Origin of the sequence: Luteimonas flava (genome assembly GCF_036584485.1) — a bacterium.
GTDB lineage: Bacteria > Pseudomonadota > Gammaproteobacteria > Xanthomonadales > Xanthomonadaceae > Luteimonas > Luteimonas flava.
On sequence record NZ_JAZHBM010000002.1, the window covers coordinates 568124 to 623288 of the forward strand.

Annotated in this window: 57 protein-coding genes, 1 tRNA gene and 1 pseudogene (1 of these 59 only partly in view); 37 read left to right on the forward strand and 22 right to left on the reverse strand. The window is 67.4% G+C overall.

Going from position 1 to position 55165, the window contains the following annotated elements; translation table 11 throughout:
* Positions 1-71 precede the first annotated feature (71 nt).
* Entirely contained in the window at positions 72-275 is a 204-nt protein-coding gene (locus tag V3391_RS09640) for a CsbD family protein (RefSeq protein ID WP_332078195.1), read from the forward strand.
* Between the two features lie 100 nt (positions 276-375).
* Here the strand turns inward: V3391_RS09640 and V3391_RS09645 are convergent, their stop codons facing one another.
* Positions 376-1206, reverse strand: a complete 831-nt coding sequence (locus tag V3391_RS09645) for a hypothetical protein (RefSeq protein WP_332078197.1) — start codon at positions 1204-1206, stop codon at positions 376-378.
* Positions 1207-1325: 119 nt separating this feature from the next.
* Between V3391_RS09645 and V3391_RS09650 the strand changes: the two genes are divergently transcribed.
* The 3 genes from V3391_RS09650 to V3391_RS09660 all read left to right on the forward strand — a co-directional run bounded on the left by V3391_RS09650 (position 1326) and on the right by V3391_RS09660 (position 3966).
* Positions 1326-2645 carry a tryptophan--tRNA ligase gene (locus V3391_RS09650; protein WP_332078198.1) on the forward strand — a complete coding sequence of 440 codons (1320 nt, stop codon included), beginning with the start codon at positions 1326-1328 and terminating at the stop codon, positions 2643-2645.
* On the forward strand, positions 2642-2953 hold the full coding sequence (locus V3391_RS09655) for a hypothetical protein (protein ID WP_332078200.1): 312 nt from the start codon (positions 2642-2644) through the stop codon (positions 2951-2953). The genes V3391_RS09650 and V3391_RS09655 overlap by 4 nt, the downstream gene beginning before the upstream one ends.
* Before the next feature lie 77 nt (positions 2954-3030).
* On the forward strand, positions 3031-3966 hold the full coding sequence (locus V3391_RS09660; RefSeq protein ID WP_332078201.1) for an MBL fold metallo-hydrolase: 936 nt from the start codon (positions 3031-3033) through the stop codon (positions 3964-3966).
* Between the two features lie 9 nt (positions 3967-3975).
* On the opposite strand, the gene V3391_RS09665 is transcribed toward V3391_RS09660, so the two are convergent.
* The 4 genes from V3391_RS09665 to V3391_RS09680 form a co-directional block, all read right to left on the reverse strand.
* The gene (locus V3391_RS09665; protein ID WP_332078202.1) at positions 3976-4362 is read right to left on the reverse strand and encodes a VOC family protein; all 387 of its coding nucleotides are present in this window, start codon (positions 4360-4362) and stop codon (positions 3976-3978) included.
* 60 nt (positions 4363-4422) lie between these two features.
* On the reverse strand, positions 4423-4845 hold the full coding sequence (locus V3391_RS09670; protein ID WP_332078204.1) for a hypothetical protein: 423 nt from the start codon (positions 4843-4845) through the stop codon (positions 4423-4425).
* Between the two features lie 122 nt (positions 4846-4967).
* Complete coding sequence (locus tag V3391_RS09675; RefSeq protein WP_425497248.1) at positions 4968-5726, reverse strand: SDR family NAD(P)-dependent oxidoreductase; 759 nt, start codon at positions 5724-5726, stop codon at positions 4968-4970.
* An 8-nt stretch (positions 5727-5734) separates the two neighbouring features.
* Positions 5735-6625, reverse strand: a complete 891-nt coding sequence (locus tag V3391_RS09680; protein WP_332078207.1) for a tryptophan 2,3-dioxygenase — start codon at positions 6623-6625, stop codon at positions 5735-5737.
* 147 nt (positions 6626-6772) lie between these two features.
* Here V3391_RS09680 and V3391_RS09685 point away from each other — a divergent pair, with 147 nt between their 5' ends.
* The 3 genes from V3391_RS09685 to V3391_RS09695 all read left to right on the forward strand — a co-directional run bounded on the left by V3391_RS09685 (position 6773) and on the right by V3391_RS09695 (position 13731).
* The gene (locus V3391_RS09685; RefSeq protein WP_332078208.1) at positions 6773-10285 is read left to right on the forward strand and encodes a Calx-beta domain-containing protein; all 3513 of its coding nucleotides are present in this window, start codon (positions 6773-6775) and stop codon (positions 10283-10285) included.
* 129 nt (positions 10286-10414) lie between these two features.
* Positions 10415-11995 carry an AbgT family transporter gene (locus V3391_RS09690; protein ID WP_332078209.1) on the forward strand — a complete coding sequence of 527 codons (1581 nt, stop codon included), beginning with the start codon at positions 10415-10417 and terminating at the stop codon, positions 11993-11995.
* Between the two features lie 158 nt (positions 11996-12153).
* Entirely contained in the window at positions 12154-13731 is a 1578-nt protein-coding gene (locus V3391_RS09695; RefSeq protein ID WP_332078727.1) for a peptide MFS transporter, read from the forward strand.
* 81 nt (positions 13732-13812) lie between these two features.
* Here V3391_RS09695 and V3391_RS09700 read toward each other — a convergent pair whose 3' ends face one another.
* Positions 13813-14313 (reverse strand): MarR family winged helix-turn-helix transcriptional regulator, encoded by a 501-nt coding sequence (locus V3391_RS09700; protein WP_332078210.1) that lies wholly within the window; start codon positions 14311-14313, stop codon positions 13813-13815.
* 132 nt (positions 14314-14445) lie between these two features.
* Between V3391_RS09700 and hppD the strand changes: the two genes are divergently transcribed.
* Both hppD and hmgA read left to right on the forward strand, forming a co-directional pair.
* Positions 14446-15516: a 4-hydroxyphenylpyruvate dioxygenase gene (hppD, locus tag V3391_RS09705; RefSeq protein WP_425497249.1), complete on the forward strand. Its 1071-nt coding sequence runs from the start codon at positions 14446-14448 to the stop codon at positions 15514-15516.
* Between the two features lie 189 nt (positions 15517-15705).
* The gene (hmgA, locus tag V3391_RS09710; RefSeq protein WP_332078728.1) at positions 15706-16986 is read left to right on the forward strand and encodes a homogentisate 1,2-dioxygenase; all 1281 of its coding nucleotides are present in this window, start codon (positions 15706-15708) and stop codon (positions 16984-16986) included.
* 16 nt (positions 16987-17002) lie between these two features.
* On the opposite strand, the gene V3391_RS09715 is transcribed toward hmgA, so the two are convergent.
* Positions 17003-17542 carry a hypothetical protein gene (locus tag V3391_RS09715; protein ID WP_332078212.1) on the reverse strand — a complete coding sequence of 180 codons (540 nt, stop codon included), beginning with the start codon at positions 17540-17542 and terminating at the stop codon, positions 17003-17005.
* 149 nt (positions 17543-17691) lie between these two features.
* Between V3391_RS09715 and V3391_RS09720 the strand changes: the two genes are divergently transcribed.
* Complete coding sequence (locus V3391_RS09720) at positions 17692-18351, forward strand: lectin (protein WP_425497235.1); 660 nt, start codon at positions 17692-17694, stop codon at positions 18349-18351.
* Positions 18352-18390: 39 nt separating this feature from the next.
* On the opposite strand, the gene V3391_RS09725 is transcribed toward V3391_RS09720, so the two are convergent.
* The 6 genes from V3391_RS09725 to V3391_RS09750 are packed head-to-tail and all read right to left on the reverse strand — an operon-like array spanning position 18391 to position 24202.
* Entirely contained in the window at positions 18391-18768 is a 378-nt protein-coding gene (locus V3391_RS09725) for a Na+/H+ antiporter subunit G (protein ID WP_332078213.1), read from the reverse strand.
* Positions 18765-19034 (reverse strand): K+/H+ antiporter subunit F, encoded by a 270-nt coding sequence (locus V3391_RS09730; protein ID WP_232137995.1) that lies wholly within the window; start codon positions 19032-19034, stop codon positions 18765-18767. Before V3391_RS09730 ends, V3391_RS09725 begins: the two co-directional genes overlap by 4 nt.
* Positions 19031-19537, reverse strand: coding sequence for a Na+/H+ antiporter subunit E (locus V3391_RS09735; RefSeq protein WP_332078214.1), 507 nt, complete (start codon positions 19535-19537; stop codon positions 19031-19033). The genes V3391_RS09730 and V3391_RS09735 overlap by 4 nt, the downstream gene beginning before the upstream one ends.
* Entirely contained in the window at positions 19534-21063 is a 1530-nt protein-coding gene (locus V3391_RS09740; RefSeq protein ID WP_332078215.1) for a monovalent cation/H+ antiporter subunit D, read from the reverse strand. The genes V3391_RS09735 and V3391_RS09740 overlap by 4 nt, the downstream gene beginning before the upstream one ends.
* Complete coding sequence (locus V3391_RS09745) at positions 21060-21425, reverse strand: Na+/H+ antiporter subunit C (protein ID WP_332078217.1); 366 nt, start codon at positions 21423-21425, stop codon at positions 21060-21062. Before V3391_RS09745 ends, V3391_RS09740 begins: the two co-directional genes overlap by 4 nt.
* Positions 21425-24202 (reverse strand): monovalent cation/H+ antiporter subunit A, encoded by a 2778-nt coding sequence (locus V3391_RS09750; protein ID WP_332078218.1) that lies wholly within the window; start codon positions 24200-24202, stop codon positions 21425-21427. Before V3391_RS09750 ends, V3391_RS09745 begins: the two co-directional genes overlap by 1 nt.
* A gap of 113 nt (positions 24203-24315) precedes the next feature.
* Between V3391_RS09750 and V3391_RS09755 the strand changes: the two genes are divergently transcribed.
* A complete protein-coding gene (locus V3391_RS09755) occupies positions 24316-25212 on the forward strand; it encodes an NAD-dependent epimerase/dehydratase family protein (RefSeq protein WP_332078219.1) in 897 nt (298 codons plus the stop codon).
* Between the two features lie 25 nt (positions 25213-25237).
* Here V3391_RS09755 and V3391_RS09760 read toward each other — a convergent pair whose 3' ends face one another.
* From V3391_RS09760 to V3391_RS09770, 3 genes are all read right to left on the reverse strand, one after another.
* Positions 25238-26131 carry a DMT family transporter gene (locus tag V3391_RS09760; protein ID WP_332078220.1) on the reverse strand — a complete coding sequence of 298 codons (894 nt, stop codon included), beginning with the start codon at positions 26129-26131 and terminating at the stop codon, positions 25238-25240.
* A gap of 45 nt (positions 26132-26176) precedes the next feature.
* A complete protein-coding gene (locus tag V3391_RS09765; RefSeq protein WP_332078221.1) occupies positions 26177-26671 on the reverse strand; it encodes an Mpo1 family 2-hydroxy fatty acid dioxygenase in 495 nt (164 codons plus the stop codon).
* Positions 26672-26743: 72 nt separating this feature from the next.
* Positions 26744-27640 carry a phosphoribosylaminoimidazolesuccinocarboxamide synthase gene (locus tag V3391_RS09770; protein ID WP_332078222.1) on the reverse strand — a complete coding sequence of 299 codons (897 nt, stop codon included), beginning with the start codon at positions 27638-27640 and terminating at the stop codon, positions 26744-26746.
* 111 nt (positions 27641-27751) lie between these two features.
* Between V3391_RS09770 and V3391_RS09775 the strand changes: the two genes are divergently transcribed.
* Positions 27752-28093 (forward strand): J domain-containing protein, encoded by a 342-nt coding sequence (locus V3391_RS09775; protein WP_332078223.1) that lies wholly within the window; start codon positions 27752-27754, stop codon positions 28091-28093.
* A gap of 297 nt (positions 28094-28390) precedes the next feature.
* Here the strand turns inward: V3391_RS09775 and V3391_RS09780 are convergent, their stop codons facing one another.
* Positions 28391-29236 (reverse strand): outer membrane protein, encoded by an 846-nt coding sequence (locus tag V3391_RS09780; protein WP_332078224.1) that lies wholly within the window; start codon positions 29234-29236, stop codon positions 28391-28393.
* A gap of 272 nt (positions 29237-29508) precedes the next feature.
* On the opposite strand from V3391_RS09780, the gene rpe reads away from it, so the two are divergent.
* The 10 genes and pseudogenes from rpe to V3391_RS09830 all read left to right on the forward strand — a co-directional run bounded on the left by rpe (position 29509) and on the right by V3391_RS09830 (position 38345).
* The gene (rpe, locus tag V3391_RS09785) at positions 29509-30192 is read left to right on the forward strand and encodes a ribulose-phosphate 3-epimerase (protein ID WP_332078225.1); all 684 of its coding nucleotides are present in this window, start codon (positions 29509-29511) and stop codon (positions 30190-30192) included.
* Between the two features lie 2 nt (positions 30193-30194).
* Positions 30195-30674, forward strand: coding sequence for a ribonuclease E activity regulator RraA (rraA, locus tag V3391_RS09790; protein ID WP_332078730.1), 480 nt, complete (start codon positions 30195-30197; stop codon positions 30672-30674).
* A gap of 310 nt (positions 30675-30984) precedes the next feature.
* A complete protein-coding gene (yegS, locus tag V3391_RS09795; RefSeq protein WP_332078226.1) occupies positions 30985-31932 on the forward strand; it encodes a lipid kinase YegS in 948 nt (315 codons plus the stop codon).
* Positions 31933-32079: 147 nt separating this feature from the next.
* Entirely contained in the window at positions 32080-33564 is a 1485-nt protein-coding gene (trpE, locus tag V3391_RS09800) for an anthranilate synthase component I (protein WP_332078228.1), read from the forward strand.
* 40 nt (positions 33565-33604) lie between these two features.
* Positions 33605-34384 (forward strand): SIMPL domain-containing protein, encoded by a 780-nt coding sequence (locus tag V3391_RS09805; RefSeq protein WP_332078229.1) that lies wholly within the window; start codon positions 33605-33607, stop codon positions 34382-34384.
* Between the two features lie 3 nt (positions 34385-34387).
* Positions 34388-34966, forward strand: coding sequence for an anthranilate synthase component II (locus tag V3391_RS09810; RefSeq protein ID WP_332078230.1), 579 nt, complete (start codon positions 34388-34390; stop codon positions 34964-34966).
* A gap of 129 nt (positions 34967-35095) precedes the next feature.
* Positions 35096-36133, forward strand: a complete 1038-nt coding sequence (gene trpD, locus V3391_RS09815; protein ID WP_332078231.1) for an anthranilate phosphoribosyltransferase — start codon at positions 35096-35098, stop codon at positions 36131-36133.
* A gap of 93 nt (positions 36134-36226) precedes the next feature.
* Positions 36227-36613, forward strand: coding sequence for an antibiotic biosynthesis monooxygenase family protein (locus tag V3391_RS09820; protein WP_332078232.1), 387 nt, complete (start codon positions 36227-36229; stop codon positions 36611-36613).
* 79 nt (positions 36614-36692) lie between these two features.
* Positions 36693-37475 (forward strand): annotated as a pseudogene (gene trpC / locus V3391_RS09825) (indole-3-glycerol phosphate synthase TrpC); the annotation flags it as partial.
* Positions 37476-37616: 141 nt separating this feature from the next.
* Positions 37617-38345: a haloacid dehalogenase-like hydrolase gene (locus tag V3391_RS09830; protein ID WP_332078731.1), complete on the forward strand. Its 729-nt coding sequence runs from the start codon at positions 37617-37619 to the stop codon at positions 38343-38345.
* A 4-nt stretch (positions 38346-38349) separates the two neighbouring features.
* Here V3391_RS09830 and V3391_RS09835 read toward each other — a convergent pair whose 3' ends face one another.
* The 3 genes from V3391_RS09835 to crp all read right to left on the reverse strand — a co-directional run bounded on the left by V3391_RS09835 (position 38350) and on the right by crp (position 40281).
* Positions 38350-39099 carry a sulfite exporter TauE/SafE family protein gene (locus V3391_RS09835; RefSeq protein WP_332078233.1) on the reverse strand — a complete coding sequence of 250 codons (750 nt, stop codon included), beginning with the start codon at positions 39097-39099 and terminating at the stop codon, positions 38350-38352.
* 62 nt (positions 39100-39161) lie between these two features.
* Entirely contained in the window at positions 39162-39635 is a 474-nt protein-coding gene (locus tag V3391_RS09840) for a GNAT family N-acetyltransferase (protein ID WP_232137971.1), read from the reverse strand.
* A gap of 10 nt (positions 39636-39645) precedes the next feature.
* On the reverse strand, positions 39646-40281 hold the full coding sequence (crp, locus tag V3391_RS09845) for a cAMP-activated global transcriptional regulator CRP (RefSeq protein ID WP_332078732.1): 636 nt from the start codon (positions 40279-40281) through the stop codon (positions 39646-39648).
* A 194-nt stretch (positions 40282-40475) separates the two neighbouring features.
* On the opposite strand from crp, the gene speD reads away from it, so the two are divergent.
* A complete protein-coding gene (gene speD / locus V3391_RS09850) occupies positions 40476-41267 on the forward strand; it encodes an adenosylmethionine decarboxylase (RefSeq protein ID WP_232137969.1) in 792 nt (263 codons plus the stop codon).
* Between the two features lie 106 nt (positions 41268-41373).
* Here the strand turns inward: speD and coq7 are convergent, their stop codons facing one another.
* A complete protein-coding gene (gene coq7 / locus V3391_RS09855) occupies positions 41374-42021 on the reverse strand; it encodes a 2-polyprenyl-3-methyl-6-methoxy-1,4-benzoquinone monooxygenase (protein ID WP_332078234.1) in 648 nt (215 codons plus the stop codon).
* 222 nt (positions 42022-42243) lie between these two features.
* Between coq7 and rplM the strand changes: the two genes are divergently transcribed.
* The 6 genes from rplM (at position 42244) to maiA (ending at position 45914) form a co-directional block, all read left to right on the forward strand.
* A complete protein-coding gene (gene rplM / locus V3391_RS09860; RefSeq protein WP_159677749.1) occupies positions 42244-42672 on the forward strand; it encodes a 50S ribosomal protein L13 in 429 nt (142 codons plus the stop codon).
* A 2-nt stretch (positions 42673-42674) separates the two neighbouring features.
* Positions 42675-43067 carry a 30S ribosomal protein S9 gene (gene rpsI / locus V3391_RS09865; protein ID WP_332078235.1) on the forward strand — a complete coding sequence of 131 codons (393 nt, stop codon included), beginning with the start codon at positions 42675-42677 and terminating at the stop codon, positions 43065-43067.
* Positions 43068-43156: 89 nt separating this feature from the next.
* Positions 43157-43231, forward strand: a tRNA-Gln gene (locus V3391_RS09870).
* A 229-nt stretch (positions 43232-43460) separates the two neighbouring features.
* Positions 43461-44195, forward strand: a complete 735-nt coding sequence (locus V3391_RS09875; RefSeq protein ID WP_332078236.1) for a 2OG-Fe dioxygenase family protein — start codon at positions 43461-43463, stop codon at positions 44193-44195.
* Positions 44196-44256: 61 nt separating this feature from the next.
* On the forward strand, positions 44257-45249 hold the full coding sequence (locus tag V3391_RS09880) for a fumarylacetoacetate hydrolase family protein (protein WP_332078237.1): 993 nt from the start codon (positions 44257-44259) through the stop codon (positions 45247-45249).
* Positions 45250-45254: 5 nt separating this feature from the next.
* The gene (gene maiA, locus V3391_RS09885; protein ID WP_332078238.1) at positions 45255-45914 is read left to right on the forward strand and encodes a maleylacetoacetate isomerase; all 660 of its coding nucleotides are present in this window, start codon (positions 45255-45257) and stop codon (positions 45912-45914) included.
* A gap of 5 nt (positions 45915-45919) precedes the next feature.
* Here the strand turns inward: maiA and V3391_RS09890 are convergent, their stop codons facing one another.
* Positions 45920-47029: a PilT/PilU family type 4a pilus ATPase gene (locus V3391_RS09890; RefSeq protein ID WP_332078239.1), complete on the reverse strand. Its 1110-nt coding sequence runs from the start codon at positions 47027-47029 to the stop codon at positions 45920-45922.
* Between the two features lie 94 nt (positions 47030-47123).
* Here V3391_RS09890 and V3391_RS09895 point away from each other — a divergent pair, with 94 nt between their 5' ends.
* The 8 genes from V3391_RS09895 to V3391_RS09930 form a co-directional block, all read left to right on the forward strand.
* Positions 47124-47504: a DUF4398 domain-containing protein gene (locus V3391_RS09895; RefSeq protein ID WP_332078240.1), complete on the forward strand. Its 381-nt coding sequence runs from the start codon at positions 47124-47126 to the stop codon at positions 47502-47504.
* A 5-nt stretch (positions 47505-47509) separates the two neighbouring features.
* Entirely contained in the window at positions 47510-48094 is a 585-nt protein-coding gene (locus V3391_RS09900) for a hypothetical protein (RefSeq protein ID WP_332078241.1), read from the forward strand.
* Between the two features lie 470 nt (positions 48095-48564).
* On the forward strand, positions 48565-48786 hold the full coding sequence (locus V3391_RS09905) for an HP1242/YdcH family protein (protein ID WP_055246405.1): 222 nt from the start codon (positions 48565-48567) through the stop codon (positions 48784-48786).
* Positions 48787-48895: 109 nt separating this feature from the next.
* The gene (locus V3391_RS09910; RefSeq protein WP_332078242.1) at positions 48896-50272 is read left to right on the forward strand and encodes a pyridoxal-phosphate dependent enzyme; all 1377 of its coding nucleotides are present in this window, start codon (positions 48896-48898) and stop codon (positions 50270-50272) included.
* 82 nt (positions 50273-50354) lie between these two features.
* Positions 50355-51548 (forward strand): cystathionine gamma-synthase, encoded by a 1194-nt coding sequence (locus V3391_RS09915; RefSeq protein ID WP_332078243.1) that lies wholly within the window; start codon positions 50355-50357, stop codon positions 51546-51548.
* The gene (locus tag V3391_RS09920) at positions 51533-52363 is read left to right on the forward strand and encodes an ABC transporter permease (protein ID WP_332078244.1); all 831 of its coding nucleotides are present in this window, start codon (positions 51533-51535) and stop codon (positions 52361-52363) included. The genes V3391_RS09915 and V3391_RS09920 overlap by 16 nt, the downstream gene beginning before the upstream one ends.
* Complete coding sequence (locus V3391_RS09925) at positions 52353-53711, forward strand: ABC transporter ATP-binding protein (protein ID WP_332078245.1); 1359 nt, start codon at positions 52353-52355, stop codon at positions 53709-53711. Before V3391_RS09920 ends, V3391_RS09925 begins: the two co-directional genes overlap by 11 nt.
* A protein-coding gene (locus V3391_RS09930) for a class I SAM-dependent methyltransferase (protein ID WP_332078246.1) crosses the window boundary here: on the forward strand, positions 53708-55165 show its 5' portion. The gene runs 249 nt beyond the window's last position; the window shows 1458 of its 1707 coding nt (coding positions 1-1458); the start codon lies at positions 53708-53710; its stop codon lies beyond the right edge, outside the window. Before V3391_RS09925 ends, V3391_RS09930 begins: the two co-directional genes overlap by 4 nt.

Genomic DNA, 55165 nt, shown 5'->3' on the forward strand with positions numbered 1-55165 from the left:
GGGTCGCAGTACGGAACACGCATGCGCCAATGCGTCCGTGCCGCATCCACCCGAAGACAGGATCGATCGCCATGAACAAAGACATCATTGCCGGCAAATGGACCCAGGTGAAGGGCAAGGCGCAGGCCAAGTGGGGCGACCTGACCGACGACGTGTTCGATGTCGCGGCCGGTGACAGCAAGTACCTTGCGGGCAAGCTGCAGGAGAAATACGGCTGGGAGCGCAACCGCGCCGAGCGCGAGGTCAAGGACTTCGAGAAGACGCTCGACAGCTGACGCCGCTTTACGTGCGTTGCGACGCACGCTGCCATCGAAAGACGAACGGACCGGCTCGCGCCGGTCCGTTTGCATGTGCGGCGTCGAATATCCGGAAGGCTCAGGGATCCGGTACGAAGCCGCCCGGGAACGCTTCGGGGCGACGCGCCTGCGCCCAGGCGCGATGGCGTGGCAGGACACCACGTGCGACCAGCGCATCGACGCTGTCGTAGCGCAGCGTGGTGACCTGCACGGGCGTGCGCGTGGCGCGCTCGAATGCGGTCGACGACACCGGCGCCCATTCGCGTGCGCCATGGCCCGTGCCGATGCTCTGGCGCTCGGCGCGCATGTTCGACGCGTTCGATTCGGCCGCAACCGAGTCGGAGGCGGCGGACGCCGCGCGTTCGCGTGCGACGGGCGCGGGCGGCGAGGGCGGTGCCGGGTAGGGCGCCCGGGACACCGCGACGGGCGGCGATGCGCGTTCGCCGAACACCGCGATGCCGATCGTGCCGACGTTGTCCGGCCGCCCGGTACGCGCCGCGTAGCTGTCGCCGAGCGCAGCGAATTCGAAGCGCGCGACATCGTCGTGCGACTTGCGCCAGCCGGTGATCTCGGTCGTCTGCCAGGGCGCGAGCACGTAGCCGGTCTGCGAGGGCGCCGCGGTCTCGCCGCTGATCGCGTTGACGCCGTCGACCGACAGCACGGCGAGCACGCGCGCGCCGGTCGTGTTGGTCAGGCGGATCGCATACGGCGCGCCCGGCGTGCCGGCGATCCAGCTGTCGCCGCGATACGACACGGGCTGCGCCGTGCCGCCGGTGTCGCGGTCGACGACTTCGATGCGGACACGCTCCTGCGCCTTCCAGACGCGGGTCGCGTGCGCGGCGGGCATCGCCAGCAGACTGCCCAGCAGCAGCCAGGCGGCGATGGATCGGACGGGGCGGGGTGCGTGCATGGCGGGTCTCTCGCGGGGGGGTGTACTGGCGAACGGCCCCGCACCGCCAACGGGGTTACGGCCGGTCGCACGCCGGGCAGCGGTTAGACTGGTGACCTGTTTTCCGCAGCCTGCAGCCCATGTCCCAGCGTCCCCAGCGCGTCCTCACCGGCATCACCACGTCCGGCACGCCGCACCTCGGCAACTACGTCGGCGCTGTGCGTCCGGCGATCACCGCCAGCCGCGCGCCGAACACCGAGAGCTTCTATTTTCTCGCCGACCTGCACAGCCTGATCAAGGCGCAGGACCCGGCGCGTACCCAGCGCTCGACGCTGGAGATCGCGGCGACGTGGCTCGCGGCCGGACTGGATCCGTCGAAGGTGTGGTTCTACCGCCAGAGCGACGTGCCGGAGACGACCGAGCTGATGTGGTTGCTGACCTGCGTGGCCGGCAAGGGCATCCTCAACCGCGCGCACGCCTACAAGGCGGCGGTCGACAAGAACCGCGCCGACGGCGAGGACGACGATGCCGCGGTGACAGCGGGCCTCTTCATGTACCCGGTGCTGATGGCCGCCGACATCCTGATCTTCAACGCCGACCGGGTGCCGGTGGGTCGTGACCAGATCCAGCACATCGAGATGGCGCGCGATTTCGCCCAGCGCTTCAACCACGTCTACGGCCGCGACTGGTTCAACCTGCCGGAAGCGGCGATTGACGACAACGTGGCGACGCTGCCGGGTCTCGACGGCCGCAAGATGAGCAAGAGCTACGACAACACCATTCCGCTGTTCGTGCCGCAGGCGCAGCTCAAGAAGCTGGTGTTCTCGATCCTCACCGATTCGAAGATGCCGGGCGAAGCGAAGTCGACCGACGGCTCGGCGCTGTTCCAGCTCTACCAGGCCTTCGCGACCCCGGACGAGACCGCGGGCTTTTCGGCTGCATTCGCCGACGGCATCGGCTGGGGCGATGCGAAGCAGCAGCTGTTCGATGTCGTCGAGCGCGAGATCGCGCCGATGCGCGAACGCTACGAGGCCCTGATCGCGAAGCCGGGTGACATCGAGGGCATCCTGCGCGATGGCGGCCAGCGCCTGCGCGAGCGCTACGCGATTCCGCTGCTGCGCGAGCTGCGCGACGCGGTCGGCCTGCGCAACCTCGGCAGCGCGGCGTCGATTCCGTCCGATGCGCCTGGGGCCGTCAGGGCGGCGCCGCCTGCGTTCAAGCAGTACCGCGAAGCCGACGGCAAGTTCTATTTCAAGCTCGTCGACGGCGAGCGCGTGCTGCTGCAGAGCGCGGCCTTCGACGCGCCGCGCGATGCGGGCCAGACCATCGCGCGCCTGCGCCGCGGTGAACTCGCGCTCGCCGACGCACCGGCCACCTTCGGTGACGGCGTCGATGCGGCCACCGTGCAGGCCGCGTTCGATGCGCTGGCCGCCGCCGATGCCGAGAAGGCCGCCTCGTGAACCCGACCGTCGCCCAGAATCTCGCGCTGCTGCTGTTCCTGCCGTGGTTCCTGATTCTGGGCGTGCTGTTCTGGGTGTATCCGCGCCAACCGCGCGGCGTGCGACGCGTGGTGTTCGATCTCGTCAGCCTCGCGGCGTCCGTCGTCGCATTCCTGATGTCGATCCACTGGGCGCACGCGGTCGCCGACAGAGGGCACGGCTCAATGTGGGCGCAGATTCTGGCGACGGCCCTGGGCTACGGCGTGTTTCTCGCGGTGCTCGGCACTGCATTCGCAGTACGTAGGCGCGTCTTGCACCGCCTCGGCTGAGCGGCTTCGACCAAGGCCGTATCGGGCGCGGGCGCCGCGCGGCCTAGACTGTCGGTTCTGTCCAACGGGAACGTCCGATGCACGATCACGCGATCACGATCATCGACACCGGCTACGTGCGTCCCGGGCTGTGCGCGGCCTATCTGGTGCAATCGCAGGGCCGCGCGGCACTGATCGACTGCGGCACCGCCACCTGCGCGCAGACCGTCCTCGACGCGATCGATGCGGCGGGCGTGGCGCGCGACGCGGTCGACTGGCTGATGGTCACCCACGTGCATCTCGACCACGCGGGCGCTGCCGGTCCGCTGATCCGCGCGCTGCCGAACGCGACGCTCGTCGTGCATCCGCGCGGCGCGCCGCACATGATCGATCCCACGAAACTCATCGCCGGCGCGAGAGCCGTCTATGGCGATGAAATGTTCGAACGCGACCACGCCGGCATGCTGCCGGTCGCCGAGGACCGCGTGGTCATCGCCGACGATGGTCACGTCGTCGAACTCGCCGGGCGCCCGCTGCTGTGCATCGACACGCCCGGCCACGCACTGCATCACTACAGCGTCTGGGACGCCGCGACGCGCAGCTGGTTCGCCGGCGACACGTTCGGCCTGTCGTATCGCGAACTCGACACCGCGAATGGCGCTTTCACCCTGCCGACGACCTCCCCGGTGCAGTTCGATCCGGCGCAGATGCACGCCTCGATCGACACGCTGCTCGCGAAATCGCCGGTCTCGATCCGCATCGCGCATTACGGTGAAGTCAACGAATGCGCGCGGCTCGCCGCCGATCTGCACACGCAGATCGATGCGATGGTCGCGATCGCGCGCGGTGCGGACGGACATGTCGATCGCCACGAGCGGATCGTCGACGGACTGACGCGGCTCTACACCGATCGCGCGCGTGCGCACGGCATCGAAGAGGCAGATGCGCGTGTGCAGGAGATCCTCGGCGGCGACATCGTCATCAACGCGCAGGGTCTCGGCGTGTGGCTCGACCGGCAGGCACGCGCCGGCTGAAGCCGCGCGTCAGTCCCAAGTGTTGCGGTGCGGGCCCATTGGCGTGCGCTGCGGGCGCACAACGCAGAAGCGGTGCCCGCTCGGTGCCTGCATGACCCACCAGGTCTGCACCTGCTCGACGCGCACGGCGCCGAGTCGCTCCAGGCGTGCGACTTCGGCGTCGACGTCGTCGGCCTCGATGTCGAGATGGATGCGCGACGCGTGGTCGACCTTCTGCAGCATCAGCACCGGCTCGTCGTCGGCGGTGTCCAGCACCGCGTAGCGGCCGTCATCGTCTTCGGGTGGCAACGGCTTGACCGGCTTGCCGAGCGCCTGGCGCCAGAACTCGACGTGCGGCGCGAGATCCTCGACCTGGCAGTCGAGGACGAACGTGGACAGACGGCTGCGGTGCGGCATCTCCGACCCTCCGATTTGGATGCACCGGAGGATCGCGCGCGGATCGCGCAGCCGGTGTGATCAGGGCAGCAGCGGCTGACCGAGATCGGCGAACAGCAGGTTCTGCGCCTTGCGCGCATTCGAGCGCGGCACCTTGGCGACCACGCCGGGGTGCGTGAGCGCCAGATTTCCCTGCATCACCAGCGCGTCGACGTGCACGTAGCTGCGCGTGGTGTAGCGGTCGCCATCGCGGTCCACTTCGAAGCGCATCGGCGCGGTCAGGAAGTTGACGCCCTTCTGGTAGACGCGGCGGCGGCCGTCATCGCTGCGCAGCTTGTAGCCGTTGGAGGATGCCCAGGTGTCGATGCGTCCGAGGACATCACCGTCCGCGTTGAAGGCGCGCTCGTCCCAGGGGTTGTTCGCACTCTTCGCCCGGTTCGCAGTGAACACGAGTGCACCGAATCCAACCAGACCACCGACAATCGCCCAGATCATGATCGACATTGCGCCGCCTTCCTTTTTGATGAATGGGCGCGGACTGTAGACGGTGTGACGTGAGGGAGATGCTGGGGCGGGCCCCAGCTTGCGCTCGATGCGCGGCATGCGGCAGGCGACGCGCCGGTCGATCAGCCTGCAAGCATCTGGCCGCCGTCGACCGCCAGGACCTGCCCGGTGATCCATCGTGCCTGGTCCGAACACAGGAACAGGGCGGCGGCTGCAACGTCTCCGGGGGCACCGAAACCGCCGAACGGAATCGAATCGCGCACGCGGCTGTACAAGGCGGGATCTTCGATGGCGCGTGCAGCCCACAGGCCGCCGGGAAACTCGATCGATCCCGGCGCAAGCGCGTTGACGCGGATGCGCGCCGGTGCGAGTTCCGCGGCCAGCGTCACCGTGTAGTAGGTCAGGGCCGCCTTCGCGGTGGAATAGGCGGTGGCGCGTGGCGTGGGTCGCAACGCGTTGATCGAGGCGATGTTGAGGATCGCGGGGTGTTGGCTGTCGCGCAGGTACGGCAGGGCTGCGCGGTTGCAGCGCACCGCCGCCATCAGGTCGACCTCGAAGCCGGCCCGCCAGGCATCGTCGTCGGTGCCATGGGCGAGCGCGGAGGCGTTGTTGACCACGATGTCGACCCCGCCGAGCGCCAGCGCCGCCGCCTCGACCCAGCCGGCAGGCGCATCCGCTTCGGCGAGATCGCAGCGGTGCGTGTGTATCCCGGCGCCATGGATCCGGAGTCGGGAGGCGGCCTGATCCAGTGCCTCTGTGCCGCGTGCGCAGATGGACACGCTGGCGCCGGCCTGCGCCAGTGCGTTCGCGATCGCCAGTCCGATGCCGCGGCTGCCGCCTGCGACGAGCGCGCGGCGTCCGTGGAGCGTGCCGGACGGCAGCGGATCCATTACGGCGCGGCGCTGACGTCGGCGTCGCTGCCGCGCCCCGGTCCGACGTGCGTGCGGACTTCGAACAGTTCGGGGAAGAAGGTCAACTCCAGAGCCTGCTTGAGGAAGCCGACGCCGCTCGAGCCGCCGGTGCCGCGCTTGAAGCCGATGATGCGCATCACCGTGCGCATGTGTCGGAAGCGCCACAGCTGGAACTGCGATTCGAGATCCACCAGGTCCTCGCACAGCGAGTACTCGCGCCAATGGCGTTCGGTATCCTCGTAGATCGACTCGAACACCGGCACCAGCGTGGCATCGAAGGTGTGCGGCTGGCGCCAGTCGCGCTGCAGGTGCCGCGGATCGACCGGATGGCCCCAGCGGGCGAGATAGCACAGGAATTCGTCGTAGAGGCCGGGCGCGTCGAGCACGGCCTGCAGCGCTGCCTGGCCGTCGGGCTCGTGGGCGAACACGTCGAGCATCGCCGCGTTCTTGTTGCCCAGCAGGAACTCGACGGTGCGGTACTGCAGCGACTGGAAGCCGGATGACGGACCCAGCACGTCTCGGAACTCCATGTACTCGGCCGGCGTCATCGTCTCCAGCACCGACCATTGCTCGGTCAGCTGCCGCAGCACCTGCTTGCAGCGCGCCAGCACCTTGCGGCAGCGCCAGACCTCGTCGCGTTGCAGGTGGCCGATCGCCGCCGACAGTTCGTGGATCAGCAGCTTGAGCCACAGCTCCGAGACCTGGTGCTGGACGACGAACAGCATCTCGTCGTGATGTGGCGGCTGCGACAGCGGCTGCTGCGCGGCCAGCAGCAGGTCCAGACGCAGGTAGCCGCCGTAGGTGATGCGGCCGGACAGGTCGCGGTGGATGCCGTCTTCGAGAGGGCGCTGGTTGCGGTCGATCGTCATCGGCGCAGGGTACCGCAGGCCCCCCCGCTCCCGTGCGCGCTGACGCTGCGCGGCGACAAGTGCCGGCCGGCGTCATGCAATCGCCATCCAAGCCCGGCACAATCGGGCGTGGGGCGCTGTCGCCCGGGGACTCTTGGGGATTCACGCATGACTCGAACAACCAGCCGGCTGTTGTCGGCCTTGTTGCTGTGTTGCGGCGCAGGCGCCGCGCACGGCGAGGTCGTCATCAGCCAGGTATACGGCGGTGGCGGCAACAGCGGTGCGACGTATCGCAGCGACTTCATCGAATTGCACAACAACGGCGACCTGCCGGTCGACGTGAGCGGCTGGACGGTGCAGTACGCATCGACCAGCGGCACGAGCTGGCAGCTCACCGCCCTCGAGGGGAGCATCGCGCCGGGCGCGTATTACCTCGTCAAGCAGGCCGACGGCACCGGCGGCACCCAGGCGCTGCCGACACCGGACGCGACTGGCACCATCGCGATGGCCGGCGCCAACGGCAAGGTGGCGCTGGTGGAGGGTGGCGGTGCGCTGAGTGGCGCCTGTCCGACCAACGTGGTCGATTTCGTCGGCTACGGCACGGCGAACTGTTTCGAAGGCGCCGGTGCGGCGCCTGCATTGACCAACACGACCGCAGCGCTGCGCGCGGGCGAGGGGTGCACCGACACCAACCACAACGCGGCCGACTTCACCGCGGTGCTGGCGGCGCCACGCAACAGCGCCAGCGTTCCGAACATCTGCAGCGGTGGCGGCACGCTCTATCTGAGCATCACCGACACCAGCGGCGCCGAAGGCGACAGCGGCAGAACGCCGTTCTTCGTGACCGTGTCGCTGAACCAGCCGGCCGGCCCGGACGGCGTGCGCTTCACCTACGCGACCGCCGACGGCACGGCGACCGTTGCCGACAACGACTACATCGCACGCTCGAACACGCTCACATTCAGTGAAGGCGAGCGCGAAATGACCTTGAGCGTCGAGGTCGTCGGCGACGAGACCGTCGAGCCGGACGAGATCTTCTACATCAACCTCAGCGACGTGTCGGGCGCGGAAGTGGCGAAGGGCCAGGCCGTCGTCACCATCCTCAACGACGACGTGACCACGCTGCCGATCCACGCGATCCAGGGCCGCGGCGCGCGTTCGCCGGTCGAGGGCCAGCCGGTCGCGACCACGGGCATCGTCACCGCCCGCAAGAACAACGGCTTCTTCATCCAGACGCCGGACGGCGAGGACGACGGCGATCCGGCGACATCGGAAGGCCTGTTCGTCTTCACCAACAGCGCGCCATCGGCCGATGTCGCTGTCGGCAACAAGGTGCTGGTGCAGGGCACGGTGACCGAGTACGTGCCGACTGCCGATCCGCTGCAGCTGCCGCTGACCCAGATCACCAATGCATCGGTGGTCAAGCTGTCGGAAGGCCACACGCTGCCTGCGGCGATCGTGCTCACCAACGACATGCCCAACGCCACCGGCGGCCTCGAGCAGCTGGAGCATCTGGAAGGCATGCGCGTCACCGCGCCGAGCTTCACCGTCGTCGCGCCGACCACGGGCAACACCAACGAAGCGCAGGCGACCGGCAGCAGCAATGGCCGTTTCGCCGTCGTCGTCACCGGTACGGCGCGTCCGTTCCGCGAGCCGGGCATCCAGATTCCGGATCCCGATCCGCTGGGCAGCAGCGCGCCGAACATCCCGCGCTGGGATTACAACCCGGAACTGATCGCGGTCAACAGCACCACCATCGGTGCACCGACCGCCGATCTCGCCGCCGGCTGCCGCATCACCGGTGGTTCGCTGACCGGTCCGCTCGACTACACCTTCCGCCGCTACACGATCTACCCCGAAGGCGCGCTCACCAGCGACTGCACGGGCGCCGGCGAACCGCGTCCGTCGATGCTGCCGGGTCCCGACCACGTGACCTTCGCGACCTACAACCTGCAGCGCTTCTTCGACACGGTGAACGATGCCAACAGCGGTCCGACCCTGACGCCGGCCGCGCTGGAGCGTCGCCTGTCGAAGGCCTCGATCGGCATCCGCGCGTATCTGCATACCCCGGACGTCGTCGGCGTCACCGAGGTCGAGAACCTCCCGGTGCTGACCACGCTCGCCAACCGCATCAACGCCGATGCGATCGCCGCGGGCCAGCCGGATCCGGGTTACGTCGCGTATCTCGAAGAAGGCTTCGACGTCGGCGGCATCGACGTTGGCTTCCTGGTCAAGACCGCGTCGGTCGGCAGCGTCGCCCGCATCGCGGTGGGCGCGGTCGAACAGGTCGGCACCGAGGAAGTGCTGACCAATCCGAACGGTTCGACCAGCGTGCTCAACGACCGTCCGCCGCTGGTGCTCGACGCCGTGGCGCACTTCACCGACGGCCGCAGCTATCCGTTCACCGCGATCGTCGTGCACCAGCGTTCGCTGAGCGGCATCGAAGCCGACACCGCCGGCACCAACGGCTGGGCCACCGGTGGCCAGCGCGTGCGCGACAAGCGCCAGAAGCAGGCCGAATACCTGGCCACGCTGATCGACGGCATGCAGAAGGCCGACGCGACGCGCCAGATCGTGGTGCTCGGCGATTTCAACGCGTTCGAGTTCAACGACGGCTACGTCGACGCGATGGGCACGGTCACCGGCCTGCCGTCGCCCGACGGCGAGACCGCGGTGGACGACGGCGCGGTGCTGATCGCACCGTCGCTGCTCAACATGACGCTGGAAGCGTCTGCCGAGGAGCGCTACTCCTTCGTGTTCGATTACCAGGCGCAGTCGCTCGACCACGTGCTGGTGAACCAGGCGATGGTGGATTCGCCGCTGGTCGTCGGCCTCGACGTCAGCCACGCGCGCATCAATGCCGACTTCCCCGAAGTCGCGCGCAATGACGCCAACACGCCGACGCGTCTGTCCGATCACGATCCGACGGTGCTGCTGGTGCGCCTGCAGCCGGTGACGGTCGCCGATCTGGGCATCACGGTCGCGGCCGCGAATGCGGAAGTGTTCGCGGGCGACACGCTGGCGTTCACTGCGACGCTGGCCAACGCCGGTCCCGATGCTGCGCAGTTCCCGGGCTTCGGCGCGGTGCTGGATGCGGAACTCGACGATCTGCGGGTCACGCCGCCTGCCGACTGGAGCTGCGATGCGCCGGCCGTGGCCGACGGCAAGACCACGCTGTCGTGCAGCAGCGAAACGCTGGCGAACGCGGGGCAGGCGGTGTTCTCACTGTCGACGGTCGCACCTGACGCGCTGATCGACGAGACCGTGACGCTGACCGCCGCGGCCACGTCGCAGACGCAGGATCCGAATGCGGCCAACGACAGTGCCATCGCCGCGGTGTCGATCGTCGAGGATCCGGCGACGGCCGCGCAGCCGCTGGTCAACGGCGTGCAGCTCGGCGGCATCGAAGGTGCTGCGGGTGAATCGCGTCTGTTCCGCATCGACGTGCCGGCCGGCGCGCGCAACCTGCGCATCCTCACCGCGGGCGGCACCGGCGACGTGACGCTGTATGCGAGTCGCGACGTGCTGCCGACGGTCGATGCGTGGCAGCTGCGTTCGCAGCGTCCGGGCAACAACGAAACCGTGACGCTCGCGTCGCCGCAGGCGGGCACGTGGTACGTGCGCGTGGTCGGCGAACGCGCCTTCGGTCGCCTGACGGTGCGCGCCAGTTACACGCCCTGATCGCGATTGCAGTTGCGACGGAAAACCCCGGCCACGTGCCGGGGTTTTTCGTTTCCGGGCCGGCTGCGGAGCCTCGCGCGGCGCCCGGCTGCTAGGATGCGGGGCTGACGAAACAGGGGACGACACCGCATGAGCCAGCCTTCTCCGGACACCGCAGCGCCACGCGGCGCCATCGCCCGGTTCCTCGATACGGTCGAACGCGTGGGCAACAAACTGCCGGATCCGGCGATGCTGTTCCTGCTGTTGATGCTCGCGGTGTGGGCGCTGTCCTGGGCCTTGTCGGGTGTGGATTTCCAGGCGATCGATCCGCGTAGCGGCACGCCGATCCAGGTGGTCAACCAGCTCTCGGGTGAATCGCTGACCGCCTTCATGGCGAACATGGTCCGCGTGTTCCTCGGCTTCGCGCCGCTGGGCGTGGTGCTGGTGGCGATGCTCGGCCTGGGCGTCGCCGAACACACCGGTTTCATCAATGCCGCGCTGCGTCGCGTGCTGTCGGTGACACCGAAGCAGCTGCTGACCCCGGCACTGGTCGCGGTCGCGGTGCTGAGCCACGTCGCGGTCGACGCCGGCTACGTGCTGGTGATTCCGCTCGGCGGGGTGATCTTCTACGCCGCGGGCCGGCACCCCCTGGCGGGTATCGCGGCGGCGTTCTGCGGTGTGTCGGGCGGGTTTTCGGCCACGCTGCTGGTGCCGTCCTCGCTCGATCCGCTGCTCGCCGGCTTCACCCAGGAAGCGGGCCGCATCCTCGACCCGGCGCTGATCGTCAATCCGCTCAACAACTGGATTTTCACCAGCGCATCGAGCCTGCTGATCATCGCGATCGGCTGGTTCGTCACCGACCGCATCGTCGAGCCGCGCCTCAAGCGCACGGTCGTCGACGGCGATCCGGCGAATCTGCCGAAGATGGACGAGCTCAACGCCGCCGAGAAGCGCGGCCTGCTGTGGGCCGTGATCGCGATGCTGGTGGCCGCAGCCCTGTTCGCGCTGACGCTGATGCCCGAGACCTCGCCGTGGCGCGCGCCTGCCGAAGCCGTGCCCGATGGCAGCCATCCGCTGCTCGTCGCCGCCGCGCCGGTGATGCAGTCGATCGTCGCGCTGATCTTCGTGCTGTTCCTCCTGCCGGGCGTGGTCTACGGCTACATCGCCGGCACCGTCAAGACGCATCGCGACATCATCGCGGCGATGACCAAGTCGATGAGCGGCATGGGCTACTACATCGTCATCGCGTTCTTCATCGCGCAGTTCCTGGCCGGCTTCAACGGCTCGGGCCTCGGCACGCTGCTGGCGGTCGAAGGCGCGGATTTCCTCAAGGGCCTCGGCCTGCCGATGTGGCTGACCATCATCGGCCTGATCCTGATGACCGGCGTCGTGAACCTGTTCATCGGTTCGGCGTCGGCGAAGTGGGCGCTGCTCGCACCGATCATGGTGCCGCTGATGATGCAGCTCGGCGTATCGCCCGATCTCACCCAGGCGGCCTACCGCGTCGGCGATTCGATGACCACGATCCTGACGCCGCTGATGCCGTATTTCCCGCTGATCGTCGTGTTCTGCCAGCGCTACGTGACCTCGGCCGGCATCGGCACGCTGGTGTCGATCATGATTCCGTATTCGATCGCGCTGTCGATCCTGTGGACGCTGTTCCTGCTCGCGTTCTGGGGTCTGGGCATTCCGCTGGGCGTGGGTGCGAGCTACGTGTACCCCGCCGGCTGAATGCGCTGACGCGTTCTGCTGCACCGCCGCAACTGCACGGGATCACGGGCCAGGGATGGCGAAGGTCACTTTCCATGTGGTCCGGGCGCCGCTAACTTAGCGCGTCGCCCGGCCCGGTCCGCGGCATCGATCAACGTCAGGAGTCGCCCTACGTGTCAATGAATCCGTACGCCGCCGAGGAACAGAAAACCATCCTCGGCCATCCGCGCGGCCTGTTCGTGCTGTTCTTCGCCGAAATGTGGGAGCGGTTCTCCTATTACGGCATGCGCGCGCTGCTGATCTTCTATCTCGTGCAGCACTGGATGTACTCGGATTCCGAGGCATCAGTGATCTACGGCGCCTACACCGCGCTGGTGTACATCGCGCCGGTGGTCGGTGGCTACCTGGCCGATCGCTATCTGGGACAGCGGAAGGCGGTCCTGTTCGGCGCCGTGCTGCTGACCTTCGGCCACTTCCTGATGGCGTTCGAAGGCGACGGCGGCCAGTCCGCGGCCGAGATCAACATCTTCTGGCTGGCGCTGGCCTTCATCATCGTGGGCTCGGGCTTCCTGAAGGCCAACATCTCGGTGATGGTCGGTCAGCTGTACCCGCGCACGGATATACGTCGCGATCCGGCGTACACGATCTTCTACATGGGCATCAACCTGGGCGCGATGCTCGGTTCGCTGATCGCCGGTTATCTCGGCCAGACCTACGGCTGGGCCTACGGCTTCGGCGCGGCGGGTGTCGGCATGCTGCTCGGCCTGGTGGTGTTCGTGATGGGCAAGCCGCTGCTGATGGGCCGTGGTGAGTCGCGTGTCCCCGAGCGCCTGGCGGCGCCCGTGCTGGGCGGCCTGCGGTTCGAATGGATGCTCTACATCCTCGGTGTCGCGGCCGTCGGTCTGGTGTGGTTCCTGCTGCAGCACCAGAAGCTGGTGGGCGGTCTGCTCGGTGCCTCGGGCGTGCTGCTGATCGGCTTCGTGTTGTGGAAGGCGGTGTTCAAGCTGGAACGCCAGGACCGCGACCGCATCCTCGCGGCGCTGTATCTGATCATCGGTTCGGTGCTGTTCTGGGCGCTGTTCGAGCAGGCAGGCGCATCGCTGAACCTGTTCACCGATCGCTCCGTGGATCGCACCATCTTCGGATGGGAAGTCCCGGCGTCGATGTTCCAGTCGCTGAACTCGTTCTACATCATCACCCTGGCGCCGATCTTCGCGATGGTGTGGCTGTGGCTGGCCAAGCGCGGGTTCGAACCGTCGGCGCCGGCCAAGTTCGCGCTCGGCGTGGTGCTGGTCGGTGCGGGCTTCCTGGTGCTGGTGGCCGGTGCGAAGTCCGCAGGCGCGGGCGCCACCCCGGTGATCTTCATCTTCCTGATCTACCTGCTGCACACGCTGGGCGAGCTGTGCCTGTCGCCGGTCGGCCTGTCGGCGATGAACCGCCTGAGCCCGGCGAACATGGCCAGCCTGATCATGGGCGCCTGGTTCTTCGCATCCGCCACCGGCAATTTCGCGGCCGGCCTGATTTCGGCGGCCACGGGCGGTGAAGGCGGCGGTGTCGCGCGCGTCATGGAGGTCTACTCCAATGTCGGCTGGCTGGCCGTCGGCGTGGGTGTGGTCATGCTGCTGATCGCGCCGCTGATCCGTCGCCTGATGCATCTCGACACGCTCAAGGACGACGAGCCGGCGCTCGCAGGGCAGGACGGCATCGGTGAACCGGTCGCGGCCGGCACCAGGCTCGACCAGGAACGCCGTCCGTAACCGGACGGTGATTCCGACACGAAAACAGCGCCCTCGGGCGCTGTTTTTGTTTGAGCCGAGCGATTCGCGCAGCGCGCGGACTCAATCCTTCAGCGGTGCCTCGAGCTTGGCCATCATCGCGGCGAAGGTCGCGCGCTCGGCCTCGTCCAGCGGCGCCAGCACATTGCGCTGGTACTCCAGCGCCAGCGGCACGACCACGTCGTAGACCGCGTAGCCGGCCTCGCTGAGTTCCAGCACCGAGCGGCGGCGATCGCTGTCGTGCATCTCGCGTTCGATCAGTGCGCGCTCGAGCAGGCGTGCGACCGCGCGGCTCACCGCCACCTTGTCCATCGCCGTGCGTTCGGCCACGCCGTTCGCCGACAGGCCCGGATAGCGGCCCAGCACCGCGATCACCCGCCATTCGGTCACGCTGATGCCGAAGCGCTCGCTGTAGATGTCGGCCAGTCCGCGGCTGATGCGGTTGGTCAGCACGCTCAGCCGGTACGGCAGGAACTGCTCGAGATCGAGGCGGTGGTGCCCGTGGCCCTCGTGGGCGTCGGCGGGGTCGGACAGGGCAGCAGGAGGAGCCGCGGCTTGGGTCATGGTGCGATGCGCCTTGCAATTAGGTTGCATGCGTAACTATAAAGGACGGTCTGAAACCGCCCGTTCCCGGCCGGCCCCATCGCGACGGAGTATCCCATGAGCGCTCACGCACACACCGCCCCCAATCTCGGCATGGAAGTGACCACGTTCGAGAACCCGATGGGCATCGACGGCTTCGAGTTCGTCGAGTTCGCCGCGCCTGCGGGCCAGGCGGATTTCATGCACACCTATTTCCGCAACATGGGCTTCACCGCGGTGCTCAAGCACAGGACGCGGGCGATCACCGTGTACCGGCAGGGCGGGGTGAACTTCCTGCTCAACGAAGATCCGGATTCGTTCGCCGCCGATTTCGCCAAGGCGCACGGCCCGTCCGCCTGCGGCTTCGCGATCCGCTTCAAGCAGCCGGCCGGCGATGTTTACGGCAAGGTGCTCGACAACGGTGGCGAGGCGATCGGCGATCGCGAATCGAGCAAGGCCGTCGACGCGCCGGTGGTCAAGGGCATCGGCGATTGCATGCTGTATCTGGTCGACCGCTACGGCGGGGCGGGCTCGATCTACGGCGACGACTACGTCGCGATCGACGGCGCCGACCAGAACCCGACCGGGTTCGGCCTGACCTTCATCGACCACCTCACGCACAACCTCTACTTCGGCAACATGCAGAAGTGGTCGGACTATTACGAAAAGCTGTTCAACTTCCGCGAGATCCGCTACTTCGACATCAAGGGCGCCAAGACCGGCCTGAAGTCGAAAGCGATGACCGCGCCCGACGGCGTGGTGCGCATTCCGCTCAACGAGTCGAACGATCCGAAGTCGCAGATCAACGAATATCTCGACGCGTACAAGGGCGAGGGCATCCAGCACATCGCCTGCTTCACCGACGACATCTATGCGTCGATCGAACAGATGCGCGAGAAGGGCATCGACTTCCTCGACACGCCGGAAACCTACTTCGACGTCATCGACCAGCGCATTCCGGCGCACGGCGAAGACGTCGAGCGTCTGCGCCGCAACAAGATCCTGATCGACGCCGATCCGGAGACCAAGCAACGCAAGCTGCTGCAGATCTTCACCAAGAACGCGTTCGGCCCGATCTTCTTCGAGATCATCCAGCGCAAGGGCAACGAGGGCTTCGGCGAAGGCAACTTCCAGGCGCTGTTCGAGAGCATTGAACGCGACCAGATGCAGCGCGGCGTGCTCTGAGTCCAGCGCGGCATCGTGCGCCGCGCCAACGAGGCGCGGAGCGGCGCAGGCGGGTCTGCAGCCGTCATCCCCGAACGCGGGGATGCACGGCGGAATATTCATTCGGGTGAAGCCATGAACGCATCGACGGACGACACGGTGACGGCGCTGCCGCTGGACCACGCACAAGTGCGCGGCCCGCGCGGGTACATGTCCGGTTTCGGCAACGAATTCGCGACCGAGGCCGAGCCCGGCACGCTGCCGATCGGCCGGAATTCGCCGCAGCGCGTCGCGCATGGCCTGTACGCCGAACAGCTCTCGGGCACCGCGTTCACCGCGCCGCGCGGCGAGAACCGGCGCAGCTGGCTATACCGCATCCGTCCTGCGGCGATGCACGGCACGTTCTCGCCGTTCCAGCAGCCGCGCTTCCATGACGGTTTCGATCGTGGTCCGGTGCCGCCGGACCAGATGCGCTGGAGTCCGTTGCCGATCCCCGAGACACCGGTCGATTTCGTCGACGGCCTGTTCTCGATGGCCGGCACCGGCGGTCCGGGCGCGCACGAGGGCGTGGGCATCCACGTCTATGCCGCGAACACGTCGATGACGGACCGTTTTTTCTACAGCGCGGACGGCGAACTGCTGATCGTGCCGCAGCAGGGACGGCTGACCCTGGCGACCGAGTTCGGTGTGCTCGAAGTCGAGCCGCAGGAGATCGCGGTGATCCCGCGCGGCGTGCGCTTCCGCGTCGAACTGCCCGACGGTCCGAGCCGCGGCTACGTCTGCGAGAACCAGGGGCATGCGCTGCGCCTGCCCGATCTCGGGCCGATCGGCGCGAACGGCCTCGCCAATCCACGCGACTTCCTCGCGCCCGTCGCGGCGTACGAAGACGTCGAGGGCGACTTCACCCTGATCGCCAAGTTCCAGGGCCATCTGTGGCAGGCGCCGATCGACCACTCGCCGCTCGACGTTGTCGGCTGGCACGGCAACTACGCGCCGTACAAGTACGACCTGCGCCGCTTCAACGCGATCGGTTCGATCAGCTTCGACCACCCAGACCCGAGCATCTTCACCGTGCTCACCTCGCCCAGCGACACGCCCGGCACGGCGAACATGGATTTCGCGATCTTCCCGCCGCGCTGGCTGGTGGCGCAGGACACGTTCCGGCCGCCGTGGTTCCACCGCAACGTCGCCAGCGAGTTCATGGGGCTGGTGCACGGTCACTACGACGCCAAGGCCGACGGCTTCTCGCCCGGCGCGTGCTCGCTGCACAACTGCATGAGCGGACACGGCCCGGACGCAGCGACGTTCGAGAAGGCCAGCGCGGCCGATCTGTCGAAGCCCGACGTCATCAGCGGCACGATGGCCTTCATGTTCGAGACGCGCGCGGTGATCCGCCCGACGCGGCAGGCGCTCGACGCCGTGCATCGCCAGGGCGATTACCAGGCCTGCTGGGCGGGTCTGCAGCGCAACTTCGTGCCGCCACGCGGTTGATCGATGCGCGGTGGCGTCAGGCCACCGCGTCGGCTTCGCCTTCGAGCCCCAGCGCGGCCAGTGCCGGCAGATGTGGTTCCGGCAACACTTCCGCCACGCGCTCGCGCACGCGCGCCGCGTATCCGGGTTTGGTGAACGCAGGCAGGCCCGCGAGCGCTTCGAGGATCGCGGTCACCGTCTCGGCTTCATCGGCGCTGCCGACCAGACGTGCACGCAACGCCGTGGCGGCCGGCGCGCGCTGCAGTTCCAGCATGCCCTGCATGTAGACGCGCGCTGCGCTCAGCGAACGTCGACGCGTGGACGCGGGTGCTGCCGTGGACGCGCCCGCATCGCCTTCGGGCGCAGGCACCGACATCCCCGCATCGAGTGCGTCCAGATACCCCAGTGTCTGGAGCTGCAGCAGCAGCGCCGGCGTGCCGGCGCCGAGCATGCGCGTGAGTTCGACGACCGAGCGTTGGCCGTCGCACAGGATCAGCGCACGCCGCTGCCGCAGATCCAGAGAGCCGGCGTGGGTGGCCAGTGCGCGATGCGCGAGTTCGGTCTTGCGGGCGGGCACGGCGGTGGCTTCCAGCGGCAGGCGTGCAGCATGGGAAGCGCCGATGAAACATCCATGACACGCCGCGGCCCGGTAGGTGGAAGCGTGGGCCACGTCCCGTTCACGCGGGCGCGCTAGTCTCCCGCCGGTCACCTTCCAGGAGTTGTCGCATGCATTTCCATCGCGCCCTGCCGGCCATCGCCGTGCTGTCCCTCGCACTCGCCGCGTGCCAACGCGACGAAGCGCCGCCCGCCGAACCCGTGCCCGCGGCGTCCGCGCCGGCCGTGGCCGCCGAACCGGCGCCGCCGGGCGATCAGCCCGATGCGCACGTGCCACCGGCCAATGCGATGGGCACCAACGTGCCTGAGGTCGTCGATGGCGTCGTGACGTTCCAGGGCTTCGGCCCGGCCGCGTTCGGCAGCGATGCCGAGCAGGTCCGCATGGCCTGGGGCAACGATCTCGGCGATGCGAAGCCGTCCGAGCCGGGCGGCTGCTACTACCTGACGCCGCCGCCGATGGGCACCGCGCGTTACGACATCGGTTTCATGATCGAAGGCGACCGCTTCTCGCGCATCGACGTCGGCAACGACGGCTATACCGCGCCGGGCGGCGGCAAGGTCGGTATGGAGCGCGCGGAGATCGAGCGCCTGTATGCAGGTCGCGTCGAAGCCTCACCGCACAAGTACGTCGAAGGCGCGCACACGCTGCGCGTGACCGACACCGGTGGCGGCAACGCCGCGCTGGTGTTCGAGACCGATGCGGCCGGCAAGGTCACCGGTTGGCGGATCGGCGTGCCGCCGCAGGTCGATTACGTCGAACGCTGCGGCTGATCAGGCGACGTCCGGGTCGCGGCGCGCCGCGACCCGGAGTTACTGGCGCTCGGCAGGCGCCGGGTCTTCCTCGTCGACGACCTTCTGCTGCGCATCGGGCACACGATCGGGATGCGGCGGACGGTCGTCCATCAGCGACAGCGCCGCACGCGACATCAGATGTGCGCTGATCGGAGCGGTCAGGAACAGGAACACGGTGATCAGCAGTTCGCGCGGATGCACGCCGCTGCCGTTGACCCAGTGATAGACGATCGACGCGAACAGGATGCAGCCCACGCCGAGCGTGCTGGCCTTCGCCGGACCGTGCACGCGCTGGAAGAAGTCGCGCAGCTTGAGCAGCGCGATCGCGCCGAGCAGGGTGAAGAAGCAACCCACCACGAGCAGGAAAGCGAGGACGGCGTCGAGAACGGTGCTCATTCGACGATGTCCCGGCGGATGACGTACTTGCTCAGCACGACGGTGCCGACGAAGCCGAGCATCGCGATGACCAGAGCGGCCTCGAAATAGATCTCGGTGTTCATCAGCATGCCGAACAGGATCAGCTGGGCGATGGAGCTGACGTAGAGCGTGTCCAGCGCCAGGATGCGGTCGGGCGCGGTGGGACCGCGCAGCAGCCGCCACAGCGACAGCAGCATGGCGATGCCGACCAGATGCATGCCGACGATGATCGCGATCGTGATCATGGGAATACCTCGCGCAACGGTGCCTCGTAACGGGCCTTGATCTCGGCGACGAGCGCCTGTGGATCATCGGTACTGAGGCAGTGGATCAGCAGGTGTTTGCGGTCCTCCGACAACTCGGCGGACACGGTGCCCGGCGTCAGCGTGATCACGCTGGTCAGCGCCGAAATGCCGTGGATGTTGGTCAGGTCCAGCGGCACCCAGACGAACTGCGAGTGCAACTTGTGGTTCGGGCCCAGCACCTGTTTCGCCACCGTGAGGTTGGCGATCAGGATGTCCCACAGCAGGCGCCCGATCAGCGTCCAGATGCCGCGCAGGCGACCGAGCTGGGCGAACTCGCGTTCCAGGCGGGCGGCGAGCTGCGGCATCAGCCAGGCCAGCAGCAGCGCCATGACGATGTTGCCGGGGCCGTAGTCCTCGGCCATCAGCAGCCAGAACAGGAAGACGGTCAGGCTCTGCGGAATCGACGGCAGGAAGCGCCGCATGAAGGGCTGACGGGGCGTCATCGCGAAGGCTCCCTGAGCACGGGCGTCTCGCCGATGACGCGTTCGATCATCTCCGACGGCGCCAGCAGTTGCGCGGCGGTCGCTTCGGTGTAGCGCAGGATCGGACCGGCGAACACGGTCATGACGACGCCGTAGCCGAGCAGCAGCATCGTCGCGGCGAGCTCGCTGCGACGCAGTGGCGGCGCTTCGACGCCTTCTGCGACGGGATCGACGCGCCAGAACAGACGCGTGCCGCTGCGCGACAGGCCGATCACCGCCATCAGACTGCTGCCGAGGATCGCGGCCCAGACCCAGCCGATCACGTCCTCGGGTACCGAGTTCAGCAGCTGCAGCTTGCCGATGAAGCCCGACAGCGGCGGCAGACCCGACACCGACACCGCGGCGACGAGGAACAGCAACGCCGGCACGGTCTTGCCCGGCATCGACGCGATCGGCATCAGATAGTCGCCGGTGCCACCGCGATGGCGCTGGATGATGTCGGCCAGCAGGAACAGCGCAGCGGTGACGAACACGCTCTGCGGCAGGTAGTACAGACCGGCCGAAATCGCACCGGCGTTGCCGAGCGAGAACGCGACGAACAGCGTGCCCGCCGACAGCAGCACCAGATACGCGACGCCGATGCGCAACCGCGGCGCACCGACCACGCCGAGCGCGGCCAGCACCATCGTCGCCGCGCCCGCGGGCAGCAGCCACGGCCACGCGAAATCCGCCAGCAGGCCGGCCTCGCTGCCGAACACCAGCGTGTAGATGCGCAGCACCGCGTATAGGCCGACCTTGGTCATGATGGTGAACAGTGCGGCGACCGCAGCCGGCGCACGCGCATAGGCTTCCGGCAGCCACAGATACAGCGGCAGCAGCGCAGCCTTGGCGCAGAACACCAGCAGCAGCAGACCGGCGCCGGCGCGCACCAGCAGCGCCTGGTCCGGTCCGAGTGCGGCGACGCGCACCGCCATCTCGGCCATGTTGAGCGTGCCGAGCATGCCGTAGAGCAGGCCGAGCGCGAGCAGGAACACGGTGGACGCGGCGATGTTGAACACCACGTAATGCATGCCGGCCTTGATGCGCGCACCGCGCGCGCCGCTGAGCAGCAGGCCATACGAGGCGATCAGCATCACCTCGAAGAACACGAACAGGTTGAACACGTCGCCGGTCAGGAACGCACCGTTGAGGCCGGCGAGCTGCACCTGGAACAGCGCGTGGAAATGCAGGGCGCGCTTGTCCCAGCCGGCGCAGGCATAGAGCAGGCACGGAATCGCCAGCAGCGTCGTGGTGGTGACCATCAATGCCGACAGGCGATCGACGACCAGTGCGATGCCCAGACGCGCCGGCCAGTCGCCGAGCAGGTACACCACGGTGTCGCCGTCCAGCACTTCGCGCAGCAGGGCCACGTTGGTCACCAGCAGCGCGGCCATGCCGATCCACGCCCACAGCCGCAGCACGGAGGCGCGATGCGTGCGCTCGAGCAGCAGCAGGATCGCGCCGGTGACCAGCGGCACCAGGACGGGGGCGATCGCGATGTGGTTCATCGCCGGCCTCCGCGCTGTTCTTCGTCGGGTTCTTCACCATCGACGTGGTCGGTGTGCAGGTCCGAGTGCTCGCGCATCGCGATGACGACGGTCACCGCGGTCATCGCGAACGCGATGACGATGGCCGTGAGCACCAGTGCCTGCGGCAGCGGATCGGTGTAGTTGGCCAGCGTCTCGGCCAGGCCGTCCTTGAGCACCGGCGGCTTGCCGACGACGGGACGGCCGGACGAGAAGATCAGCAGGTTGGTCGCATACGAGAGCAGCGTCAGCCCGAGGATCACGTCGAAGGTGCGTGCGCGCAGCAGCAGGTAGACACCCGAAGCGGCGAGCACGCCGATGGCGGAAGCGATTGCGAATTCCATCAGTGCGCCTCCTCCGCAGCCTGACGTTGTTTGACCGTGCCCATCGTCGAGAGCATCAGCAGGGTGCCGGCGAACACGACCACGTAGACGCCGGTGTCGAACACGAGGGCGCTGGCCAGCGGCAGCAGACCGATCAGCGGCAGCTCGAGATCGAGATGCCCGCTGGTCAGGAACGGCACGTCGAACCACCACGAGCCGACGCCGCCGATCACCGCCAGCAGCAGGCCGACGCCGATGCCGCGCAGGTAGTCGAAGCCGAACGTCGCCTCGACCGCGCGCGCGCCCTGCAGCACGTACTTCACCAGCACCGGCACCGCGAACACGAGGCCGGCGATGAAGCCGCCGCCCGGCGCGTTGTGGCCGCGCAGGAACAGGTAGATCGACACCGTGAGCGCCAGCGGGAACAGCAGCTGGGTGAGATCGGCCGCGATCGGCAATTGCACCGGCGGGCCGGGCATCACTTCGTCGGGTTTCAGGCGTGCCCAGCGCAGCAGTGCGTGGACCACCAGCGCGGCCGTGCCGAACACGGTGATCTCGCCGAAGGTATCGAAGCCGCGGAAGTCGACCAGGATCACGTTGACCACGTTGCGGCCGTAGGCCTCGGGCAGGGACCGCACCAGCAGCTCGTTGGAGATCGTGTCGGCCGGCGAGACCATCATCGCGTAGGCAAGTGCGCCGAGGCCGCCACCGGCGACGATCGAGATCGCGACGTCGCGGAACTTGCGCAGCGGGCGGCGCGTGCTCTTGGACTGCTTGGGCAGATAGTTCAACGCCATCATCATCAGCGCGATCGTCACCATCTCGACCAGCAGCTGGGTCAGCGCGAGATCGGGCGCCGACAGATAGACGAACAGCAGGCTCACCGCCAGACCGACGCCGCCGATCACGATCAACGCGGTCAGGCGCTTGCCGTGTACGACCACGGTGCCGATCGACGCGGCGACGAGGACGGCCCACAAACCCCAACCCACGGGTGACATTGGCTGCGCGCCGGGCGAACCGGCGAGCACATCGCCGAAGCGCCCGAGCAGCGGCCATCCCGCAAGCACCAGCGCGACCAGCAGCAGGCCGAACAGGCTGCGCTGCAGACTGCCGTTGGCGACGCGTGCGGTGAACGCGCGGGCCAGCGAGAACAGGCGCTCCAGATTGACCTGAAAGAGCTGGCGACCGGTCGAGCGGGTGACCACCGCATGGAAATCGAGCAGCTTGCGCAGGCCGAAATACAGCAGCACGCCGAACACCAGGCTGGCGACGCTCATCATCAGCGGCAGGTTGATGCCGTGCCACACCGACAGGCTGAAGTCCGGTGTCGCATCCCCAAGCGTGCCGCGCGCCATCGTGTGCAGCAGCGGGCCGACGGTCAGCGCCGGAATGATGCCGATCACCAGACACAGGATCGCCAGCACGCCGACGGGGATGCGCATCCAGCGCGGCGGTTCGTGCGGCACCACGTCGAGCGCGCGGGGACCGCGGCCGAAGAAGGTGTCGTGCACGAAGCGCAGGCTGTAGGCGATGCCGAACACGCCGGCCAGCAGCGCCGCGATGCTGATCAGCCAGCGCATCGTGCCGTGACCGCCGATCTCCAGCGCCTCGGCGAAGAACATCTCCTTCGACAGGAAGCCGTTGAGCAGCGGGATGCCGGCCATCGCCAGAGACGCGACGATCGCCAGCGCACTGGTCATCGGCATCAGGCGTCTGAGGTTGCCGAGCCGGCGCATGTCGCGCGTGCCGGTCTCGTGGTCGATGATGCCCGCGGCCATGAACAGCGAGGCCTTGAACATCGCGTGGTTGAGGATGTGGAACAGACCCGCGACGACGGCCATTTCGGTCGACAGGCCGAACAGCAGCGTGATCAGGCCGAGGTGGGAGATCGTCGAGTACGCCAGCAGGCCCTTGAGGTCGTGCTGGAAGATCGCGAACCACGCGCCCATCACAAGCGTCGTCGCACCGACGCCGCTGACCACGTAGAAAAAGAGGTCGGTGCCAGCCAGCGCCGGGTGCAGGCGCGCCAGCAGGAACACGCCGGCCTTCACCATCGTCGCCGAATGCAGGTACGCCGAGACCGGCGTCGGCGCGGCCATCGCGTGCGGCAGCCAGAAGTGGAACGGGAACTGCGCGCTCTTGGTGAAGATGCCCAGCAACACCAGGCCCAGCGCCCACGGATACAGATGGCTCGCGCGGATCAGATCGCCCGAGGCCAGCACAACGTCGAGGTCGTAGCTGCCGACGATGCGGCCGATCAGCAGCACGCCGCCCAGCAGCGCCAGACCGCCCATGCCGGTGATCGTCAGCGCCATGCGCGCGCCCTGGCGGGCGTCCTGCCGGTGCGACCAGAAGCCGATCAGCAAGAACGAACTGATCGAGGTCAGTTCCCAGAACACCGCGAGCAGCAGCAGATTGCCGGCGATGACCATGCCGAGCATTGCGCCCATGAAGAGCAGCAGATAGGTGAAAAACCGCCGCGGACTGTCCTTGGCCGACAGGTAGTAATGGCCGTAGAGCACGACCAGCCCGCCGATGCCCAGCACCATCAATGCGAACGTCCAGGCCAGCCCGTCCATGCGCAGGCTGAAATCCAACCCGGCTTCGGGAATCCATGCGTACTGGGTCTTGAGAATGGTGCCGTCGAAGACGTCGCCGGCCAGCAGGGCCAATACGCCCAGACCCAGCAACGGTACGAGACCGGCCAGCCAGGCGATGGTGCGGCGGGACGCGTTCGCGGACAGCGCTACGGCGAGCGCCAGCACGAAGGGCAGGGCCAAGAGAAGTTCGAGCATCGGGCTCCTTGTGGAGGCAGGTCGGCCAGTCGGCCGGCGGGTCACGCAAGGGCCGGGCAGTCTAACCGATGCCCGTCGACGGAGCGTCGTCGCGGCTCGATATGCTATGTCCCATGACGTCGATGTCCGCCTCCACGCCCCCGCGCGCGCGCCATGCGCTGGTCTTCGGTGCCAGTGGCGCGATCGGCGCGGCCCTGCTGGCGCGGTTGCTGGAGGCGGGCTGGACCGTCGACGCGCTGTCGCGCACACCACGCGCCGATGGCCCGCAGCTGCGCTGGCACACCGGCGCGTTCGACGCGATGCCGGGCACCTTGCCGGCGCAGGTCGATGCGATCTTCAGCTGTGGCCCGCTGGACCAGTTTTCGCTGTGGTACCCCAGCGCGACGAGCGCCTGTCCGCGCATCGTCGCCTTCGGCTCGACCAGTGATGCGACCAAGCAGGCGGCCAGCGATCCCGGCGAGCGCGAACTGGCGATGCGCCTGCGCACGTCGGGCGAGCGCGTGTTCGCGGCGGCGCAGGCGCGCGGCGCGGCGGCGACGCTGCTGCGTCCGACGCTGGTCTACGGCAGCGGACGCGATCGCAACCTCAGCCTGATCGTCGCACTCGCCCGGCGCAGCGGCGTGTTCGTGCTGCCCGCGGATGCGCGCGGCCAGCGCCAGCCGGTACACGTCGACGATCTCGCGGCGGCAGCGCAGGCCGCGGTCGACGCGCCGGCCGCGTACGGACAGGCGTTCGCGTTGCCGGGCGGGGAGACGCTCGACTACCGGACGATGGTCGCGCGCACGCTGGCCTGCCTGCAGCCCGCGCCGCGCCTGCTGGTGCTGCCAGGCGTGCTGTTCGATGCGGCGCTGTGGGCGGCACATCGCGCCGGCCGTCTGCAGGGCCTGCCGCCGGGCGCGGTGACGCGCATGCGCGAAGATCTGGTGTTCGATGCCGGGCCTGCGCAGGCGGCGTTCGGCTATGCGCCGCGGGCGTTCCGGCCGGCGCCGTCGATGTTCGGCATCGGCTGACGCGCGTTGGCGGATCCGGATCGGATCAAGGCCCCACCATCGGTTCCTCGACCAGCTTGCGCGACTTCTGCAGCGCGCGCAGTGCGATCACCAGCACGCCGCCGAGCACCATCGCCCCGCCGATCCACAGCCGCGGACCCGGCCGGTCGCCCCAGAACGCGACGCCCAGACCGATCGCCATCACCGGCACCAGCAGCAGCCACGGCGTGACCATCGCAACGGGATAGCGCTGCATCAGCACGTAATACAGGCCGTGGCCGAGCAGCGAGGACACGAACGCCGCGTAGACCGCACCGCCCCAGCCGGCGAGGCCGGCATTGCCGAGCTGGTCGAAACCGCCGGGCTCGAACACCAGACTGATCGCCAGCAGCGGCAGCACACTGAAGACCGCGGTCCAGCCCTGCATGTTCCACATGTCGACATCGCGCAGGCGTTTCATCAGCACAGTGCCGATGGCGAGCATCGCGGCCGAGGCCAGCATCGTCAGCAGCGCGGCCGGATTGGCCAGCACCACCGGATCGAACCCCAGCACCAGCACGCCGCAGAAGCTCACGCCGATCGCCAGGCCCGTGCGCCAGGCGAAGCGCTCGCCGAGCACCGCCCAGGCCAGCAGCGCGGTCATCGGGATGTAGCTCTGCATGACGATCGCCGGCGACGACAGATCCGTCGACAGCCGCAGCGCGAGAAAACTCAGGCCGAAATGCAGCACGCCGATGCACAGGCACACCGCGATCAGCCGCGGCCATTGCCCGGGCGCGGGCGGTCGCAGCAGCCACACCAGCGGCAGCGCCAGCATCGCGAAGCGCATCGCGGTGAACAGGAATGGAGGAATTTCGCGCAGCGCATTGGCCGAGACGAGGAAGTTCAGCGCCCAGGCGATGCAGACGACGAGAACCAGAACGAGATCGCGGGGCGACACGGGCGATATACCAGCGTGGCGCGACAGGATCGCACGTGCCGCGCCTCAGTACGTCAGATGCAGTCGCCGGTAGAGCTTGGACAGGACCCACGCCGGGCCGACCAGCAGATAGCGCAGGTCTGTGAAGAAGCTCGGCTTGCGGCCTTCGAACAGCTTGCTGTGCCCGACGAACTGCGCCACCCATGCGATCGCGAACACGCCCAGCGCCAGCCAGAACAGGAACCGGGTGCCGAAGTCGCGCTGCAGCCACCAGGTCAATGCCGACATCGCCACGAACACCAGCAGCATGCCGAGGCCGATCGCGCGGGAAGCGCGGTAATAGAACATCCACGCGCCGAACATCGCCAGGCCCGCCCACAGACCGGGCTTGAACAGCGTGCCGGTCGGAATGCACCACAGCAGCGCGATCACGCTCCACAGAATCGCCGGCACGGCGAACACGTGGATCCACTGGTTGGTGTCGTCACGGTGATCGGCCGAGTAACTGGCGAACCAGCGGTCGATCGGACGCGCCTGTGCGTCGTCGTGCGTCGCGTCCATCTGCCCCTCCCGAGGGTCGAATCGCGTGCGCCGAGAATAGCGTCAAACCGGTGCGCGAGACGCAGGATGCGCTCAGTCGATCGAGATGTCGGCCAGCTTCTGCAGCGCTTCGGCATACCGGGCGCGGGTGCGCTCGATGACTTCGGCCGGCAGCTTCGGGCCGGGCGCGGTCTTGTCCCAGTCGGTCGTTTCCAGATAGTCGCGCACGATCTGCTTGTCGTAGCTCGGCGGGCTGGTGCCCACTTCGTACGCATCGGCCGGCCAGTAGCGCGAGGAATCCGGCGTCAGCACTTCGTCCATGACGTAGAGGCGACCGTCGGCATCGGTGCCGAACTCGAACTTGGTGTCGGCCAGGATGATGCCGCGCTCGGCCGCATAGGCGGCGGCGAACGTGTACAGACGCAGCGTGGCCTCGCGCACCTGTTCGGCGAGGTCGGCGCCGATGATGCGGACCATCGTGTCGAAATCAATGTTCTCGTCGTGGTCACCGACGGCGGCCTTGGTCGACGGGGTGAAGATCGGCTGGGGCAGGCGCTGCGCCTGGCGCAGGCCGTCGGGCAGGGCGATGCCGCTGACGCGACCGGTGCGCTGGTAGTCCTTCCAGCCGCTGCCGATCAGATAGCCGCGTGCGATCGCTTCGACCGGCACCGGCTTGAGCTTCTTCGTCACCACCGCGCGCTTCGCGTACAGCGCCGGGTCGACGCCCTCGGGCAGCACGCTGGCGACATCGATGCCGGTCAGGTGATTGGGCATCAGCGCCGCGGTCTGTTCGAACCAGAAATTGCTGATCTGGCAGAGCATCTCGCCCTTGCCGGGAATCGGGTCGGGCAGCACCACGTCGAACGCGCTCAGCCGGTCGGTCGCGACGATCAGCAGACGCTCGTCGCCGAGGTCGAACACGTCGCGGACCTTGCCGCGGTGACGCAGGTGGAGGCCGGGGAGGTTCGCTTCGAGAAGAGTCGTCGACACGGTTGACATTTCCGGGTGGATCGCGAGCGGCCGGCAAGTGTAGTGCGAACCGCAGCGCCTTGCAGTGAGTCGCGGGCACCGGCAGCACCGTGGCCGGCTACACTGTCGGCCATGCAACGCTGGTACGGAAAATTGCTGGGCTTCATCGCCGGATGGCTGCTGCTGCGCCACCCGGCCGGCGGCGTGATCGGCGCGATCATCGGCCACGCCTTCGATGCCGGCTGGCTCGCGCCGCGACGCTACAAGGACCACCAGGTGTTCGGCCTGGGGCCGGAGGCGACGCGCGAGGAGATCGACCAGGCCTATCGCAAGCTGATCTCGCAATATCACCCGGACCGCGTCGCCGGGGCCGCGCCGGAACTGCGCGCCCAGGCCGAGGCCCGCGCCGCCGAACTCAATGCCGCCTACGACCGCCTGCGTCGTGGCCGCGACGGTCGCAAGACCCGCCGCTGACGCGTCTCGCAACATCGCGGATGCGTGCGTATCGCGCGACGTAGGATGGGTCGCGCGCAGCGACGCCCATCATTGCAATCCCGCCGCTCGCGACATCAGTTCGCGGCATACCGCTGTGCGTCGCGGATGGACGTTCGGGCGGATGACGAAGAGCGCTGTCTGGCGCCTCGATTCGCACACGACGTGCGTTGCGCGAAGCGCGATGGGTTTCGTTGCGCTCCACCCATTCTGCGAACGCAAAAAAAGAAGCCGGCTTGCGCCGGCTTCTCGGTATCGCAATCACTCAGGCGCGATGGATCAGAAGCGCCAGTTGACCGTGGCGCGCGCGGCGCCGTAGTCGAAGTCCTTGTCACTGCGGCGCATGTCGGTACCCGCGCGGTTGACGATCAGGAAGGGGTTGGTCGCAGGCGCGGTGCCCGGACCGGTGCGCACGCGCTGGTCGTCGGCTTCCAGGCTCGTGAACAGGTATTCCAGGCCGACCGAGACGTTCTCGCCCAGCTTGCGCTCGTAACCCACGCCGGCCTGCCAGCCGAAGCCGGAGGTGTCGCCGTTGCTGGTGAACGAGTTGGCGGCATTGCTGGTGGTGAATTCGTTGTCGATCTTGGCGTGCGCCATACCACCGGTCAGGTAGATCAGGTTCGCCGAGTCGGCGCCGAAGGCGTAACCCGAACGCAGACGCAGGGCGGCCACGCGATCGACCTTGCGGAACATCGTGTAATAGGCCGGCGTGGTGCTGAACGAGCTCACCGCGTCACGGACGTCGTTCGCGCCGTACTCGCCGACGACACCGAAGACCCAGCTGCCCATCTGCCAGTCGTAACCACCGCGCACGCCGTAATCGGCGCCGCCACGGTTCTTGGTGCAGCCTGCGGCCGGCGTCGCGCCCTGGGCGGCGCCATTGCAGGAACCGGGCGAGAACGCGTCGGCGCCGGCGGCGGTGCGCACGGTGTCGCCGTACACGCGATCGAGGTTGGTGTCGAAGACGAAGCGGTCGTCGCTGTTGTCTTCGGGGCTGTCCACGACGCCGCCGTACAGGCCGACGTAGCCGCCGGTCCAGGTGTCGTCGGTGGACTGGGCAAATGCGGCGCCGGTGCTGGCGGCGAGCAGCGCGATGCTGGCGGATGCGGCGTGGATCATCTTCATGGGGTCACTCTCCATTCTTGTTTTTGCCGGCCGAACTGCGTCGGCGCGGTGCGGGGCACGGTCGCCGGGGAAGCGGCCGCGCGAGAGTGATACGCAGGTGGGCGTGAATCGGGATGCATGCACGCACTGCAAAAGTGAATGAATGCGGCGCTTCAATTCAGGCGGGCGCATGCGCGGGCAGGGTGCTCCAGCAGGTCAACCCGGTCGCCGCCCCTTAGAATGTCGTGCTGCGGCCGACAGGCCGCGCCCCACTTCACGACCTGGAATCGCACATGCAGCCCGCCGTCATCGCACCCTCGATCCTGTCCGCGAATTTCGCCCGTCTCGGCGAGGAGGTCGACAACGTGCTCGCCGCCGGCACGGACTGGGTGCACTTCGACGTGATGGACAACCATTACGTGCCGAACCTGACGATCGGTCCGATGATCTGCGAGGCGCTGCGCAAGCACGGCGTGACCGCGCCGATCGACGTGCATCTGATGGTCGAGCCGGTGGATCGCATCGTGCCGGACTTCGCCAAGGCCGGCGCGTCGCTGATCAGTTTCCATCCCGAAGCCAGCCGCCACGTGCACCGCACGATCCAGCTGATCAAGGCCGAAGGCTGCCAGGCCGGCCTCGTGCTCAATCCGGCGACGCCGATCGAAGTGCTGGACTACGTGCTCGAGGATCTCGACATGGTGCTGCTGATGTCGGTCAATCCCGGCTTCGGCGGCCAGGCCTTCATTCCGTCGACGCTCGACAAGCTGCGTCAGGTGCGCGCGCGCATCGACGCGCTCGGCAAGCCGATCCGGCTCGAGATCGATGGCGGGGTGAAGCCCGACAACATCGGCGAGATTGCCGCGGCGGGCGCCGACACCTTCGTTGCCGGCTCGGCGATCTTCGGCAAGCCGGACTATCGCGCGGTGGTCGAGACGATGCGCGCCGAAATCGCACGCGCGACTTCGCTGCGCGCGTGAGCGTGGACGTCGTCACCTGCGATCTGTGCGACGCGCACCCGGATGCGGTGCGCGTGCTCGATCTGCCGTTGCGCGATTTCGGCGGGCGCGCGGCGTTTGCCGGCATCGTCAGCACGGTGCACGCGCTGGAAGACAACTCGCGCGTGCGTGAGGCGGTGGCGGAAGCCGGCGCGGGCCGCGTGCTGGTGATCGACGGCGGCGGTTCGACGCGCCGTTCGATGCTCGGCGACCTGCTTGCCGAACAGGCAGTCGCCAACGGCTGGGCCGGCGTGGTGGTGCATGGCGTCATCCGCGACAGCCTCGCGATCGGGCAGCTCGATCTCGGCGTCAAGGCGCTGGGCACGGTGCCGCTGAAGACCGACAAGCGCGGGCAGGGCGTGCGCGATGTGCCGGTGTGCTTCGGCGGTGTGACGATCCGGCCCGGCGACTGGCTGGCCGCGGATGCGGATGGCGTGCTGGTGGCGGATCGTCCGCTGGTCTGAGCGCTGCGCATTCGCGCGTTGTTCGCATTTCGAGGAGTTGTTGGGCTGCTGCCCTCACCCCACCGTCCGCGCCGCGGACGGTTCCCCCCTCTCCCGCGCATGCGGGAGAGGGGCCTCGGCAACTTCCGCTACGCGGAAGCGGCATTTGTTCTGGAGGCTGATCCTGCCTCCGCCCGTCGTCCCTGCTATGGCCTTCCATACTCCGGGACCTAGATGACGAGCCGATGACACGCGTGAGGGCCGGTTAACGGCGATGCGCCGGGCATCCGCTACGCTCCGCGCCACCTCCACCACCCGCACGACCCCCCGCATGCCTGCACCGCTCTGGCGCCTGATCCTCAATGGCAAATCCGCGGGCGACGAGGCCGTGCGCACCGCGGTCGCCGCACTCCGCGCGCGGGGCGTCCACATCGACGTCCGGGTGACCTGGGAAGCCGGCGACGCCGAGCGCTACGCCGCCGAGGCGCTGGCGGAATCCGTGGATACGATCATTGCCGCCGGCGGCGACGGCACCCTCAACGCCGTGGTCTCAGTGCTGGCCGCGCAGACCGCCGATGCCGATGCGCTGCCGTCGCTGGCCCTGATGCCGCTGGGCACCGCCAACGATTTCGCCACCGCCGCCGAAGTGCCGAACCTCCCCGAGGACGCGCTGACCCTGGCGCTCGACCGGCCGGCCGTGCCGATCGACGTGCTGCGCATCGAGACCGACGACGGTGTGCACTGGTGCGCGAATCTCGGCTCCGGCGGCTTCGGCACCCAGGTCACCGTGGAGACGCACGCCGGGCTGAAGAAGGTGCTCGGCGGCCTCGCGTATTTCATCACCGGCCTGTCGCGGCTCGGCCGCATCGAACCGCTGGAAGCACGCATCACCGGCCCGGACTTCGCGTGGCAGGGCGGCTTCATCGCGCTGGGCATCGGCAACGGGCGTCAGGCCGGCGGCGGACAGGCCCTGTGTCCCGATGCCTGCATCGACGACGGCCTGATCGACGTCACCATCGTCCCCGAGCTCGAAGGCGAACTGCTCAACACGCTGCGCACCGCGCTGACCGAGGGCAAGGTCGCCGCGCTCGACCAGGTGGCCGTGCGCACGCAGCTGACGGAACTGGTCGTCGAGTCCGACACGCCGCTGGTGCTCAATCTCGATGGCGAGCCCGCGCGCGCGCGGCGCTTCGCGATCAGCTGCCAGCCCGGACGCCTGCGGCTGCATCTGCCGAAGGATTGCCCGCTGCTCGTCGCGTCGCCGCACCCGGTCGTCTGAGGCGGTCGCGCGCGCGCGGCCGAGCCGCTACAGTAGCCGCCATGCACGCGTCCGCCTTCCCGCATTTCCGTTCGTCCGACGCCGGCTGGCGATGGTGGCGTACTGCCTCTGTCGCCCCCGTTCGTCCGACTGTCCAGGAAATGCCGCGTGATCACGCAGACCGAGTTCCAGCACTACGCCGCTGAAGGCCACACCCACGTACCGGTGGTCCGCGAGGTCCTGAGCGATCTCGATACGCCGCTCTCGGTCTACCTCAAGCTCGCCGATGGCCCGCACACCTATCTGTTCGAATCGGTGGAAGGCGGCGAACGCTTCGGCCGCTATTCGATCATCGGTCTGCCGGCCGAACGCGTCTACGCGTTCCACGGCCACACGTTGACGGTGCGCGAGCACGGCGAGGTCATCGAGACGCGCGAGGTCGAGGATCCGTTCGCCGAAGTCGAGCGTCTGCGCACCGCGCATTCGGTGCCGCAGATCGAAGGCCTGCCGGGGTTCACCGGCGGTCTGGTCGGCTGGTTCGGCTTCGAATGCATCGAGTACATCGAACCGCGTCTGCGCAGCGGCCAGCGCGCCGACGTGCGCGACGAACTCGGCACGCCCGACATCCTGTTGATGCTGAGCACCGAGGTCGCGGTGTTCGACAACCTCAAGGGCCGGTTGTATCTGGTGGTCCACGCCGACACGCGCGAACCGCAGGCCTGGCTGCGTGCGAACCGCCGCCTCGATGCGCTGACGCATCGCCTGCGCCAGGGCGGCGCCGGGTATCCGGAAACGCTGCAGCCCGCTGCGCTCGACGAGTCCGATTTCGTGTCCGGCTTCACCCGCGAGGGCTTCATCGACGCCGTCGCGAAGACCAAGGAATTCATCGCCGCCGGCGACGCCTTCCAGGTCGTGCTGTCGCAGCGCATGTCGGTGCCGTTCCAGGCGCGTCCGGTCGACGTGTATCGCGCGCTGCGCGCGTTGAATCCGTCGCCCTACATGTATTTCCTCGATGTCGGCGGCACCCAGGTCGTGGGTTCGTCGCCGGAAATCCTCGTGCGTCTCAAGGACGGCGAAGTCACCGTGCGCCCGATCGCCGGCACACGTCCGCGTGGCGAGACGCCGGCGCAGGATCAGGCGCTCGAAGCCGAACTGCTGGCCGATCCCAAGGAGCGTGCCGAGCATCTGATGCTGATCGACCTGGGTCGCAACGATGTCGGTCATGTGTCGAGCGCGGGCACGGTCGAGGTCGGCGAGCGTTTTGTCATTGAGCGCTACAGCCACGTCATGCACATCGTCAGCGAAGTCACCGGCCGCCTGAAGGACGGGCTGAGCTATGCCGACGTACTGCGCGCGACGTTCCCGGCCGGTACCGTCAGCGGCGCGCCGAAAGTACGCGCGCTGGAGATCATCCGCAGCCTCGAACCGGTCAAGCGCAACGTCTATTCGGGCGCGGTCGGCTACATCGGCTGGCACGGCGATGCCGACACTGCGATCGCGATCCGCACCGCGGTGATCCAGGACGGCCGCCTCTACGTGCAGGCCGGCGCCGGCATCGTCTACGACTCGGACCCCGAAATGGAATGGGCCGAGACCATGAACAAGGGTCGCGCGTTGTTCCGCGCGGTCGCGCAGGCGGCGAAGGGACTGTGAGCCGCCCCCTCTGTTTTCACCAGGGATCAGGGAGACGACGATGAAAGGATGTTTCGTTCGCGGATGTGCGGGTCTGCTGCTGATGGTGTGTGCGCCGTTCGCGGCGGCGCAGGTCAATGCGTTGCCTTCCCTGCCGCACCTGCTGGTCAAGGGCGAAGCGACGCGTGACGTGGTGCCCGACCGGTTCACCGTGTCGATCACGCTCAGTGCGCTGGACATGCAGCCCGAGGTCGCACGCGAGCGTGTGCAGACGAACCTCGGCGCACTGCTGAACGGGTTGAAGTCGGGTGGGGCGATCGCCGGCTCGATCGATGCCAGCACGTTCTCGGTGCAACCCGAGCACGACTACGAATCCCAGAAACGCGTGTATCGCGGCATCCGCGCGACGCGAGCGCTGCGGGTGACGTTCCCCAACGCCGAGGCCACGCGCGCGTTTCTCGCGAAGCTGCCCGCCGGTGAGGACGTGCAGCTGGGCAGCATCGAGCCGACGTTCTCCGGCGAGGCCGCATTGCGCGGTGAACTGAAGGCCGAGGCGATGCGCCAGACGCGCGACACCGCTGCGCTGCTGGCCACGAGCTACGGTGCGCGCCTGGGCTCGCTGTACAGCGTGTCCGACGTGGCGCCGAGCTTCGCCTACGGCATCCAGGCCGGGCAGTGGCCGTCGTCGCGCAGCGGCGCGTCTCCGCCGCCCGCGGCGAGCCCCTCTGTAGCGTTCGACCGCATCCAGGTCACCGGCAGTCGCATCACGCCCGAAAGCCTCGCCGTCGGCACCGTCACCATCGCCGAACACCTCTACGCCATTTTTCTGCTCGCGGACTGAACCATGCTGTTGATGATCGACAACTACGACAGCTTCACCTGGAACCTCGTGCAGTATCTGCAGGCGCTGGGCGCCGAGGTCCGGGTGGAGCGCAATGACGCGTTGTCGGTCGATGCGATCGCGAAACTCGCGCCCGAGCGCATCGTGATCTCGCCGGGCCCATGCACACCGAACGAAGCCGGCGTGTCGCTGGAGCTGATCGAACGCCTCGGTGCAACGACGCCGATTCTCGGCGTGTGTCTCGGGCACCAAGGCATCGGCCAGGCTTACGGCGGCAAGGTGATCCGCGCGCAGCGGATCATGCACGGCAAGACTTCGGCGATCCGCCACGAGGGCCGCGGTGTGTTCGCGGGTCTGCCGGATGGCTACGAGGCGACGCGCTACCACTCGCTGGTCGTCGAACAGTCGTCGCTGCCGGACTGTCTCGAAGTCACCGCGTGGACCGAGCACGACGACGGCAGCCGTGAAGAGATCATGGGCCTGCGCCATCGCACGCATCCGGTCGAGGGCGTGCAGTTCCATCCCGAGTCGATCCTGACCGAGCATGGACATGCGTTGCTGAAAAACTTCCTCGAGCGCTGACCCTTTCGACGTCATCCCGGCGCACGCCGGGATCCAGCGACTTGAAGCCGGCACAGAAGACACTGGATCCCGCCCTTCGCCGGGATGACGCATCATCAAGATTCGCTGTTACGAACCATCGGTCTCCCCATGCCCATCACCCCCCACGAAGCCCTGCAACGCACCATCGAGCACCGCGAGATCTTCCGCGACGAAATGGTCGAGCTGATGCGCCAGATCATGCGCGGCGAGGTGTCGCCGCTGATGACCGCGGCGATCCTGTCCGGCCTGCGGGTCAAGAAGGAAACCGTCGACGAGATCGCCGGCGCGGCGCAGGTGATGCGCGAGTTCGCGCTGCCGGTGCCGGTCGCGGATGCGGATCGCGCGCATCTGGTGGACATCGTCGGCACCGGCGGTGACGGCGCGCACACGTTCAACATCTCGACGGCGAGCATGTTCGTCGTCGCCGCGGCCGGCGCCAAGGTGGCCAAGCACGGCAACCGCAGCGTGTCCTCGAAGTCCGGCAGTGCCGATGTGCTCGAAGCACTCGGCGCGCGCATCGATCTGCAGCCCGACGACGTCGCACGCTGCATCGCGGCGACCGGCATCGGTTTCATGTTCGCGCCGGTGCATCACCCGGCGATGCAGGCGGTCGCGCCGGTACGTCGCGAGATGGGCGTGCGCACGATCTTCAACATCCTCGGCCCGCTGACCAATCCGGCCGGTGCCCCGAACATCCTGATGGGCGTGTTCCACCCCGATCTCGTCGGCATCCAGGTCCGCGTGCTGCGCGAACTCGGCGCGCAGCGCGCGCTGGTGGTCTGGGGCCGCGACGGCATGGACGAGATCTCGCTCGGCGCCGGCACGCTGGTCGGCGAGCTGCGCGACGGCGAAGTGCGCGAGTACGAGATCCATCCCGAGGATTTCGGCATCGCCATGGCGGCCAGCCGCAATCTGCGTGTGGAGAACGCCTACGAATCGAAGGCGCTGGTGCGCCAGGCGCTCGACGGCACCGCGGGGCTGGCCCAGGACATCGTCTGCCTCAATGCCGGCGCGGCGCTGTACGTGGCCGGCGTCTCGGCGTCGATCGCCGATGGTGTCGCGCTCGCGCGGACCACCGTCGCATCGGGTGAGGCCTTGCGCCGCCTGGACGCATTCGTCGCACAGACGCAGCACGCGGGCAGCTGAATCGGAAGTTTCTGGTTCCCCGGGCCCTGGCGGACGCGTATGCTGAATAGGTTGCATGGATGCTGCCCTTTCGGTTGAAGAAGCGATCCCTGCATGCGTCATCCCGCATTACCCCGTCCCCCGTATCACGTCGCGATCCTCCGTTACCGCCGCAACGGCGAGGACGCGGCCGGTTACAACGAAGCGCTGCGCGACATGGTCGAAATGGCGCAGCTGCAGCCCGGCTTTCTCGGCATGGAGTCGGTAGACGACGCGAGCGGTGACGGCGTCACGCTGAGCTACTGGACCGACGAGGCCTCGATCCGCGCCTGGCGCGCGCAGGACGGTCAGGGCGTGATCCGCGAGAAGGACCGGCGCGGCTGGTACACCGAGTACGCCCTGCAGATCGCGCGCGTCGAACGTGCCTACGCGTGGTCGCGCGACGCAGCCGGCGACGAGACGGACGACGGGGACGCGCCCGGGGCCGTGTTCCCGGTCTGACGGTCCGGGGCACCGTCGCCTGCGTTATCGTGGGCGGCCCTTCCAGACCGGCGCGTCGCGCTGGCCCACGGTGTTGATCTTGAACGACGTCCTGCAGCGCATCCTGGCGCGCAAACACGAAGAAGTCGCGGCACGTCGTGCCGCGTTGCCGCTGGCCGACATCGCCGCACGGGCCGCTGCGGCGCCGCCGGTGCGCGGCTTCGCCGCCGCGATCGAAGCGAAGATCGCCGCCGGCCAGGCCGCGGTGATCGCCGAGGTCAAGAAGGCCAGCCCCTCGCAGGGCGTGATCCGCGCCGACTTCCAGCCCGCCGAGATCGCGCGCAGCTACGCGGCCGGCGGCGCGGCCTGTCTGTCGGTGCTGACCGACATCGATTTCTTCCAGGGCGCCGACGACTACCTCGTGCAGGCGCGCGCAGCCTGCGCGTTGCCGGTGCTGCGCAAGGACTTCATCGTCGATCCCTGGCAGGTCTATGAGGCACGTGCACTCGGCGCGGACTGCGTGCTGCTGATCGTCGCCGCGCTCGACGACCGTCAGCTGGTCGAGATTGCCGAGCTTGCGATGTCGATCGATCTCGACGTGCTGGTCGAAGTGCACGACATCGACGAACTCGAGCGCGCGCTGCAGGTGCCGGCGCCGCTGCTGGGCATCAACAACCGCAGTCTGCGTTCGTTCGAAGTCTCGCTCGACACCACGCTGGAACTGCGCAGCGCGGTGCCACGCGATCGCCGTCTGGTCACCGAGAGCGGCATCCACACCGCCGCCGATGTCGCGCGCATGCGCGCGGCCGGGATCGACGCGTTCCTGGTCGGCGAAGCCTTCATGCGCGAGCCCGATCCGGGCACCGCGCTGCGCACGCTGTTCGCGATGCCGGGCGCGCCCACGACGACGGACAGCCGTCCGGTCGCCGACATCTCGGCGATCGCGATCGCCGCCGCGACGACGCCGGCGCCGGTGGAGACGGACACCGCCGGTGCGGATACCGGCACGCCGGTCGTCGCCCAGCTGCTCAAGGACACCGCCGCGAACGACACCGTGCGCACCGTGGTCTTCGATTTCGACCACACGCTCTACGACGGCGACTCGGGCACCCATCTGTTCCGCTGGCTGATCACCCGCAGCGTCTGGCGCACCGCGCTGGCCTGTCTGGCCGCGCCGGTGCTCGGGCCGATGATCGCGTCCCTGCCCACGCGCCGTTACGGCATTTCCGGATTCGTGTGGATCGGCACCGTCGGCCTGCACAGCCGCGGCGTGCTGGACCGGCTGATCGATCGCTACGTCGCGGACAACGCCGCGCAGATCAAACCCAAGCTGCTGCCGATCGCGCTCGACGTGCTGCACGCGCATCGCGCCGCCGGCGACAACGTGGTCATCGCCACCGGCGCGCCGCCGGAACTCGCCCGCGCCATTCTCGCGTTCGTCGCGCACGAATCCGTGCCGGTGATCGGCACCGCGGTCGGGCCGAAGTTCGGCGCGGTGGTCGCCACGCGCCACTGCCACGCCGAGGAGAAGATGCGCATGCTGCGCGAGCGCGGCTACGGCGCGATCGACATCGCGTATTCCGATTCCTCCGCCGACCTGCCGCTGCTCAAGGCCGCGAAGGCACCGGTGGTGGTGAACCCGAAGGCGGCCAACGTCGACATGTTCCGCCGCGCCCTGCCGCCGGGCACGCCGGTGCTCAACTGGGGCTGCGCCGACCGCGGCGGCGATCCGATCGCCACGCCCGCGGTCTGAAGTCTCAGGCCAGCAGCGTGCGGCCGATCTGGTAGAGGCTGATCGCCATCACCAGCAGACCCACCGCGAGCAGCACCCAGCGCTCGCGGACGTGCTTGACGAACAGCGCGGCCAGCGGCGCGGCGATCATGCCGCCGACCAGCAGCCCGAGGATCACGTCGAGGTGCTGCAGGCCCATCGTCAGGAAGAAGGTCACCGAGATCGACACGGTGACCAGAAACTCGGCTGCGTTGACGGTGCCGATCGTCGTGCGCGCCGTGCCGCCGCGGGCGAGCAGGGTGGACGTGGCCACCGGCCCCCAGCCGCCACCGCCGGTGGCATCGAGCAGGCCGGCGAAGAAGCCCAGCAGCGGCACCCGGCGCACTTCGCGCTTGGGCATCAGCCGGCCCGCCGCGCGCAGCAGGATCACGATCGACAGGATCAGCAGGTAGGCGTAGATGAAAGGCCGGATCACGTCGCCGGGCAGTTGCGTCAGCACGTAGGCGCCGATCGCGCCGCCGATCATGCCCGGCAGGGCGAGCCGCAGGAACAGCCGCTTGTCGACGTTGCGCATCGCCAGATGCGAGGCGCCCGAGGCGCCGGTCGTGAACACCTCGGCGGTATGCACGCTGGCGCTCACTGCCGCCGGCGGCACGCCCATGCTCAGCAGCACCGAGGACGACACCAGCCCGAACGCCATGCCCAGCGCGCCGTCGATCAGCTGCGCGGCGAGTCCGACGAGCACGAAGAACAGGAATTGGTCGCCGAGTTCCATGGCGCAGACTCCGGAAGGTCAGGACAGTCTGCAAGGACGGCGTGACCGGGACGTGTGTCCCGTCAGGCGTCGCCGAGCCGCTTGATGAAACGCAGGGTGCCGTCGGAGAAGCCGCAGGCCTTGTAGAACGCATGCGCGTCGGCGCGCTGCGAACCGCTGACCAGCTCCAGCCGCGCCGCACCGGCGAAACGCGCGCGGCGATCGGCTTCCTTCAGCAGCTCGCGGCCCAGGCCCTTGCCCTGCGAATCGCTGGTGACGACCAGCGCGGTGATGCGGCAGGTCGTCGAGCCGAGCGGCAGGTAGTACATGAAATCGAGTGCGATCAGGCCGCAGACCCGGCCGCCGCTGCGCGCGACCACCAGGGCCTGGCGGTCGTTGTCGGTGATCAGGCGGATGCGATCGCGGGCTTCGCGCTCGGTGCAGGGATAGCCCATCTCCGACAGCAGCGCGGCCACGTCGTCGGCGTCGATCACCGACGCGCTGCGCAGGTCGGCGTCGGGCAGGTCGCCCCGCGGGCCGAAGTGTCCGAGGCTCATGCCGGCGCTCCTAGCGCGTGCCGAACAGCACGATGGTCTTGCCGCGGGCGGTCAGCTTGTTCTCCGCCTGCAGCTTCTTGAGCACGCGCCCGGCCATCTCGCGCGAACAGCCGACCAGACGTGCCAGCTCCTGCCGCGAGATCCGCAGCTGGGTGCCCTGCGGATGGCTCATCGCCTCCGGCTCGCGGGTCAGGTCGTGCAGGGTGCGGATGATGCGGTCGGTGACGTCGAGGAACGCCAGACGTCCGGCCTTGCGGCTGGTGTCGAGCAGGCGCCGCGAGAGCTGCGCGCCGATCGCGTACATGATCGAGGTCGCATCGTTGGCCAGCACACCGTCGAACAGCTGGTACAGGCGCTCGTAGCTGATCTCGGCCAGTTCGCACTGGGTGCGCGTGCGCAGGATGACCTCGCGCACGTCCGACTCGATGAACAGGCCCATCTCGCCGACCAGCTCGCCCGTGCCGAAGTAGCCGAGGATCAGTTCGCGACCGTCGTCTTCCTCGGTGATGATGCTGACCGAGCCGCTGACGACGTAGTACAGCGTGCCGGCCGGATCACCGGGACGGAACACTTCGCTGCGCGGCGGGTAGCGGCGGCGGTGGCAATGGGCAAGAAAGCGCTCGATGGCGGCCGGCGTGGGCGCCATCGGGTGCGGTGGGCGGGGGGCATGGGGATTGATCAGGGCCACAGGTGTTGGTGTCATGGGCTTCGGATCGGGGGAATGCCGCAGAGTAGGCGCTCCGGCTGCCCGGGGCAAACCCGCGTGATCGGCGAGGTCGCGGCACGTGGGTGCTTTGACGCATAATCGTCGTTTCGCCCAACCCCCGAGGGTCGACCGCTGTGGTCAAACCGCTCCCGCGCCTGAAGCTTCAGGGTTTCAACAACCTGACCAAGGCCCTGTCGTTCAACATCTACGACGTGTGCTACGCCGCGTCGGAAGACGAGCGTCAGCGCTACATCGCGTACATCGACGAGGTGTACAACGCCGACAGGCTGACCCAGATCCTGACCGATGTCGCCGAGATCATCGGCGCGAACATCCTCAACGTCGCGCGCCAGGACTACGACCCGCAGGGCGCGTCGGTCACCATCCTCATCTCCGAGGAGCCGGTGGTGGACCGCAAGGACGCGAAGGGCGTGATCTCCGACGCCGTCGTCGCGCACCTCGACAAGTCGCACATCACGGTGCACACGTATCCGGAGACCCATCCGGACAACGGCATCGCGACGTTCCGCGCCGACATCGACGTCGCCACCTGCGGCGTGATCTCGCCGCTGAAGGCGCTGAACTATCTGATCGAGAGCCTCGAGTCGGACATCGTGGTGATGGACTACCGCGTGCGCGGTTTCACCCGCGACGTGAAGGGCCGCAAGCACTACATCGACCACAAGATCAATTCGATCCAGGATTACCTGGCGAAGAACATCAAGTCGCGTTACGACGCGCTCGATGTGAACGTCTACCAGGAAAACATCTTCCACACGAAGATGCACCTGAAGGAATTCGATCTCGACCAGTACCTGTTCGAAGAGAAGGCCCGCAATCTCTCGTTCAAGGAGCGCATGAAGATCGAAGCGCGCCTGCGCCGCGAGATCGAAGAGCTCTATCACGGTCGCAATCTGATCGACTGACCGGCGTACGCTGCCGGTCGACGCAAAAAGGCCCCGCATGGCGGGGCCTTTTCGTGTCCGTGAGGACTCCAGCCCTCACGTCTTCCGTCCTGACGCGCTGGCGGCGCTACAGCCGGTACGCCACCGCCTTCATCAGGCTCGAGGCGGTCGCCATCAGTGACGGCACCGGCCACGGCAGCACGCGCGCGCCGGCCTGCTCGGCGTGTTCGGCGTGGCGCGCCTCGTCTTCCTTCATCTGCTTGAGGATCTCGCGGCTGCGCTGGTCGGCTTCCGGCAAGGTCTGCAGATGCGCGTCGAGGTGCGCCTCGACCTGACGTTCGGTCTCCACGACGAAGCCGAGATTCCAGCCGTCGCCGCGCAGACCGGCCACGACGCCGAGCGCATAACTGCCGCCATACCACAGCGGGTTGAACACGCTGGGGCGGCTGTCGAGTTCCCGCAGCCGCTGCGCGCACCAGGCCAGGTGATCGGTTTCTTCCTGCGCGGCGTCGAGCAGATGCGCGCGCGTCCCGGCCTCGCGTGCGACCGCGGCCTGGCCGAAGTACAGGCCCTGCGCGCAGATCTCGCCCACGTGGTTGATCCGCATCAGACCCGCGGCGTGCCGGCGCTCCGCGTCGTTGAGCACGACATCGGGCGTCTCGACGCCGGGGTTGGGGCGGGTGGCCGGCGGATTGCCGAATACCGTGTCGAGCGCGCGCTGGGTCTCGACCAGCAAGTGGTCGACGGGATTGAAACGGGGCCGGGGGAGGGCCATCGGGTCGGATTCCTGCAGCGCGGCAGGTGGCCGCGTCGCGTACCATTCTCGGCCCTCGCTCCATGCCGCGCCAGCGTCCGGCGTGGCGACGCCCCGCCAGCTTGCGTGCCGAAGGGCGGGCAGCTATCATTCCGCTTCTGTGTTGCACGCTCTACAACGCGAGGCGACGTTCCGCCGGCCACCGGCGCAACCAGCCCGACCAGTCACCCACCGAGTATTTCCATGAAGACCTTCATTGCCAAGAACGAGACCGTCCAGCGCGACTGGTATCTCGTCGATGCATCCGGCAAGACCCTGGGCCGCCTGAGCGCGGAAATCGCCCACCGTCTGCGCGGCAAGCACAAGCCCGTCTACACCCCGCACGTCGACACCGGCGACTACATCATCGTGGTCAACGCCGAGAAGATCGCCGTGACCGGCAAGAAGATGACGGACAAGCTCTACCACCGTTTCACGGGCTACATCGGCAACCTGAAGACCGAGACCCTGGGCCAGGCGCTCGAGCGCCACCCGGAGCGCGTGATCGAGATCGCCGTCAAGGGCATGCTGCCGAAGAACACCCTCGGCCGCGCCATGTACCGCAAGCTCAAGGTCTACAAGGGTGCCGAGCACCCGCACGCCGCACAGCAGCCGCAGCCCCTGGAACTCTGATCATGGCAATTACCCAGAATTACGGCACCGGCCGTCGCAAGTCCTCCGTCGCCCGCGTGTTCCTGCGCAAGGGCAGCGGCAAGATCACCGTCAACGACCGTCCGCTCGACGAGTTCTTCGGCCGCGAGACCGCGCGCATGATCGTGCGCCAGCCGCTCGAGCTGACCCAGAACACCGAGACGTTCGACATCCTGGTGACCACCACCGGTGGCGGCACGACCGGTCAGGCCGGTGCGATCCGCCTCGGCATCTCGCGTGCGCTGGTCGAATACGACGAGACGCTGAAGGTCGAGTTGCGCAAGGCGGGCTTCATGACCCGTGACGCACGCGAAGTCGAGCGCAAGAAGGTCGGCCTGCACAAGGCACGTCGCGCCACGCAGTTCTCGAAGCGCTGATCGTGCGTTGCCGGATCCGCGCGACTGCGTGGATCCGGCGTCGCCGAAGCTTGCGGAGCACCGCGGTTTCGGCGTTACAATATGTTCATAGCCCCGTCGCCAAGCGGTAAGGCACCTGACTCTGACTCAGGCATTCGGAGGTTCGAATCCTTCCGGGGCTGCCACATCGAAAACGAAAAAGCCCGCCGAAAGGTGGGCTTTTTTGTGCCTGTTGTCTTCGGCAAGTGCGCTGCAAGCCATGGCGTTGCAGCCTCGAATTTCGCGTCCGGCGTCTTTGCGTTTGTTCACGCGTGTCGATTGCATTCACGACGTGCCGTTCGCAGGACGACTGCATTCCACGCCTGCGCACGGCGACACGATGCACGCGCATCGATGCGGCTCTAGAATTCCGCGATGAACGCGTTCCCGCCGCCGTATACCACTCCTGCCGCCGTCGTCGACGCCCTGCGCGTGCATGGCTGCGCGGTGCTCGCACCCTCGACGCTGGCATCGCTCTGCAATGTGCGCATCGATGCGCTCGAGGCTTGGCGCGCGGGCTGGGACGATCTCCCGCCCGATGCCTATCTCAAGGATGGCGGCCGCTATCGCCGACGTCGGCACGGCTGCTTCGTGCAACACGGCGACACGCTCGCGCAGGTCGCGCATCGCGCGCACTGGCAGTCCGAGGACTACAACGCCCTGCACGGCGGCATGCATCGCTGGTTCGAGCCGCTGGCACCGGCGCTCGCGGCCGATCCGGCCTGGACACGGCTCGTCGCCGGACTCGGCCATGTATTCGCGCAGGTGCGCGACGATGGTGACTGGCATGTCGAAGCGCACCAGTTCCGCATCGACACCACCGACGGCATCGGCCGGCCCACGCCCGAAGGTGCGCACCGGGATGGTGTGGATTTCGTCGCGGTGCTGCTGGTCGGCCGCAGTGGCATCAAGGGCGGCGAGACGCGCGTGTTCGAGGCCGACGGCCCGGCCGGGCAGCGCTTCACCCTGACCGAACCGTGGGCGGTGCTGCTGCTCGACGACCATCGCGTGATCCACGAGTCCACGCCGATCCAGCCGGCCGACGGCACCGGTCATCGCGACACGCTGGTGCTGACCTATCGCGCCGGCGCCTTCCAGGGCGAGAACTGAGCGTCGCCGCGCGCGAGTTCGTTACAATCGCAACAGATAGCCGACGCCAACCGGAGTTGCCATGAAGCTGGGTTCTTTGAAGGAGGGCGGCCGCGACGGCACCCTGATCGTCGTGTCGCGCGACCTGGGCCGCGCGGTGCGCGCCACCGGCATCGCCGCGACGCTGCAGCAGGCGCTCGACGACTGGTCGAACGCCGCGCCGCGCCTCAACGCGCTGTCCGAATCGCTCGATGCCGGCGACGCCGACGGCGTGTTCGATCTCGACGTCGCGCGCCTCGCCGCGCCGCTGCCGCGCGCCTACGAGTTCGTCGACGGCAGCGCCTATCTGCCGCACGTCGAGCGCGTGCGCCGCGCGCGTGGCGCCGAAGTGCCGGAGAGCTTCTACACCGATCCGCTGATGTACCAGGCGACCAGCGCCGGTTTCTACGGCCCGCGCGACACCGTGAAGGTGACCAGCGAAGACCACGGCATCGATCTCGAGGCCGAGATCGTCGTGATCACCGACGACGTGCCGATGGCGGTGACGCCCGAGCAGGCCGCCGGCCACATCCAGCTGATCGGTCTGGTCAACGATGTCTCTCTGCGCAATCTGATTCCCGGCGAGCTCGCCAAGGGCTTCGGCTTCCTGCAGGCCAAGCCGCGCTCGGCGCTGAGCCCGGTGTTCGTGACCCCGGACGAGCTGGGCGATGCCTGGCGGGACAGCAAGCTGCACCTGCCGCTGCTCACCCACATCAACGGCGAATGGTTCGGCGCGCCGGAAGCCGGCGTCGACATGCAGTTCGATTTCTCGCAACTGGTCGCGCACGCGGCGAAGACGCGCCCGCTGGTCGCCGGCACGATCGTCGGCTCGGGCACGATCGCGAACGCGGACACGTCGAAGGGCGCGTCGTGCTTCGCCGAGAAGCGCACCGTCGAGACGTTGGAGCAGGGCGCCCCGAAGACGCCGTTCATGGCGTTCGGCGACACCGTGCGCATCGAGATGCTCGATGCCGAGGGCGTCAGCATCTTCGGCGCGATCGAGCAGGTGATCGAACGCCAGGCGCTGCCGGCGTAACACCGATGACGGCCGCGCTGACGCTGCATACCTACTGGCGGTCCAGCGCGGCCTACCGCGTACGCATCGCCCTGCATCTCAAGGGTCTGGCGTTCGACAGCGTGCCGGTGCATCTGGTGCAGGGCGGCGGCGAACAGCGCATGCCGGCGTTCGCCGCGCGCAATCCGCAGCGGCTGGTGCCGACGCTGCAGCACGGCGACGCGGTGCTGACCCAGTCGCTGGCCATTATCGAATATCTCGACGAGACGTTTCCCGGCGTGCCGTTGCTGCCGCGCGACGCGCTCCCGCGTCAACGCGCCCGCACGCTCGCGCAGGTGGTCGCCTGCGACATCCATCCGCTCGGCAACCTGCGCGTGCTGCAGTACCTCGAACACGAATTGCAGCTGCCGGCGGATGCGCGCACGCGCTGGGTCGCGCGCTGGGTGCGCGATGGACTGGAGGCGTTCGAGGCCCTGCTGCTGCAGCACGGTGCCGGCGATTTCTGCGTCGGCGATGCGCCGACGATCGCCGATTGCGCGCTGGTGCCGCAGCTCTACAACGCACGACGCTTCGGCATCGATCTGGCGCCGTATCCGGCGATCCGCCGGATCGAGGCGGCATGCGTCGCGCTGCCGGCCTTCGAGGCGGCAGCGCCGGAACGACAGGCGGACGCGCCGCCCGCCTGATCGCGTCAGTGGTCGGTGCCGAACACGTCCGCGTAGGGGTCGTGGCTGCCGGAGCCGCCTTCGGACAGCCGGAACTTGAGGTCCAGACCGTCGCGCGAGTCGGCGGCACGCAATGCGGTCTCGCGATCGATCCGGCCTTCCTTGTGCAGCCGGAACAGGCACTGGTCGAAGGTCTCGACGCCGTCCTCGAGCGAATCCTCCATCGCCTGCTTGATCTCGTGCACCTGACCGCGGCGCAGCAGGTCGCGGATCATCGGCGTGTTGAGCAGGACCTCCGTCGCCGGCAGGCGGCGGCCGTCGTTGCCGGCCACCAGACGCTGCGACACCACCGCGCGCAGGTTCAGCGCGAGGTTCATCAGCACGTTCTTGTGCGCGGCCTCGGGGAAGAAGTTGAGGATGCGCTCGATCGTCTGGTCGGCGTTGTTGGAGTGCAGCGTCGCCAGACAGATGTGGCCGGTCTCGGCAAACGAGATCGCCGCTTCCATCGTCGTCGCGTCCAGGATCTCGCCGATCAGGATGACGTCCGGCGCCTCGCGCATCGCGTTCTTGAGCGCGTTGTGGAAAGTCAGCGTGTCCAGCCCGACCTCGCGCTGGTTGACGAGCGATTTCTTGTGCCGGTGCAGGTACTCGATCGGATCCTCGATGGTGAGGATGTGGCCCGAGGTGCTGGCGTTGCGGTGGTCGATCATCGAGGCCAGCGTGGTCGACTTGCCCGAGCCGGTGGAGCCGACGATCAGCACCAGGCCGCGCGGCGCCATGATGATGTCCTTGAGCACCTGCGGCAGCTGCAGTTCCTCGATGCTCGGGATGTTGCTGCGGATCGCACGGATGACCATGCCCGCCTCGCCGCGCTGCTTGAACACGTTGACACGGAAGCGCCCGGCGTCCTGCAGCGAGTAGGCCATGTTGAGCTCGAAATCGCGTTCGAACTGCTGGATCTGGCTCTCGTCCATCAGCGAGTACGCGATCTTGCGGACCATGCCCGGCGGCAGGCCCGTGCTGCCCAGCGGGTAGAGCTTGCCTTCGACCTTGATGTACACCGGCGCGCCGGTGCTCAGGAACATGTCGGACGCATTTTTCTCGGTCATCAGCTTCAGGAAGTAGCCGATATCCATGTACGAACTCCCCCACGTGCTGCCGGTCTGCGTTGCGCATCCGGCTGCGGCTGACCACAATGATCCGGATCAAGCGTCCGGGCACGATTCCTCGATGAACACAAGCTTCGCATACATCCGTCCAATGCTGCAGGGCCTCGCGCTCGCAGGTGTGCTGGCGCTGGCCGGTTGCGCGAGTACGCCGCCGCCGACCGAGGAACTCGCCGCCGCGCAGCTGTCGATCGCCCGCGCCGGTGACGCCGATGCCGACCAGTACGCGCCCACTGACATCACCCAGGCGCGGCGTGCGCTGTCGCAGGCGCAGGCCGCGATGGGCATGGACCGCGCCGACGAGGCACGCACGCTGGCGCTGTCGGCCAGCGCGCTCGCCGACCTCGCGCACGCCCGTGCCCGTCAGGCGGAAACCGAATCCGAACTGTCCGCACGCCGGGCGGAGATCACCAACCTGCGCCAGCGGCTGCGGGTGGAGGAATGAGCACAATGCGATCGATGACACCCTACGCATTGGCCCTCGCGCTGCTGGTGCCGTTCGCCGCCAATGCCCAGTCCGCGCCGGAAGGCGAGGCCGCGCTCCTGCAGCAGCGACTGCAGGCGATCGACAGCAATCCCGACACGGCCGGTACGGCCGCCTATGAACGCCTGCAGGCGCGCCAGTCCCTGGCGGCGCTGGGCACGGTCCGCAGCAACCAGCGGGCCGCGGCCCTGCAGATTGCCCAGTGGCGCGTGGAGACGGCCGAACTGGCCGCGCGCACCGAGGCCACGCGTCGCGAGCTGACCCAGCTCGAGCGCGAGCGCAGTGCGCTGATCGTCGAAGCCAGCCGCGCGGACGCCGTGCGCGCCCGCCAGGAAGCCGAGCGCTTGCGCATCCAGGCCCAGATCCAGGCCGAGGAAGCCGCGCGCCTGCGTCTGGCAGCCGAGGAAGAGACCACCGCCCGTCAGCAGGCCGAGACCGTGCTGCAGGGCGTGGCCACCGGCGAGGCGGCCAAGCTGCGCGCGGCCCGCCAGCGCGACGCGGAACTGCGTCGGCGCGAGGCCGAGCTGCTCAAGAGTCTCGAGCAGCCCTGAGCGACGCGGGCCGGGGTCTAACGGCCTGCCTACGCACTGCGCGCCAACGCGCGGCAGTGCGCCGTCCGACGAATGGTTGTTAGTTTTTCGTCAGGCTGAATCCAATTGAAATCAATCACTTGCGCCGATTTCCGGCTGAGCGCCGCGTCGTGGCGCGGTTCTCGGGTGGGCAAGCTGGAAGCGTTTTCGCGTCTGACCGGGCGCCGCGTACGCAATCGGGTTTTTCGCCCTTGTGGGCCTCCGGTCCGAGGAGTAGGGTCGGTTGTCCGGGTGGCACCGATTCCTTCCGCCATCCGGTCACTGAGCCAGGCCGATGACCGAGATGATCCCCCGCGAGGTCCCCGTATTCCGTCCACAGGACGGCCACGGCGACCTGATCGGATCGTCCGCCCCACGTTCCTGGATGCAGCCCACGTAGCGCCCCGCCCGTCGCCGGTCGGGGCGTTCGTATTTCCAGTCAGGAGGATTCCATGTTCGAAGCGCAATCGCAGACCGAACTCGAAGAGATCATGAAAGGAAACGTCGAGTTCCGGCAGCTCTACTACCGGCACAAGGAGCTGGACAAGAAGGTGCTGAACGCAGAGCTCGGCGTGTTCGCCGTCGATGAGACCACGCTGTCGCAGATGAAGCGCGAGAAGCTCGCGGCAAAGGATCGCCTGACCCAGATGTACGACCAGATGCAGAAACACTAGGTTCGTCTGTCGCGGGCGGTGGTGGCCATCCTCGTCGGTCACCATCGCCCGCGAATGTTGTCCGCGGATGCGATAATCGCGATCTGTCTCGCTGCAACCCGGACCTGCAATGCCGATCGCCGACTCCGTTCTCGACCTGATCGCCGACACGCCCATCGTGCGTGCGCGCCGCCTCGACGCGGGCCCCTGCGAACTCTATTTCAAGCTTGAGAGCCAGAATCCGGGCGGCTCCATCAAGGACCGCATTGGCCTGCGCATGATCGAGGCCGCCGAAGGGCGGGGTGACATCGCGCCCGGCGCGACGCTCGTGGAAGGCACTGCCGGCAATACCGGCATCGGCCTGGCGCTGGTGGCCCAGCAGAAGGGCTACAAACTGATTCTCGTGGTCCCGGACAAGATGAGCCGGGAGAAGATCTTCAATCTCAAGGCGATGGGCGCCGAGGTCGTGCTGACCCGCTCCGACGTCGCCAAGGGCCACCCCGAGTACTACCAGGATCTCGCCGAGCGCATCGCGCGCGAGACCCCGGGCGCCTATTTCATCAACCAGTTCGGCAATCCCGACAACCCGGCCGCGCACGAGCACGGCACCGGGCCGGAGATCCTCCGTCAGATGAGTGAAGTGGGCGGGCTGGACGCGATCGTCTTCGGCTGTGGCAGCTCGGGCACGATGACCGGCCTGTCGCGCTGCTTTGCCAAGGACGCGCCGGACGTGGAGCTGGTGCTGGCCGATCCGGTCGGCTCGATCCTCGCCGAGTACATCAACGACGGCGTGCTCAACGACAAGTCGGGCAGCTGGATGGTCGAGGGCATCGGCGAGGATTTCCTGCCGGGCATCTCCGATTTCTCGCGGGTCAAGCAGGCCTACGCCATCAGCGACCAGGAAAGCTTCCTCGCCGCGCGCGAACTGCTGCGCACCGAGGGCATCCTCGGCGGTTCCTCGACCGGCACGTTGTTGGCCGCCGCGCTCAAGTACTGCCGCGCGCAGACCACGCCGAAAAAGGTGCTGGTGTTCGTCTGCGACACCGGCAACAAATACCTGAGCAAGCTCTACAACGACTACTGGATGCTCGACAACGGCTTCCTGGAGCGCGAGCAGCACGGCGACCTGCGCGATCTGATCCTGCGCCCGTACTCGCGTCGCGACACCGTGGTGCTGCAGCCGACCGACCTGCTGGTGACGGCCTACCAGCGTATGAAGCTCTACGAGATCTCGCAGCTGCCGGTGATGGACGGCGACCGCATCGTCGGCATCCTCGACGAAAGCGACGTGCTGCTGCACGTCTACGGGGACGAAGCCCGCTTCCGGGAGCCGGTGTCCTCGGCGATGGTCAGCAAGCTCGACTTCCTCGACGTCAAATCCCCGGTCGAAGCCCTGCTGCCGGTGTTCGACCGCGGCCAGGTCGCGATCGTCACCGAGGGCGACCGGTTCCTCGGCCTGATTACCCGCATCGACCTGCTGAACTACCTGCGCCGCCGGGTGCAGTAACGCCTTCGCGTTGATCGCCGCGGCTCTGAACCTGTCGTTCAGGGCTGCTGGCTAGAATCTCACGTCCTTTCAGGAAGCTGTCATGTCCGAATCCAGTTCCCGGCATCGCGATTACGCGCTGGCCACGTTGGCCATCCATGCCGGCCAATCGCCCGATCCCTCGACGGGCGCGGTGATGCCGCCGATCTACGCGACCTCGACCTATGCCCAGTCCAGCCCGGGCGAGCACCAGGGCTTCGAGTATTCGCGCACCCACAATCCGACGCGCTTTGCCTACGAGCGCTGCGTGGCGGGCCTGGAAGGCGGCACCCGCGGTTTCGCGTTCGCCTCCGGCATGGCCGCGACTGCGACCCTGCTGGAACTGCTGGACAGCGGCGACCACGTCATCGCGATGGACGACCTCTACGGCGGCAGCTACCGCCTGTTCGAACGCGTGCGCACGCGCAGTGCCGGGCTGTCCTTCAGCTATGTGGACATGACCGACCCGTCGGTGTTCGAGGCGGCGATTACCGACAAGACGAAGCTGGTGTGGATCGAAACCCCGACCAACCCGATGCTGAAGATCGTCGACATCCGGGCGATCGCGGACATCGCGCACAAGCGCGGCCTGATCGTCGTCGTCGACAACACCTTCGCCTCGCCGATCCTGCAGCGCCCGATCGAACATGGCGCCGACATCGTCATGCACTCGGCCACCAAGTACCTCAATGGCCACTCCGACATGGTCGGCGGAATGCTGGTGGTCGGCGACAACGCCGAACTTGCCGAACAACTCGCGTTCCTGCAGAACTCCGCAGGCGCGGTGCAGGGCCCCTTCGACAGCTTCCTCGCGCTGCGCGGCCTCAAGACGCTGCATCTGCGCATGAAAGCGCATTGCGAAAACGCGCAGGCCCTGGCGGAGTTCCTTGACGCACATCCCGCGGTCGAGCAGGTGATCTACCCCGGCCTCGCCTCGCACCCGCAGCACGCACTCGCCAAGCGCCAGATGGACGGCTTCGGCGGCATCATCTCGGTCCGCATCAAGGGTGGTTTCGAGGCCGCGAAGCGCTTCTGCGAGCGGACCGAACTGTTTACCCTCGCCGAGTCGCTCGGCGGTGTGGAAAGCCTGGTCAACCATCCGGCGGTGATGACGCATGCGTCGGTGCCGGCGGAGCGGCGTGCCGAGCTGGGTATGCATGACGATCTGGTGCGGTTGAGTGTGGGGGTGGAAGGTTTCGACGATCTACGTGCGGACCTCCATGCCTCGCTGACGGAACACTCATGTACACAAGCCTGAAAGCACCGGTTTTCACCTTGGCCGGGCCCTTCAATGCCTGGTTGAAACATCGCACTTTGACGATCGAACTGGCACGGCGCGATGTGCTTGGCCGGTATCGGGGGGCCAGCTTTGGCCTGCTTTGGTCGTTGATCAGCCCGTTCTTCATGCTCGTGGTGTACACGCTAGCGTTCGGCTACATCCTGCGCGCGCGCTGGCCCGGCACCAGTGGCAACACCGCGGACTTCGCGATGCTCTTGTTCATGGGGTTGATCGTGCACGGCTTCTTTGCCGAGTGTCTGAGCAGAGCGCCCAACGTCATCGTGGGCAATGCGAATCTGGTCAAGAAGATCGTGTTTCCACTGGACGTGCTGCCGTGGACAGTGGTGCTCTCGGCGATGTTCCATGCGATTGCCAACAGTACCGTGTTCGTGGTGCTCAATCTGATTCTGCGTGGCGAGATCCATGCCACGGTATTGCTGTGGCCGCTGGTCATGCTTCCACTCGGGTTCCTGGCGCTAGGTGTGGTCTGGTTGCTGTCCGCCCTGAGCGTGTTCCTGCGGGATATCAGCCAGGTCACAGGCGTACTGGCGACTGCGTTGCTCTTCCTGTCTTCGGCGATCGTGCCGGTCGAGACGCTGCCGGAGCACTACCAGTTCGTGTTCCGGCTCAATCCGTTGACCTTCATCATTGATCAGGCCAGGCAGGTGGCGTTCTGGGGCCAGATGCCCGATTGGAGGGGGCTGGGCATCTACGCGCTCGGGGCCCTGTTCTTCGCCTACGGCGGATTCGCAGTCTTCCAGAAGACCCGCAGGGGATTTGCTGATGTCCTCTGACCCGGTTCACGCAATGCAGGAGGAAGACCTGATCATCGACGCCTCGGGCGTCGGCAAGTGCTACCACATCTACGACCGGCCGTCGCAGCGTCTCATGCAGGGGTTGTTCGGCGATCGGCGACGTTACTACCGCGAGTTCTGGGCATTGCGCGGTATCGACCTGAAGGTCCGTCGAGGCGAGACCGTTGGCATCATCGGTCGCAACGGCTCGGGTAAATCGACGCTGTTGCAGCTCATCGCCGGGACACTCGCGCCGACCGAGGGCAGCGTGCAGGTGCGTGGCCGCGTGGCCGCGCTGCTCGAGCTGGGCAGTGGTTTCAATCCCGACTTCACAGGTCGCGAGAATGTGTATCTCAACGCCTCGATCCTGGGTCTGAGCGCCGCGGAGACCGGATCGAGGATCGATGCGATCCTTGCATTCGCGGACATTGGCGAGTTCATCGATCAGCCGATTCGCAATTACTCCAGCGGCATGGTGATGCGCCTTGCGTTCTCGGTGATGGCGCACGTGGACGCGGATGTCCTGATCATCGACGAAGCGCTGGCGGTGGGCGATGCGTTCTTCACGCAGAAGTGCATGCGTTTTCTGCGTGATTTCAAGGCCCGGGGTACGCTGTTGTTCGTCAGTCACGACGATGCGACGGTCAGCGCCCTGTGCGATCGCGCCCTGTGGATCGACGGCGGGCACAGCCGGGCCGCAGGGACATCCAAAGATGTCGTCCAGGCGTATCTGCGGTCGCTGATCTCCGCTCGCCAGGATGGCGAACTGCAGGAAGTGAGGGCCGAGCTGAAAGACGGTGCCCAAGTCGTGGAGCGGCATGATGCACGGCGCGACTGGGTCAACCATTCGAATCTTCGCAATGACATCGAAGTGCTCGACTTCAATCCCGCGCTGGACGGGTTCGGCGAGATGCGCGCGCGGATCCGTGCGGTCCATCTCCGGAACCTGGAAGGGCACGAACTGTCCTGGGTGGTGGGCGGCGAGAGCGTCGTGCTCGAGGTGGAGGTCGCTGCCGAGCAAGCCATTCTTCGTCCAATTCTGGGGTTCTATCTCAAGGACGGCTTGGGACAGATGCTGTTCGGGGACAACACCTATCTGTCGACCCTCGACGAACCCGTCCCGCTCGAAGCGGGCGATTCGATGCGCGTGGTATTCGAGTTCGAGATGCCCAGGCTCAAGGCGGGCGACTACTTCTTCACGGTCGGAATCGCAGACGGGGGCAAAGAAGATCACGCTATCCAGCACTGGGTACATGAAGCATTGACGCTTCGCTCTCGCTGCCAATCTTGGTCCATCGGCATTCTGGGGCTGCCAATGCGACGTATCGAGATCACGAGGCAATCATGACTGCTTTCAATCTTCAGAATTATCCGAGTGTCCTGCTCGATCCGCATGTTTCGAGGCCCTACTCGTGGATCGGCCACATCCCCTTTGCATACCTCGTGATCGAGCTGACGCGCCCCCGTTGCCTGGTCGAGCTGGGAACGCATTCCGGGAACTCGTATCTGGCGTTCTGCCAGGCGGTTGCCGAACTGGGTACCGGGACCTCGTGCACTGCCGTGGACACCTGGAAAGGCGACGAACACGCCAAGTTCTACAGCGAGGAGGTGTACGAGACGCTGCGCGCTTACCATGAGCCGCGCTACGGGAGCTTCTCGCGATTGATGCGTGGTTATTTCGACGACGCAGTCGGTGCGTTCGAGGATGGCTCGATCGACCTGCTGCATATTGATGGCTTGCACACCTATGAAGCTGTGCGCCACGATTTCGAGACTTGGCGTCCAAAGCTCAGCTCGCGGGCGGTCGTGTTGTTCCATGACACTGCGGTCCGGGCTGGGGACTTCGGCGTCTGGCGCTACTTCGCCGAGTTGCGGGCGGACTACGAAGGTTTCGAGTTCAGCCACAGCAATGGGCTGGGTGTGCTTCTGGTGGGAGATGAGCAGCCCGCAGAGATGAGAGCGCTGTGCGGATTGATGCAGGGCGAGGACGATGCGCGGCGGCTGGAAGCCTTTCTGGCATCCCTCGCGCCCGACCCCGAATCGCCGGAACTGACGCGGCCAGAGGCGCTTGAATCCTGCAGGCTGTATTTCCGCAAGCATGCCGAGCAGTACTCCGAATCGAAGATGGTCAGCGTCGACAGATCGCCCGTGGTCGGCGAAAGCCTGTTGCGTTTCGTACTGCCACCGGGCGCGGTCTGTGACGCGATCCGGCTCGATCCGGCGGAATGCCCCGGGGTGTTCGGTATCCGGGATCTGCGCATCATCCCCGCAGAAGGTGACGAGCTTGCAGTCACTGACTTCGCTTCACGCCTGACCACCGTGCGCGGTTATCGACTTGCGGAAAGTGCATCGTCCCCGGTCCGCTGGAGCTGCATGGACGGTGACCCGTATCTGGAACTTGATCTCTACGGCCTGGCGGATGGCCTGGGGCAGATCGCGGCATTGGATGTCACGATCGATTTTGAAGTGCTTGTCCGGGATGTTACAGCGCGACGTCTGTTGGAGGCACTGCAGGCAGGCGACGGTGTGTCCGGGCTTGGGGGAACTGCCGCTGCCGCGACGGCTGCGGGCTCAGAAGGCGGCGGTGCTGCGCTTGCGAGGCTCGAGCGGACACTGAGCGAGCAAGATGGTCGTCTGGAGATGCTCCAGTTCGGATCGGATGCGGTCTACGAGCGCGTGGTCGCGACGACGGACGACATTGCCGTCCTGGATGCACGTGCGCGCGATACGGATGCCGTGGTGAACGCGCTGGCCGGTGGCCTGGACGCCGCGATGCAACGGACTGCTCTGCAGATGTCGGAG

Bases quoted from the DNA above. Each gene is read 5' to 3' on its own strand.
- V3391_RS09640 (WP_332078195.1), top strand. From the start codon at position 72: ATGAACAAAGACATCATTGCCGGCAAATGGACCCAGGTGAAGGGCAAG.
- V3391_RS09645 (WP_332078197.1), bottom strand. From the start codon at position 1,206: ATGCACGCACCCCGCCCCGTCCGATCCATCGCCGCCTGGCTGCTGCTG.
- V3391_RS09650 (WP_332078198.1), top strand. From the start codon at position 1,326: ATGTCCCAGCGTCCCCAGCGCGTCCTCACCGGCATCACCACGTCCGGC.
- V3391_RS09660 (WP_332078201.1), top strand. From the start codon at position 3,031: ATGCACGATCACGCGATCACGATCATCGACACCGGCTACGTGCGTCCC.
- V3391_RS09665 (WP_332078202.1), bottom strand. From the start codon at position 4,362: ATGCCGCACCGCAGCCGTCTGTCCACGTTCGTCCTCGACTGCCAGGTC.
- V3391_RS09670 (WP_332078204.1), bottom strand. From the start codon at position 4,845: ATGTCGATCATGATCTGGGCGATTGTCGGTGGTCTGGTTGGATTCGGT.
- V3391_RS09680 (WP_332078207.1), bottom strand. From the start codon at position 6,625: ATGACGATCGACCGCAACCAGCGCCCTCTCGAAGACGGCATCCACCGC.
- V3391_RS09685 (WP_332078208.1), top strand. From the start codon at position 6,773: ATGACTCGAACAACCAGCCGGCTGTTGTCGGCCTTGTTGCTGTGTTGC.
- V3391_RS09690 (WP_332078209.1), top strand. From the start codon at position 10,415: ATGAGCCAGCCTTCTCCGGACACCGCAGCGCCACGCGGCGCCATCGCC.
- V3391_RS09695 (WP_332078727.1), top strand. From the start codon at position 12,154: ATGAATCCGTACGCCGCCGAGGAACAGAAAACCATCCTCGGCCATCCG.
- V3391_RS09700 (WP_332078210.1), bottom strand. From the start codon at position 14,313: ATGACCCAAGCCGCGGCTCCTCCTGCTGCCCTGTCCGACCCCGCCGAC.
- hppD (WP_425497249.1), top strand. From the start codon at position 14,446: ATGGAAGTGACCACGTTCGAGAACCCGATGGGCATCGACGGCTTCGAG.
- hmgA (WP_332078728.1), top strand. From the start codon at position 15,706: ATGTCCGGTTTCGGCAACGAATTCGCGACCGAGGCCGAGCCCGGCACG.
- V3391_RS09720 (WP_425497235.1), top strand. From the start codon at position 17,692: ATGCATTTCCATCGCGCCCTGCCGGCCATCGCCGTGCTGTCCCTCGCA.
- V3391_RS09725 (WP_332078213.1), bottom strand. From the start codon at position 18,768: ATGAGCACCGTTCTCGACGCCGTCCTCGCTTTCCTGCTCGTGGTGGGT.
- V3391_RS09730 (WP_232137995.1), bottom strand. From the start codon at position 19,034: ATGATCACGATCGCGATCATCGTCGGCATGCATCTGGTCGGCATCGCC.
- V3391_RS09735 (WP_332078214.1), bottom strand. From the start codon at position 19,537: ATGACGCCCCGTCAGCCCTTCATGCGGCGCTTCCTGCCGTCGATTCCG.
- V3391_RS09740 (WP_332078215.1), bottom strand. From the start codon at position 21,063: ATGAACCACATCGCGATCGCCCCCGTCCTGGTGCCGCTGGTCACCGGC.
- V3391_RS09745 (WP_332078217.1), bottom strand. From the start codon at position 21,425: ATGGAATTCGCAATCGCTTCCGCCATCGGCGTGCTCGCCGCTTCGGGT.
- V3391_RS09750 (WP_332078218.1), bottom strand. From the start codon at position 24,202: ATGCTCGAACTTCTCTTGGCCCTGCCCTTCGTGCTGGCGCTCGCCGTA.
- V3391_RS09755 (WP_332078219.1), top strand. From the start codon at position 24,316: ATGACGTCGATGTCCGCCTCCACGCCCCCGCGCGCGCGCCATGCGCTG.
- V3391_RS09765 (WP_332078221.1), bottom strand. From the start codon at position 26,671: ATGGACGCGACGCACGACGACGCACAGGCGCGTCCGATCGACCGCTGG.
- V3391_RS09775 (WP_332078223.1), top strand. From the start codon at position 27,752: ATGCAACGCTGGTACGGAAAATTGCTGGGCTTCATCGCCGGATGGCTG.
- V3391_RS09780 (WP_332078224.1), bottom strand. From the start codon at position 29,236: ATGAAGATGATCCACGCCGCATCCGCCAGCATCGCGCTGCTCGCCGCC.
- rpe (WP_332078225.1), top strand. From the start codon at position 29,509: ATGCAGCCCGCCGTCATCGCACCCTCGATCCTGTCCGCGAATTTCGCC.
- yegS (WP_332078226.1), top strand. From the start codon at position 30,985: ATGCCTGCACCGCTCTGGCGCCTGATCCTCAATGGCAAATCCGCGGGC.
- V3391_RS09805 (WP_332078229.1), top strand. From the start codon at position 33,605: ATGAAAGGATGTTTCGTTCGCGGATGTGCGGGTCTGCTGCTGATGGTG.
- V3391_RS09810 (WP_332078230.1), top strand. From the start codon at position 34,388: ATGCTGTTGATGATCGACAACTACGACAGCTTCACCTGGAACCTCGTG.
- trpD (WP_332078231.1), top strand. From the start codon at position 35,096: ATGCCCATCACCCCCCACGAAGCCCTGCAACGCACCATCGAGCACCGC.
- V3391_RS09820 (WP_332078232.1), top strand. From the start codon at position 36,227: ATGCGTCATCCCGCATTACCCCGTCCCCCGTATCACGTCGCGATCCTC.
- V3391_RS09835 (WP_332078233.1), bottom strand. From the start codon at position 39,099: ATGGAACTCGGCGACCAATTCCTGTTCTTCGTGCTCGTCGGACTCGCC.
- V3391_RS09840 (WP_232137971.1), bottom strand. From the start codon at position 39,635: ATGAGCCTCGGACACTTCGGCCCGCGGGGCGACCTGCCCGACGCCGAC.
- crp (WP_332078732.1), bottom strand. From the start codon at position 40,281: ATGGCGCCCACGCCGGCCGCCATCGAGCGCTTTCTTGCCCATTGCCAC.
- coq7 (WP_332078234.1), bottom strand. From the start codon at position 42,021: ATGGCCCTCCCCCGGCCCCGTTTCAATCCCGTCGACCACTTGCTGGTC.
- rplM (WP_159677749.1), top strand. From the start codon at position 42,244: ATGAAGACCTTCATTGCCAAGAACGAGACCGTCCAGCGCGACTGGTAT.
- rpsI (WP_332078235.1), top strand. From the start codon at position 42,675: ATGGCAATTACCCAGAATTACGGCACCGGCCGTCGCAAGTCCTCCGTC.
- V3391_RS09875 (WP_332078236.1), top strand. From the start codon at position 43,461: ATGAACGCGTTCCCGCCGCCGTATACCACTCCTGCCGCCGTCGTCGAC.
- V3391_RS09880 (WP_332078237.1), top strand. From the start codon at position 44,257: ATGAAGCTGGGTTCTTTGAAGGAGGGCGGCCGCGACGGCACCCTGATC.
- maiA (WP_332078238.1), top strand. From the start codon at position 45,255: ATGACGGCCGCGCTGACGCTGCATACCTACTGGCGGTCCAGCGCGGCC.
- V3391_RS09890 (WP_332078239.1), bottom strand. From the start codon at position 47,029: ATGGATATCGGCTACTTCCTGAAGCTGATGACCGAGAAAAATGCGTCC.
- V3391_RS09895 (WP_332078240.1), top strand. From the start codon at position 47,124: ATGAACACAAGCTTCGCATACATCCGTCCAATGCTGCAGGGCCTCGCG.
- V3391_RS09900 (WP_332078241.1), top strand. From the start codon at position 47,510: ATGCGATCGATGACACCCTACGCATTGGCCCTCGCGCTGCTGGTGCCG.
- V3391_RS09905 (WP_055246405.1), top strand. From the start codon at position 48,565: ATGTTCGAAGCGCAATCGCAGACCGAACTCGAAGAGATCATGAAAGGA.
- V3391_RS09910 (WP_332078242.1), top strand. From the start codon at position 48,896: ATGCCGATCGCCGACTCCGTTCTCGACCTGATCGCCGACACGCCCATC.
- V3391_RS09915 (WP_332078243.1), top strand. From the start codon at position 50,355: ATGTCCGAATCCAGTTCCCGGCATCGCGATTACGCGCTGGCCACGTTG.
- V3391_RS09920 (WP_332078244.1), top strand. From the start codon at position 51,533: ATGTACACAAGCCTGAAAGCACCGGTTTTCACCTTGGCCGGGCCCTTC.
- V3391_RS09925 (WP_332078245.1), top strand. From the start codon at position 52,353: ATGTCCTCTGACCCGGTTCACGCAATGCAGGAGGAAGACCTGATCATC.